Source organism: Homoserinimonas sp. OAct 916, assembly GCF_003260275.1.
Classification (GTDB): domain Bacteria; phylum Actinomycetota; class Actinomycetes; order Actinomycetales; family Microbacteriaceae; genus OACT-916.
On record NZ_QJHB01000007.1, the window covers coordinates 1 to 57,671 of the forward strand.

At 64.6% G+C, this 57,671-nt stretch carries 48 protein-coding genes and 1 riboswitch; of the genes, 26 read left to right on the forward strand and 22 right to left on the reverse strand.

Annotation, left to right across the window (positions count from 1 at the left end; genetic code table 11):
• The first annotated feature begins 243 nt into the window (after window positions 1-243).
• The gene (locus tag DL891_RS09185) at window positions 244-441 is read left to right on the forward strand and encodes a DUF3073 domain-containing protein (RefSeq protein ID WP_111720144.1); all 198 of its coding nucleotides are present in this window, start codon (window positions 244-246) and stop codon (window positions 439-441) included.
• Between the two features lie 258 nt (window positions 442-699).
• Here DL891_RS09185 and DL891_RS09190 read toward each other — a convergent pair whose 3' ends face one another.
• Window positions 700-1,263: a YceI family protein gene (locus tag DL891_RS09190; RefSeq protein WP_232819087.1), complete on the reverse strand. Its 564-nt coding sequence runs from the start codon at window positions 1,261-1,263 to the stop codon at window positions 700-702.
• Between the two features lie 174 nt (window positions 1,264-1,437).
• On the opposite strand from DL891_RS09190, the gene DL891_RS09195 reads away from it, so the two are divergent.
• Entirely contained in the window at window positions 1,438-2,106 is a 669-nt protein-coding gene (locus tag DL891_RS09195; RefSeq protein ID WP_157962454.1) for a metalloregulator ArsR/SmtB family transcription factor, read from the forward strand.
• A 64-nt stretch (window positions 2,107-2,170) separates the two neighbouring features.
• Here the strand turns inward: DL891_RS09195 and DL891_RS09200 are convergent, their stop codons facing one another.
• Window positions 2,171-3,547: an FAD-binding oxidoreductase gene (locus DL891_RS09200; RefSeq protein ID WP_232819088.1), complete on the reverse strand. Its 1,377-nt coding sequence runs from the start codon at window positions 3,545-3,547 to the stop codon at window positions 2,171-2,173.
• 277 nt (window positions 3,548-3,824) lie between these two features.
• On the opposite strand from DL891_RS09200, the gene DL891_RS09205 reads away from it, so the two are divergent.
• From DL891_RS09205 to DL891_RS09230, 6 genes are all read left to right on the forward strand, one after another.
• Complete coding sequence (locus DL891_RS09205) at window positions 3,825-7,580, forward strand: nitrate reductase subunit alpha (RefSeq protein ID WP_111720146.1); 3,756 nt, start codon at window positions 3,825-3,827, stop codon at window positions 7,578-7,580.
• Complete coding sequence (gene narH / locus DL891_RS09210; RefSeq protein ID WP_111720147.1) at window positions 7,580-9,244, forward strand: nitrate reductase subunit beta; 1,665 nt, start codon at window positions 7,580-7,582, stop codon at window positions 9,242-9,244. Before DL891_RS09205 ends, narH begins: the two co-directional genes overlap by 1 nt.
• Window positions 9,245-9,348: 104 nt before the next feature.
• Window positions 9,349-9,966: a nitrate reductase molybdenum cofactor assembly chaperone gene (gene narJ / locus DL891_RS09215; protein ID WP_232819089.1), complete on the forward strand. Its 618-nt coding sequence runs from the start codon at window positions 9,349-9,351 to the stop codon at window positions 9,964-9,966.
• The gene (narI, locus tag DL891_RS09220; RefSeq protein WP_111720149.1) at window positions 9,963-10,814 is read left to right on the forward strand and encodes a respiratory nitrate reductase subunit gamma; all 852 of its coding nucleotides are present in this window, start codon (window positions 9,963-9,965) and stop codon (window positions 10,812-10,814) included. Before narJ ends, narI begins: the two co-directional genes overlap by 4 nt.
• Entirely contained in the window at window positions 10,811-11,953 is a 1,143-nt protein-coding gene (locus DL891_RS09225) for a tellurite resistance/C4-dicarboxylate transporter family protein (RefSeq protein WP_111720150.1), read from the forward strand. Before narI ends, DL891_RS09225 begins: the two co-directional genes overlap by 4 nt.
• Window positions 11,954-12,131: 178 nt before the next feature.
• Window positions 12,132-13,394, forward strand: a complete 1,263-nt coding sequence (locus DL891_RS09230; RefSeq protein ID WP_111720151.1) for an aminotransferase class V-fold PLP-dependent enzyme — start codon at window positions 12,132-12,134, stop codon at window positions 13,392-13,394.
• Window positions 13,395-13,467: 73 nt separating this feature from the next.
• Here the strand turns inward: DL891_RS09230 and DL891_RS09235 are convergent, their stop codons facing one another.
• Window positions 13,468-14,019 carry a cob(I)yrinic acid a,c-diamide adenosyltransferase gene (locus DL891_RS09235; RefSeq protein WP_111720152.1) on the reverse strand — a complete coding sequence of 184 codons (552 nt, stop codon included), beginning with the start codon at window positions 14,017-14,019 and terminating at the stop codon, window positions 13,468-13,470.
• A 47-nt stretch (window positions 14,020-14,066) separates the two neighbouring features.
• Window positions 14,067-14,189: riboswitch (cobalamin riboswitch) on the forward strand.
• A 117-nt stretch (window positions 14,190-14,306) separates the two neighbouring features.
• On the opposite strand from DL891_RS09235, the gene DL891_RS09240 reads away from it, so the two are divergent.
• The 5 genes from DL891_RS09240 to DL891_RS09260 all read left to right on the forward strand — a co-directional run bounded on the left by DL891_RS09240 (window position 14,307) and on the right by DL891_RS09260 (window position 21,490).
• Complete coding sequence (locus DL891_RS09240; protein WP_111720153.1) at window positions 14,307-15,044, forward strand: hypothetical protein; 738 nt, start codon at window positions 14,307-14,309, stop codon at window positions 15,042-15,044.
• A gap of 4 nt (window positions 15,045-15,048) precedes the next feature.
• Window positions 15,049-16,056: a CbiQ family ECF transporter T component gene (locus tag DL891_RS09245; RefSeq protein WP_111720154.1), complete on the forward strand. Its 1,008-nt coding sequence runs from the start codon at window positions 15,049-15,051 to the stop codon at window positions 16,054-16,056.
• Window positions 16,053-17,702 carry an ABC transporter ATP-binding protein gene (locus tag DL891_RS09250; protein WP_111720155.1) on the forward strand — a complete coding sequence of 550 codons (1,650 nt, stop codon included), beginning with the start codon at window positions 16,053-16,055 and terminating at the stop codon, window positions 17,700-17,702. Before DL891_RS09245 ends, DL891_RS09250 begins: the two co-directional genes overlap by 4 nt.
• Entirely contained in the window at window positions 17,699-18,532 is an 834-nt protein-coding gene (locus DL891_RS09255) for an ECF transporter S component (RefSeq protein WP_232819090.1), read from the forward strand. The genes DL891_RS09250 and DL891_RS09255 overlap by 4 nt, the downstream gene beginning before the upstream one ends.
• A gap of 129 nt (window positions 18,533-18,661) precedes the next feature.
• Window positions 18,662-21,490, forward strand: a complete 2,829-nt coding sequence (locus tag DL891_RS09260; RefSeq protein WP_198668847.1) for a vitamin B12-dependent ribonucleotide reductase — start codon at window positions 18,662-18,664, stop codon at window positions 21,488-21,490.
• Window positions 21,491-21,501: 11 nt separating this feature from the next.
• Here the strand turns inward: DL891_RS09260 and DL891_RS09265 are convergent, their stop codons facing one another.
• From DL891_RS09265 to DL891_RS17480, 5 genes are all read right to left on the reverse strand, one after another.
• A complete protein-coding gene (locus tag DL891_RS09265; protein ID WP_232819091.1) occupies window positions 21,502-22,920 on the reverse strand; it encodes an NAD(P)-dependent oxidoreductase in 1,419 nt (472 codons plus the stop codon).
• Window positions 22,917-23,411, reverse strand: coding sequence for a hypothetical protein (locus DL891_RS09270; RefSeq protein ID WP_111720157.1), 495 nt, complete (start codon window positions 23,409-23,411; stop codon window positions 22,917-22,919). Before DL891_RS09270 ends, DL891_RS09265 begins: the two co-directional genes overlap by 4 nt.
• A gap of 14 nt (window positions 23,412-23,425) precedes the next feature.
• Window positions 23,426-24,550: a phosphoribosylformylglycinamidine cyclo-ligase gene (gene purM, locus DL891_RS09275; RefSeq protein WP_111720158.1), complete on the reverse strand. Its 1,125-nt coding sequence runs from the start codon at window positions 24,548-24,550 to the stop codon at window positions 23,426-23,428.
• Window positions 24,551-24,719: 169 nt separating this feature from the next.
• Window positions 24,720-26,333, reverse strand: coding sequence for an amidophosphoribosyltransferase (purF, locus tag DL891_RS09280; protein ID WP_111720159.1), 1,614 nt, complete (start codon window positions 26,331-26,333; stop codon window positions 24,720-24,722).
• 36 nt (window positions 26,334-26,369) lie between these two features.
• Window positions 26,370-26,864: a hypothetical protein gene (locus tag DL891_RS17480; RefSeq protein WP_232819092.1), complete on the reverse strand. Its 495-nt coding sequence runs from the start codon at window positions 26,862-26,864 to the stop codon at window positions 26,370-26,372.
• 94 nt (window positions 26,865-26,958) lie between these two features.
• Between DL891_RS17480 and DL891_RS09290 the strand changes: the two genes are divergently transcribed.
• Window positions 26,959-27,786: a hydrolase gene (locus DL891_RS09290; RefSeq protein WP_111720160.1), complete on the forward strand. Its 828-nt coding sequence runs from the start codon at window positions 26,959-26,961 to the stop codon at window positions 27,784-27,786.
• A 27-nt stretch (window positions 27,787-27,813) separates the two neighbouring features.
• On the opposite strand, the gene DL891_RS09295 is transcribed toward DL891_RS09290, so the two are convergent.
• Both DL891_RS09295 and DL891_RS09300 read right to left on the reverse strand, forming a co-directional pair.
• Window positions 27,814-28,752: a LysR family transcriptional regulator gene (locus tag DL891_RS09295; RefSeq protein ID WP_111720161.1), complete on the reverse strand. Its 939-nt coding sequence runs from the start codon at window positions 28,750-28,752 to the stop codon at window positions 27,814-27,816.
• A 421-nt stretch (window positions 28,753-29,173) separates the two neighbouring features.
• On the reverse strand, window positions 29,174-29,554 hold the full coding sequence (locus DL891_RS09300; protein WP_111720162.1) for a sterol carrier family protein: 381 nt from the start codon (window positions 29,552-29,554) through the stop codon (window positions 29,174-29,176).
• Window positions 29,555-29,607: 53 nt separating this feature from the next.
• Between DL891_RS09300 and purD the strand changes: the two genes are divergently transcribed.
• Complete coding sequence (purD, locus tag DL891_RS09305) at window positions 29,608-30,894, forward strand: phosphoribosylamine--glycine ligase (RefSeq protein ID WP_111720163.1); 1,287 nt, start codon at window positions 29,608-29,610, stop codon at window positions 30,892-30,894.
• Between the two features lie 151 nt (window positions 30,895-31,045).
• Here the strand turns inward: purD and DL891_RS09310 are convergent, their stop codons facing one another.
• Together DL891_RS09310 and DL891_RS17100 are read right to left on the reverse strand one after the other, a co-directional pair.
• Window positions 31,046-32,284 carry a DUF6226 family protein gene (locus tag DL891_RS09310; protein ID WP_111720164.1) on the reverse strand — a complete coding sequence of 413 codons (1,239 nt, stop codon included), beginning with the start codon at window positions 32,282-32,284 and terminating at the stop codon, window positions 31,046-31,048.
• Between the two features lie 34 nt (window positions 32,285-32,318).
• On the reverse strand, window positions 32,319-32,687 hold the full coding sequence (locus tag DL891_RS17100) for an SdpI family protein (RefSeq protein WP_157962456.1): 369 nt from the start codon (window positions 32,685-32,687) through the stop codon (window positions 32,319-32,321).
• A gap of 255 nt (window positions 32,688-32,942) precedes the next feature.
• Here DL891_RS17100 and DL891_RS09320 point away from each other — a divergent pair, with 255 nt between their 5' ends.
• From DL891_RS09320 to ppsA, 3 genes are all read left to right on the forward strand, one after another.
• Window positions 32,943-33,932, forward strand: coding sequence for a phosphoribosylaminoimidazolesuccinocarboxamide synthase (locus tag DL891_RS09320; RefSeq protein ID WP_111720334.1), 990 nt, complete (start codon window positions 32,943-32,945; stop codon window positions 33,930-33,932).
• Between the two features lie 144 nt (window positions 33,933-34,076).
• Entirely contained in the window at window positions 34,077-34,925 is an 849-nt protein-coding gene (locus tag DL891_RS09325; protein ID WP_111720165.1) for a pyruvate, water dikinase regulatory protein, read from the forward strand.
• A 37-nt stretch (window positions 34,926-34,962) separates the two neighbouring features.
• Window positions 34,963-37,341, forward strand: a complete 2,379-nt coding sequence (ppsA, locus tag DL891_RS09330; protein WP_198668849.1) for a phosphoenolpyruvate synthase — start codon at window positions 34,963-34,965, stop codon at window positions 37,339-37,341.
• A gap of 50 nt (window positions 37,342-37,391) precedes the next feature.
• On the opposite strand, the gene DL891_RS09335 is transcribed toward ppsA, so the two are convergent.
• Together DL891_RS09335 and DL891_RS09340 are read right to left on the reverse strand one after the other, a co-directional pair.
• Window positions 37,392-39,038, reverse strand: coding sequence for a DHA2 family efflux MFS transporter permease subunit (locus DL891_RS09335; RefSeq protein ID WP_111720167.1), 1,647 nt, complete (start codon window positions 39,036-39,038; stop codon window positions 37,392-37,394).
• 719 nt (window positions 39,039-39,757) lie between these two features.
• Window positions 39,758-40,363, reverse strand: a complete 606-nt coding sequence (locus DL891_RS09340) for a TetR/AcrR family transcriptional regulator (RefSeq protein WP_111720168.1) — start codon at window positions 40,361-40,363, stop codon at window positions 39,758-39,760.
• Between the two features lie 92 nt (window positions 40,364-40,455).
• Here DL891_RS09340 and DL891_RS09345 point away from each other — a divergent pair, with 92 nt between their 5' ends.
• Both DL891_RS09345 and DL891_RS09350 read left to right on the forward strand, forming a co-directional pair.
• Window positions 40,456-41,235, forward strand: coding sequence for an SDR family NAD(P)-dependent oxidoreductase (locus DL891_RS09345; RefSeq protein WP_111720169.1), 780 nt, complete (start codon window positions 40,456-40,458; stop codon window positions 41,233-41,235).
• Window positions 41,236-41,277: 42 nt separating this feature from the next.
• Entirely contained in the window at window positions 41,278-42,321 is a 1,044-nt protein-coding gene (locus tag DL891_RS09350) for a 2,3-butanediol dehydrogenase (protein ID WP_111720170.1), read from the forward strand.
• A 532-nt stretch (window positions 42,322-42,853) separates the two neighbouring features.
• Here the strand turns inward: DL891_RS09350 and DL891_RS09355 are convergent.
• The 4 genes from DL891_RS09355 to DL891_RS09370 all read right to left on the reverse strand — a co-directional run bounded on the left by DL891_RS09355 (window position 42,854) and on the right by DL891_RS09370 (window position 46,573).
• Entirely contained in the window at window positions 42,854-43,420 is a 567-nt protein-coding gene (locus tag DL891_RS09355; RefSeq protein ID WP_111720171.1) for a hypothetical protein, read from the reverse strand.
• Between the two features lie 72 nt (window positions 43,421-43,492).
• Window positions 43,493-43,795: a hypothetical protein gene (locus DL891_RS17105; protein ID WP_157962457.1), complete on the reverse strand. Its 303-nt coding sequence runs from the start codon at window positions 43,793-43,795 to the stop codon at window positions 43,493-43,495.
• Between the two features lie 700 nt (window positions 43,796-44,495).
• Window positions 44,496-46,016, reverse strand: coding sequence for a catalase (locus DL891_RS09365; RefSeq protein ID WP_111720173.1), 1,521 nt, complete (start codon window positions 46,014-46,016; stop codon window positions 44,496-44,498).
• Window positions 46,017-46,126: 110 nt separating this feature from the next.
• Window positions 46,127-46,573: a Fur family transcriptional regulator gene (locus tag DL891_RS09370; RefSeq protein WP_304598465.1), complete on the reverse strand. Its 447-nt coding sequence runs from the start codon at window positions 46,571-46,573 to the stop codon at window positions 46,127-46,129.
• Between the two features lie 123 nt (window positions 46,574-46,696).
• Between DL891_RS09370 and purS the strand changes: the two genes are divergently transcribed.
• Both purS and purQ read left to right on the forward strand, forming a co-directional pair.
• Window positions 46,697-46,966: a phosphoribosylformylglycinamidine synthase subunit PurS gene (purS, locus tag DL891_RS09375; protein WP_198668835.1), complete on the forward strand. Its 270-nt coding sequence runs from the start codon at window positions 46,697-46,699 to the stop codon at window positions 46,964-46,966.
• Window positions 46,963-47,664 carry a phosphoribosylformylglycinamidine synthase subunit PurQ gene (gene purQ / locus DL891_RS09380; RefSeq protein WP_111720175.1) on the forward strand — a complete coding sequence of 234 codons (702 nt, stop codon included), beginning with the start codon at window positions 46,963-46,965 and terminating at the stop codon, window positions 47,662-47,664. Before purS ends, purQ begins: the two co-directional genes overlap by 4 nt.
• Here the strand turns inward: purQ and DL891_RS09385 are convergent.
• Complete coding sequence (locus DL891_RS09385) at window positions 47,632-48,834, reverse strand: mechanosensitive ion channel family protein (protein WP_232819093.1); 1,203 nt, start codon at window positions 48,832-48,834, stop codon at window positions 47,632-47,634. The two genes, purQ and DL891_RS09385, sit on opposite strands and share 33 nt — an antisense overlap.
• A 155-nt stretch (window positions 48,835-48,989) precedes the next feature.
• Between DL891_RS09385 and DL891_RS09390 the strand changes: the two genes are divergently transcribed.
• The 3 genes from DL891_RS09390 to DL891_RS09400 all read left to right on the forward strand — a co-directional run bounded on the left by DL891_RS09390 (window position 48,990) and on the right by DL891_RS09400 (window position 52,503).
• Window positions 48,990-49,553, forward strand: a complete 564-nt coding sequence (locus tag DL891_RS09390) for a DUF3817 domain-containing protein (protein ID WP_111720176.1) — start codon at window positions 48,990-48,992, stop codon at window positions 49,551-49,553.
• Window positions 49,554-49,634: 81 nt separating this feature from the next.
• Window positions 49,635-51,326, forward strand: coding sequence for a cell wall metabolism sensor histidine kinase WalK (locus DL891_RS09395; protein ID WP_111720177.1), 1,692 nt, complete (start codon window positions 49,635-49,637; stop codon window positions 51,324-51,326).
• Window positions 51,316-52,503 carry a diguanylate cyclase gene (locus DL891_RS09400; RefSeq protein ID WP_111720178.1) on the forward strand — a complete coding sequence of 396 codons (1,188 nt, stop codon included), beginning with the start codon at window positions 51,316-51,318 and terminating at the stop codon, window positions 52,501-52,503. Before DL891_RS09395 ends, DL891_RS09400 begins: the two co-directional genes overlap by 11 nt.
• Here DL891_RS09400 and DL891_RS09405 read toward each other — a convergent pair.
• Entirely contained in the window at window positions 52,497-53,369 is an 873-nt protein-coding gene (locus DL891_RS09405; protein ID WP_111720179.1) for a response regulator transcription factor, read from the reverse strand. The two genes, DL891_RS09400 and DL891_RS09405, sit on opposite strands and share 7 nt — an antisense overlap.
• A 492-nt stretch (window positions 53,370-53,861) precedes the next feature.
• Here DL891_RS09405 and purL point away from each other — a divergent pair, with 492 nt between their 5' ends.
• Complete coding sequence (gene purL, locus DL891_RS09410; protein ID WP_232819094.1) at window positions 53,862-56,171, forward strand: phosphoribosylformylglycinamidine synthase subunit PurL; 2,310 nt, start codon at window positions 53,862-53,864, stop codon at window positions 56,169-56,171.
• A gap of 128 nt (window positions 56,172-56,299) precedes the next feature.
• On the opposite strand, the gene DL891_RS09415 is transcribed toward purL, so the two are convergent.
• Both DL891_RS09415 and DL891_RS09420 read right to left on the reverse strand, forming a co-directional pair.
• Complete coding sequence (locus tag DL891_RS09415; protein ID WP_157962458.1) at window positions 56,300-57,244, reverse strand: SDR family NAD(P)-dependent oxidoreductase; 945 nt, start codon at window positions 57,242-57,244, stop codon at window positions 56,300-56,302.
• Between the two features lie 2 nt (window positions 57,245-57,246).
• Window positions 57,247-57,561, reverse strand: a complete 315-nt coding sequence (locus tag DL891_RS09420; protein ID WP_198668850.1) for a chorismate mutase — start codon at window positions 57,559-57,561, stop codon at window positions 57,247-57,249.
• Between the last annotated feature and the right edge of the window lie 110 nt (window positions 57,562-57,671).

Sequence of the window (57,671 nt, forward strand, 5' to 3'; positions counted from 1 at the left end):
CATCGTCAGCTCCATAGAAACGGGCATATCCCATATCGCGGCCGGTTCTGAGAAACCACGCCCAAGCGGAGGTTTTCAAATGAGGCAACGTATATAGCTACGCGGAGGTTTTCTATGAGTCAACGCGCTCACTGGCACTACCCACCCTGCATGCTAAACTAGTGCGTAGTCTTAACAGTTCCCTGTTTGGTAATCCCGAGCGGCTCACAGCCCACTCGGCCCGGCATCGTAAGGGGGTCTCGCATGGGGCGTGGCCGTCAAAAAGCAAAGCATACAAAAATCGCGCGAGAGCTGAAGTCGTTCAGTCCTGACGTCAACTATGACGCGCTCCAAAGAGAGTTGGGGTCGAGCGCTCATTCTGACGAGGATTATTCCAAGTGGGCCGACTATGAGCCCGAGGGCACTTCCGCCGACCGCCGTGCGGAGCCCAAGCACGCGTAGCGTTCGCGTGTCGACTGAGCGTTCGCGTGTCGACTGAGCGTTCGCGTGTCGACTGAGCGTTCGCGTGTCGACTGAGCGTTCGCGTGTCGACTGAGCGTTCGCGTGTCGACTGAGCGTTCGCCCTCCACCCGGTTCAACGGGCGGCTCAAACGGTGACGCGCGCCGAAAGGGTTCTGCCCTTTCGACGCGCGTCGACGTCAATTGGCGCAGTGGTCGGCCCGCGGATAACGCGACCCTGGCGCCCACCAGCTCAGACGGCTAGTCCTGCTGCAGAACCGCCTGCAACTCGAGCGTGATCGTGACGGTCTCGCCGAGCAGAACGCCTCCGGTTTCCAGCGCTGCGTTGTAGGTGAGGCCGAAATCTTCGCGTTTCACCTCGGCCTTCGCCGTGGCCCCCGCCTTGTAGTTTCCGTATGGGTCACCGCCAAAGCCGCCGAAATCAAAATCGAAGGTGACCGGACGGGTCACTCCCTTCATCGTGAGCATCCCATCGACGAGGAACTCCCCGTTGACCTCGCGCACCCCCGTCGAGACAAAGTCAATCGTCGGGTACTTCTCGGCGTCGAAGAAGTCGCCGGTTCGCAGGTGTGCGTCACGGTTCGGCTCGTTCGTGTTGACCGAGACCACCTCGGCCGACGCGGTGACAGTCGAGTCGAGCGGGTTCGGCGCCGTGACGAACGTGGCATTGAATTTCTCGAACTTGCCCTTGACCTTGCTGATCATCAAGTGCCGGATACTGAAACCGACCTCACTGTGGGTGGGGTCGATGGTCCAGGTCCCTTCTTTGTAGCCGGGAATGGTGGTGGTGATGGTGTTGCTCACACGTGCTCCTTCAAAATAGAGAAAGGCCTGAATCATGGCCCGTATATACATGCAAACGCATGAACCTGCATTCTATTCCCCAAAAACGTGATTTTTCTCTACAGCGTCTGCCCCGGCCGAGCCGACCATGTCGCTTCTGTAGCAATCGTCGCCGGAATGCCGTTGAATGGGGTCATGGCTTCCGGGGGACGACCGCTGTACCGAACCCTCGCTTCCTTGAGCCGGGTCAATCTGTTGCGCGCCCTGCAGTCCGGCGACCGAATGACCGTTGCAGAACTCGCCGCTGCCACCGGATTGCATCACAACACGGCCCGCGAGCACCTCGACCGGCTGATCAGCGCCGGGTTCGTCAGTAGGGAGGCTGAGGTGCGAACCAGTAAGGGCCGGCCGCGACAGTTGTACAGCATCGGACAGGCACGCACCGACCCGCGGCTGCTGAAGAATATCGACGAGGCACTGCGTCGCTCCGACCAGATCAGACGACTTCTGCGAGTTGACGATGTGATCACACCGCCAACATCGGTTCCAGGTTCGAAAACCGAGATCAAGCACGACAATCCGCGCACAGACCAGCTTGACCTTCTCGACGACCACATGGATCGGTGCGGCATCGACGCGACCGTGAAGCAGGAGGCGGAATCCGCACGGGTGCAGATGCAGATGCAGAATTGCCCCTACTCGACGTTGGCAAAGGCACACCCACAGGTGTGCCAAACACACTTCAAGCTGGTACAGGATGTACTGCAACGCGTCGACGGGCCGTTGGAGGCCGAGAGCATCAGCCCATTCGCGGATGAGAACCACTGCACACTCGACCTCCGCGAGGCGCCGGGCCACAACTGAATCACCAGCGGGTTCAGCACCACAGTGGGTTCAGCACCACAGTGGGTCCCGCGGCACGATGGGGTCAGTAAACAGCTCCGGGATTGAGAATGTTTTGGGGGTCGAGTGCTGACTTGATCTTCTGGTTGAGCGCCATGACGTCAGCGCCGAGGTAGCCGGGCAGCCAGGCTTTCTTCAACCGGCCGACACCGTGCTCCCCGGTGATGGTGCCACCGAGTGAGATCGCGAGCTCCATGATTCGGTCGAACGCGGCCTGCGCCGTGGGCTGTCCGTCGGGATCAGCCGGGTCGTAGACGATTGACGGATGGGTGTTCCCATCGCCGGCATGCGCCACGACGGCGACCGTCACCTCCAGCTCACGCGAGATCACCTCGATACCGAGCACCAGGTCACTGAGCCGGGAAACAGGCACGCCAACATCCTCCAGCATGATGGCCCCCATCTTCTCGACGGCGGGGAGCACAATACGGCGGGCTTCCACGAATGCCTCGCCCTCGTCTGGATCATCGGTTGAATACACCTCGGTGGCGCTGTTCCGTCGGCAGATCTCCGAGATGCGAGTGATCTCCGACGCAGCAAACTGTTCCGGCTCATCGGACTGCACGATGAGCATCCCGGCTGCGTGGCGGTCCAATCCCATTCTGGTGTGATCCTCAACCGCGTTGATGCAGACCTTGTCCATGAACTCGAGCATCGATGGCCGCATCGACCGGGTGATTGCGAGCACGCTTCCGGTCGCATCGGCCAGGGTCGCAAACGTGGCGACCAGCGTCGACGCCGGTCGCTGCGCCGGGATCAGGCGGAGAACCACCTCAGTGATGATGCCGAGTGTCCCCTCGCTGCCGACGAACAGCTTGGTCAGGGAGAGGCCCGCGACGTCCTTGAGGCGTGGCCCGCCGAGCGTGACAGCGGTGCCGTCGGCGAGCACCACCGTCATCCCGAGCACATAGTCGCTGGTGACACCGTATTTCACACAGCAGAGGCCACCCGCATTGGTGGCGACGTTGCCGCCGATGGAGCAGAACTCGACCGACGACGGGTCAGGTGGGTACCAGAGTCCGTGCTCGGCGGCGGCGGCCTTGACCTCGGCGTTGAACGCCCCCGGCTGGGCGACGACCGTGTGGGAAACCGGATCGACATCGATCCTGCGCATTCCGTCGAGGGCCACGACAATGCAGCCGTCCATGACCGAGGAGCCCCCGGACAGACCGGAACCGGCACCGCGCGGAACCAGGGCGATCCCGTGCTCGGCGGCAAAGCGAACCGCCGCCTGCACGTCGGCGGTGCTGGAGGCGCGCACCACCGCCAGCGGCACACCGACCTCCGGGTCGTGGGAGCGATCGCGGCGGTACCCGTCCATCTTGTCGGGGTCGGTGATCACCGCGTCCTCGGGCAATGCCTGGATCAGGGGAGCGAGACTGGGCCCGGATGTCGCCGTCACAGTCGGGCACCTCTATAGAAACGCGGGGCAGGACAACGCATGGGAGTCATTGCAATGATCGTGAGCATGGCATCCATTCTGCCGGGAGTACCGCCACATTGGTCGAGCCCCCCAGGCAAACTGCCTTCACGAAAGCACCTCGGGTTGTTGCAACCGTGAGAATTGGAGCATTTATCACGGTGTTCCGCGGTTGTCATCCTGCGTCGTTCCGGTGAGACTGGCGCCAGTGGCGTCAACCGCCGGAGTGAGGCGCTGCTGGAACGAACCAGGAGAAGCCATGGCAAAGTCCGCTGAATCCTCATCGACGAGCGTCGGGACCGATGGGGCAGTCTCAGACTCCCTGTTGAAGCTGGGTCGATTTCTGCGCCGGGGCACGGTCTCCGAAGACCTGCGGTCTGTTTTTCTGGAGGGTGGCCGCACCGCAGACTCGTTCTACCGCGACCGATGGTCACACGACAAAGTGGTGCGCTCCACCCACGGGGTGAACTGCACTGGCTCCTGCTCCTGGAAGGTGTACGTCAAAGACGGCATCATCACCTGGGAGACCCAGCAGACCGACTACCCGACGGTGGGGCCGGACTCCCCGGAGTATGAACCACGCGGTTGCCCGCGCGGCGCCGCATTCAGCTGGTACACCTATTCACCCACCCGGGTGCGTTACCCCTACGTGCGAGGAGTGCTTCTCGACGCCTTCCGCGCCGCGAAGGATCGCACCGGCGACCCCGTACTGGCCTGGGCGGAAGTGACCGAGAACCCGGAAACGGCGCGTGCGTACAAGCAGGCCAGAGGCAAGGGGGGCCTTGTTCGTGCCAGCTGGGACGAAGCGTCCGAGATCGTGGCCGCGGCCCACGTGCACACGATCAAGAAGTACGGCCCCGACCGGGTGGCCGGCTTCTCCCCCATTCCAGCCATGTCGATCATGTCCCATGGCGTCGGCTCCCGCTTCGTCACGATGCTGGGCGGCACGATGCTGTCGTTCTATGACTGGTATGCCGACCTTCCGGTCGCCTCACCCCAGGTCTTCGGCGACCAGACCGATGTGCCCGAATCTGCCGACTGGTGGAACTCGTCGTATCTGATGATGTGGGGCTCGAATGTGCCGGTCACCCGCACCCCCGACGCCCACTTCATGGTGGAGGCAAGGTATCGCGGCCAGAAGGTGATCGTCGTCTCGCCCGACTACGCCGACAACACCAAGTTCGCCGACGAATGGCTCGCCGTGCACCCCGGAACCGACGCCGCCCTTGCCATCGCCATGGGCCACGTCATACTCAAGGAGTTTCTCCTCGATCGCAAGACGCCGATGTTTGTCGACTACCTGAAGCGCTTCAGTGACTCGAGTTACCTCATCGAGCTCACGAAGCGCGGCGACGCCTGGGTTCCCGGCAAGTTCCTGATGGCGGATGCCCTCCCGACCACAACGGCAGACGTTGCCAACCCGGCGTTCAAGCCAGTGCTTCTCGACCAGAACGCCAAACCCGTCGTGCCGAACGGATCCCTGGGGCACCGCTTCTCCGAGAGCGACGCGGGTCTGTGGAACCTCGACCTCGGAGACGTGGATCCGCTGCTGTCCATCGCCGATGCCGCCGACTACGACCAGTCGACCGTCGCCATCGACCTGCCCAGGTTCGACCTCGAGCCACAGCCCGGCCAGGAGCACGCGGGCGGTTCCGGCTCCATCCGCCGAGGCGTTCCCGTGCGCCAGGTCGCCGGCCGCACCGTGACCACCGTGTTCGACCTGTTGCTTGCCCAGTACGGTGTCGGGCGCGACGGCATGCCCGGCAAGTGGCCGACCGGATATGACGACGCCTCCTCCCCCGGAACCCCGGCCTGGCAGGAAGGCCTCACCAACGTACCCGCCGCCGCCGCCGAGCGCATCGGCCGCGAGTTCGCGCAGAACGCCGAGGAGTCGAATGGCCGCTCCATGATCCTGATGGGGGCGGGCACGAACCACTGGTTCCACTCCGACCTGATCTACCGTTCGTTTCTCGCTCTGACCACGATGACCGGTTGCCAGGGGAAGAACGGCGGCGGCTGGGCACACTACGTCGGTCAGGAGAAGATTCGCCCGCTCACCGGCTGGGCCCAGTACGCGTTCGGCCTGGACTGGGTGCGCCCACCCCGCCAGATGATCAGCACCGCCTACTGGTATCTGGCGACCGACCAGTGGCGGTACGACGGCCTGCCGGCCGACGCCTTGTCCAGCGCACAGGGCAACGGCCTGTTCAAAGACCGCACCACGGCGGACTGCCTGGTCGAGTCGGCCAAACGAGGCTGGATGCCCAGCTACCCGACGTTCAACCGAAATCCGCTCGACATCGTCGACCAGGCGGAAAAGGCCGGGGTCGAGCCCGCGCAGTATGTCATCGACCAGTTGACCAGTGGCGACATGCACTACGCGTGCGAAGACCCGGATGCCCCAGAGAACTTTCCCCGCGTGCTGAACGTGTGGCGAGCCAACATCATCGGCTCATCCGGAAAGGGCAACGAGTACTTCCTCAAGCACCTGCTCGGCACCGACGCCACGATCCGCGGGGCACAGTCTGAACCGGAACGTCGGCCGAAGACGATGAAGTGGCACGAGGAGGCCCCCGAGGGCAAGCTCGACCTGCTGGTCACAAGCGACTTCCGAAACACGTCCACAACCGTGTTCAGCGACGTGGTTCTGCCCCCGGCGACCTGGTACGAGAAACACGACCTCTCGACAACGGATATGCACCCGTTCATTCACACGTTCAACCCGGCCATCGACCCACCGTTCCAGTCCAAAACGGACTTCGACATCTTCCACCTGTTGGCGAAGAAGATCTCCGAATACTCGGTCGAACACCTCGGGGTTCGCAAAGACCTCGTTGCGTCGCCCCTTTTACACGACACTCCAGACGCAATGTCTACGCCGCACGGTGTGGTCGTAGACAACCCCGAGCTGATTCCCGGGGTGACGATGCCCAAACTCAGCGTCGTCGAGCGGGACTACCCGGCGTTCGCCGCTCGCATGGCTGCGCTCGGGCCGCTCACCGAGAAGCTCGGAATGGTCACGAAGGGCGTCAAGTTCAATCCGGATGTCGAGGTGGCCGACCTCGGCCATCGCAATGGTCTCGTGGAGGATGGGCCAGCCAAAGGTCGCCCGAAGCTGGACACCGACCTGAAGGCGTGCGAGATGATCCTCACCCTGTCAGGAACCACGAATGGTCGGCTCGGAACCCAGGGCTTTCGGCACCTGGAGAAGCAGACCGGCCAAAAGCTCGCACAGTTGGCGAGCGACAACGAGGGCAAACGATTCACTTTCACGGACATCTCCAACTCCCCGGTTCCGGTGCTCACCTCTCCCGAGTGGTCGGGAAGTGAACACGGTGGGCGCCGGTACAGTGCGTTCGTGGTCAACGTGGAGCACCTGAAGCCGTGGCACACCCTGACCGGCCGCCAGCACTTCTACCTCGACCACGACTGGATCGAGGAACTCGGGGAGCAACTGCCGGTCTACCGTCCGCCGCTCGACATGCATCGGTTGTTCGACGGCTATGAGCGGGTCGGCTCGATGACGGCCACCGGCGCACCCGGCTCTGCCGGGAAGGCGGAGGTCACCGTGCGTTACCTCACCCCGCACTCGAAGTGGTCGATCCACTCCGAGTACCAGGACAACCTGATGATGCTGAACCTCTCGCGAGGCGGGCCGGGTATCTGGATGTCGCCCCTCGACGCCGAGAAGATCGGGGTTCGCGACAACGAGTGGGTCGAGTCGTACAACCGCAACGGAGTCGTGGTCGCCCGGGCGATCGTCTCGCACCGCATGCCCGAGGGCACCGTCTACCTGTACCACGCGAAGGACCGCACCATCAACGTGCCGATCGCGGAGACGTCCGGCATGCGCGGGGGTACCAGCAACTCGCTCACGCGGATCCTGTTGAAGCCCAGCCACCTGATCGGCGGCTACGCCCAACTGTCATTCGCATTCAACTATCTCGGACCGACCGGGAACCAGCGCGACGAGATCACCGTGATCCGCCGCCGTAGCCAGAAGGTGGAGTACTGATGCGCGTCATGGCCCAGATGTCGATGGTGATGAACCTCGACAAGTGCATTGGATGTCACACCTGTTCGGTCACCTGCAAGCAGGTCTGGACCAACAGGGACGGCATGGAATACGTGTGGTTCAACAATGTGGAGACCAGGCCCGGCCTGGGCTATCCGCGGGGGTATGAAGACCAGGAGAAGTGGAAGGGCGGCTGGGAGCGCACCAAGCGCGGCCGGCTCAAGATGCGCGCCGGCGGGCGGATGTCGTTGTTGTTCCGAATCTTCGCCAATCCCAACCTGCCGACGATCGACGACTATTACGAGCCGTGGACCTACGACTACGACATGTTGACGAAGGCACCGCAGACGAAGAACGGCCCAGTCGCGCGGCCCAAGTCGCAGCTCACCGGCAAGGACCTCGACATCCAATGGTCTGGAAACTGGGACGACAACCTGGGCGGTTCGCAGGAGACCGCCGCTGATGACCCCATCCTCGCCCACATGAGCGAGCACGTGAAGATGGAGTTCGAAGAGACCTTCATGTTCTACCTGCCGCGCATCTGCGAGCACTGCCTGAACCCCACCTGCGTCTCGGCCTGCCCGTCCGGCGCGATGTACAAGCGCGAGGAGGACGGCATCGTCCTGGTCGATCAGGACGCCTGCCGCGGTTGGCGCATGTGCGTGTCGGGGTGTCCGTACAAGAAGGTCTATTTCAACCACAAGACCAACAAGGCCGAGAAGTGCACCCTCTGCTACCCGCTCATCGAGCAGGGCAAGCCCACGATCTGCTCGGAGACCTGTGTCGGCCGGTTGCGTTACCTGGGGCTGATGCTCTACGACGCCGATGCCGTGCTCGAGGCCGCCAGTATCGAGAACGAACACGAGCTGCTGGAAGCCCAGCGCAATGTGATGCTCGACCCGTTCGACCCGGCGGTGATCGCCGCGGCGAAGTCCGAGGGAATGGCCGACGACTGGATCGAGGCGGCCCAGAAGAGCCCGATCTACAAATTGCTCAGTGAATACAAGGTGGCCCTGCCGCTGCACCCGGAATACCGCACGATGCCGATGGTCTGGTACATCCCGCCGCTGTCTCCGGTGGTCGACGTCGTCTCCAACACCGGCAACGACGGTGAAGACGTGCGCAACCTGTTCGCGGCGATCGACAAGCTGCGAATCCCACTCGAGTACCTAGCCGGACTGTTCACCGCAGGCGACACCGCACCGGTGGAACAGTCCCTGAGGAAGCTGGCGGCGATGCGCTCGTACATGCGTGACATCAACCTCGGCAACGAGCCGGATGAATCCATCGCACAGGCTGTCGGAATGACCGGCACCGAGATCGAAGCGATGTATCGACTGCTGGCGATCGCAAAGTACGAGGATCGGTACGTCATCCCGAAGGCACACGTCGAACAGGCCCGTGACCTGGAAGACCTGGCCTGCTCGCTCGACGGCGATGGGGGACCTGGCATGGGTGGCCCGGAGCGGTCCGACAGGCTGCGGTCGCCCCGCAAGCCGGCGACACCATCCGGAGCAACAGTGGCGGGCTTCAAGGCGCTCAAGAACATGAGCGATCCGACCCAGCCGTCCACCCCTGGACGGCTGAATCTGCTCAATTGGGATGGGCGCGGGGGCGACTCCGGGCTGTTCCCGCCGGCTGAGCCCGCTGGGGGTTCAGCATGATCAGCCGACGGGGAGCCGGCACCGCAAGCCGCCGGCAGCCGAAGATCGAGCCGCACACGAGCAGTCTGGTTCGGTTGACCGATGCAGAGCGGCGAAGAGCCCATATGGTCGCGTCGGTTCTGCTCGACTATCCGGATGACGCCAGGCAGGAGAGTTTCGGCGTGGTCGTCCAAGCGGTCGCAACGCTCCCGGCGGCCATTGCAGAGCCGTTCAACCGGTTTCTCGAGGCGACCCGGGCGCTCGGTCCGCGCGAGTTGACCATCCACTACACGTCGACCTTCGACCAGAAGCGCAAGTGCAGCCCATACCTGACCTATTACGCAGCCGGTGACACCAGAAAACGCGGAATGGCTCTGGTTCGGTTCGTCGAGGCGTACCGGGCAGCCGGCTGGGAAGTCAACGACGGGGAACTGCCTGACTATCTGCCCACCGTGTTGGAATTCTCAGCACTCAGCGATTCTCCGATCGCCCAGCAACTTCTCGCCTCCCACCGGGAGGGCATCGAGGTTCTGCGCGCCGCGCTCGAGAACGTCGAGAGCCCGTATTCACATATTTTGGATGCCATCTGCTACTCCCTCCCAAAGATCGACGACGCCACTCGGGAGCGGTATCTGAAACTCGTCGCCGAGGGGCCGCCGGTCGAAACCGTGGGGCTGACCTTCCTCGGCACGCTGGCCCCCTTCGCCCCGCGTGGCGAAGCTCGCGAGGAGGTAAACGCATGACCGTCACAGAGGTTCTCGCCTGGGTTGCGTTCCCATACATCGCGGCCACATCCTTCTTCGCCGGGCATATCATCCGGTTTCGGTACGACAAATACGGCTGGACGTCCCGCTCGAGCCAGACCTACGAGAACAAACTTTTGGCCTGGGGCTCGCCACTGTTCCACTACGGCATCTTCGGGGTGTTTGCCGGGCACGCCCTCGGCCTGTTCATCCCCCGGGAATGGACGGAAGCCATCGGAATCGATGAACACGCGTACCACCTGATAGCTGTCTGGGGCGGCTCGATCGCCACCGCAGTGATGATCGCCGGTATCATCATTCTGCTGATCCGCCGCAGCACGGTGGGCCGGGTCGTGCGGGTCACCACCACCATGGACGTGGTCATGTACACCCTGCTGGTGGCGACCGTCGTGTTCGGTACTGCCGCACTGCTCAAGCACCAGATCTTCGGTGAAGCATTCAACTACCGGGGAACCATCTCGCCGTGGCTTCGCAGCCTGATGATCTTCCAACCGGATGTCACCTTGATGACCGGAGTGCCACTGGCGTTCCAACTGCACGTTCTGACGGCTGTCGCCCTGTTCCTGGTCTGGCCGTACACCCGCCTGGTTCACGTGCTGTCTGCGCCGTTCGGCTACCTGTTCCGCCCGTATGTCGTCTACCGCTCGCGCGACGCCCAACGGGGCGCCCGCAAGACACCTCGGGGCTGGGAGCACAGTTACACGGTGGAGTCAGACCCTGCTGGCTCGCGCTCCACTGATTCAGGCTCCATGGATTCAGGCTCCATGGATTCAGGCTCCACTGCTTCAGGCTCCAACCCGTCAGAGCGTGAAAGGGCCGGGAGATGAGCGATAGCCTCATCCCGGACGTCGAGCCGACAACGCTGCCGACCCCCAAAGAGCTCGAGCCGCTCCCAGACGGACGGGTCGGATCCTGGCTCGCCACACTGGACTCCGGCTACTTCGCCCTGGTGATGGCAACCGGGATCGTCTCGATCGGATCCAGGCTGCTCGGGCACGACCTCATCGCCGACATCCTGCTGTATCTCACGGCCATCGCGTGGGTCGTCCTGCTGCTCGCCTATACGGTTCGGATCATTCGGTTTCCACGTCGTTTCGCAGCCGCTCTCAAAGCCCCCACCAGCGCTGTGGCGTATTTCACGGTCGTGGCCGGAACCAATGTTCTGTCCTCGGCCCTGATTCACTACGACATCTGGTGGCTGCTCGCGACGATCCTGGGCATTTTCGCGTTCCTGGTCTGGCTCGTGCTCACGTACGGCCTCTTCAGCTCTGTGGTGCTTGCCGGAAATCACCCGAAGCTCCGGGAGATCACCGGAGGTTGGCTGGTGTGGGTGGTCGGCACACAATCCGTCGCGGTACTCGCCACGACTCTCGCACCCCACCTGCCGTGGCCAATGGGAGCAAACATGCTCGGGTCCACGGCCGTGATGTTCTGGGGGGTCGGGGTGATTCTGTACCTGATCCTCGTGGTGATCATCTTCCTGCGGCTGTTCCTGATCGAGACCACGCCCCCGGAGATGGGACCCGCCTATTGGATCCTGATGGGGGCCACGGCGATCAGCGTGCGCGCGGCAGCCGGAATCCTCGATCTCGGCGTGAGCGAACCGACCTCCCTGCTGACGCACATGGAACCGTTTGTGGCCGGTTTCGCCGTGGTGCTGTGGTCGTTCGGGAGCTGGTTCATCCCGATGCTCGTGATCTTCGGGCTCTGGCGTCATTTCGTGCGCCGATACCCCGCGGGCTACGAGCCAAAGCTGTGGAGCATCGTGTTCCCCCTCGGCATGTACGCGGTTGCATCGGTCACACTCGGTCGCGCCATCGATTTCGAATTCATGCAACAGCTCGCCGCCGTGTGGGTCTGGTTCGGGATCGCTGCCTGGGTCATCGTCACGATCCTTCTGGTCATCGCGTTCGTCCGTGGCCTGAAACCACGCGCTCCGCAGGCTTCGGGCCCGAAAACCAGCTAATAGGGCGCTGAAATAGGAGGCGGGTGTTCCATCGACGGCATCATCATCTCCGGCCTCCTCCCGGTCTTCGTGGAACCGGTCATCACTTCACGCGGTTGATGACTGACGGCTGACTCCTCTCGCCGTACCGGGTCTCCAGGCAGAGGTGGACCAAAAGTGTCAACGGTATACTGGCGCCATGGCTCTGGACACCGAGTGCATTCGCGCAGACTTTCCGACACTCAGGCGTCACGTCAGTGATCGGCCCCTCGTGTATCTCGACTCGGCGGCAACCAGCCTCAAGCCGCTGGCCGTGCTGGATGCGGAACGCGACTTCTACGAGAACCGCAACTCTGCGGTTCACCGCGGCGCCCACACTCTCGCGGCGGAGGCCACAGAACTGTTCGAATCTGCGCGCGATCACATCGCACGATTCATCGGTGCCGAACCCAACGAGGTGGTCTGGGTGCCGGGCGCCACCGGCGCGCTGAACCTTCTGGCGTACTCGTTCTCCAACGCGAGCGCCGGTATGGGCGGAGACGAGGCACACCGTTTTCGGCTCGGCCCCGGCGACGAGATCGTGGTCACCGAGCAGGAGCACCACGCGAACCTGATCCCGTGGCAAGAACTTGCGGGGCGCACGGGGGCCTCGTTGCGGTACATTCCGGTTGACGACGATGGCCGGTTGCAGATGGATGAGGCAACGGCGCTCATCGGCGAGCGGGTCAAAGTGCTCGCTTTCACGCACGTCTCCAACGTGTTGGGCTCTGTCACCCCGGTTGCCGAACTGGTCGCCCTGGCCAGGGCAGTCGGTGCCCTCGTCGTGCTCGACGCCTGCCAGTCTGCGCCTCATCTTCCGTTGGACGTGAAAGCCCTCGATGTCGACTTCGCCGTGCTCAGTGGCCACAAGATGTTGGGTCCTCTCGGCATCGGGGTTCTCTACGGCCGTGCCGACCTGTTGAACGCCATGCCGCCGTTTCTCACCGGTGGGTCGATGATCACGAGCGTGACCATGGAGAGCGCAGAATTCCTGCCGTCGCCGGCCCGTTTCGAAGCCGGAACGCAGCCGGTTGCCCAAGCGATCTCGTTGGCAGCAGCTGCCCACTACCTTGATGGTCTCGGTATGGCCCGGGTGCACGAACGTGATGCCGAACTGGGCCAGATGCTCGTTCGTGGTCTCACCGAGATTCCGGGAATCCGGGTGCTCGGACCGGCCGCGGGTGAGGACCGTGTGGGGCTGGCGAGCTTCGCGGTCGATGGCGTTCACCCACACGACGTCGGGCAGTTCCTGGATGATCTCGGTATCGCCGTTCGGGTCGGACACCACTGTGCCCAACCGCTGCATCGCAGACTCGGGCTGCCGGCGTCCACTCGCGCGAGCACCTACGTGTACACGACGGATGACGAAGTGCAGGCCTTCATCGACGGTGTCTCCGAGGTGCGCGGGTACTTCCGAGTCTGAGCCGGGGTGAGCACCTCGCGATTCACCCCTCGCCCTTCACGCCCTGGCCCCACAGCCCGCGAGTGCTTCCTGATCAGTCGTGACTGACGGGCTCCTCGGCGCCTTCGGCGGCCTGCCGTGCCAGCACAAATACCAGATCAGAAAGGCGGTTCAGGTACTTCTGGGCGTGCTCGCTCACCACGTGACCCGCCTCCTTGGCGCGCAGCGTGTGACGCTCCGCACGTCGCACCACGGTTCGGGCCACGTCGATCGCCGCCTCCAGCGGTGTCGTTCCCGGAACCAGGAACACCGGCCGCAGCGGATGCTCCCGGGTCAGGTCATCGATGAGTTGCTCGAGCCCGGTCACCATCGAGGCCTCCGCGAGAGAGATCCCCGGCTTCAGGCGATCCCGATGCGAGGGATTGACGGAGAGGTCGGCGGCAACGATGAACAGCTCCCGCTGGACGCGCAGCAGGATCTGGGCGATCTGTGGGTCTGGGCATCCGGCTCTGGCCACGCCGAGCGTCGACACGGCTTCGTCGATGTCGCCCAGCGCTTCGACGAGTTCGCCCCCCTTGGCCACGCGGCCACCGTACAACTGCCCCGTCGTACCGTCGTCCCCGGTCTTCGTGTATACCCGAGCCATCCCGATCGCCTCCCAATACGCTCTGACGCTAGGCTGGCAACGTCACCTGTATTCTAAGGTGGCACAACTCCTGTGGAGGGAAAACCGGTTGAATTCCGGTGCTGACCCGCAACCGTGAGACGGCCCACTGCCGTCGAGCCGGGCTACCTGTTTCGGGAGTGCACGACACCTCTTGATCGCCGTGGTCTGCGAGACGGAGTTCGAAGCGCTCAGCTGTCGGAATCAACCATCACGTCACTGGCAGAGCAGGTTTCGAACCAACCGTGGGCCCCTACGTAAGGCCCACGATGTTCGCCCTGAGTTTCCTCTCGCCCCGAGTTTTCCGCGCCAGGTTCCGGGTGCAGCGGGAGGCGCCCGCCGCCGTCGTTGCACTGATTGTCGTCGCGCTGATCGCCTTCGGCATGATGCTGGCCGGGGTATTCGTCGGCACACCGGCATTCGCGACCGACGGTGCGGCAACCGGGGCCTGCGGCAATGAGACCGGGGTCACGGTCGTGGTTGACTTCACCGACTTGGGCGGCGACATCGAGATCGGCTGCGCCACGGAAGCCCCCGAGAGCGGGCGTTCTGCGCTCACCGCCGCGGGCTTCACGTCTGCCGACTCGCAGCCGGGATTCCTCTGCTCGATCAACTCGATGCCCGACCCGTGCCCGACCACGTTCGAGGGATCGTTCTGGTCGTACTGGCACAGCGCGCCGAACGGTGAATGGACGAGTTACCAGGTCGGTGCCGATACGAGTACGCCTGTACCCGGTGAGTTGGAGGGCTGGCGCTACAGCGACGGCACGGTCGGGCCGCGCATCGAGCCCGCGGCAGTGGTCGTGACCGAGCAAGTGGAACCATCGGCGGAACCATCGGCGGTCGCGGCTCCTGGTCCCGTGACGACATCGCCGTCGGTCGCGACCCAGAGCAGCACGTTGGTGATCATCACCGCCGGGTTCGCGGCCATTGTGGCCGCCCTCGCCGTCTGGTTCATCGTGCGCGCGCGCCGCCGCTCGGCCGGGGCGGGTAACGACGGCGACTGAGACCGTGCATCCGATCTCGTGGTGGGTGTGGGCGATGGGACTCGCCGTCGCCACCACTCGCTCGCCCGGGCTCCTCTCCACGGCGTTTTTGATCGCAGCGATCGTGATCGTCGTGGCCGGGTGCCAGGACGACTCCGTGTTCGCTCGCGCTTTTCCGGCCTACCTCGCTCTGGCCGCTGCAGTCGTCGTCTTCAGGATGATCTTCTACATCCTCGTGGGCATCAAGGGTGCAGGCGCCGTACTCATCCCGTTGCCCCAGATACCCCTTCCGGATTGGGCGGGCGGGATCGGCCTGCTCGGCCCGGTGTCGGCATCAGGGCTGGTGGCTGCACTGTCTGCCGGGCTCGCCCTGGCCGCACTGCTGTTGTGCTTCGGGGCCGCCGTTTCGCTCACGAACCCTCAGAGAACACTGCGCAGCCTGCCCGCCTCTCTCCACCTGCTGGGCACCTCGGCGGTGGTCGCCATGACGCTCGCCCCACAATTGGTGTCTTCCTGGAAGCGGGTGCGGCGAGCGCAACACCTGCGTGGCAGAAGACTCACCGGCGCTCACGCCGTTGCGGCGACCACTCTCCCCGTGCTGCAGGATGCGCTGGAGAGATCGCTGTCGCTCGCCGCCTCGATGGACTCACGCGGCTACGCTCGCGTGCACAAAGGCAGCAGCGCACTTGTGCTCTGGCTCATGGTCGGGGCGCTCGTCGGCGCGGCGGTGGGAACCTATGCGTTGCTCGACGGCACCGGCCCCGGTTGGCTGGCCGTGCCGCTGCTCGTGGCCGGCGCCGGCGCTGCGGTTGCCGGTTCGGTGATCGCGTCCAGGCGCATCCTCACCACCAGGTTCCGGCCAGACCCCTGGCGCCTGCGTGAAACCGTCACCGCCGGTGTCGGCCTGCTGATCGCCGGGCTGGCGTTCTTCGTGCCGCAACTGGGAGCCGGGGCGTTCGCCGGCCTGTCGCTGACCTTCGTATTGTGCGCCTTGTTGGCGATGACTCCGATCCTGGTGGTGGATACTCGATGATTCGATTGCACCGGGTAGGTTTCGCATATCCGGATTCCCCCGCCCCCATACTGCACGACGTGAACCTGACGATCCCCGAGGGGGAGTTGTGCCTGGTCATCGGCGCGACCGGGTCGGGCAAGTCGACCCTGCTTCAGATTGTGAACGGGTTGGCGCCTCACTTCACCGGCGGACACCTGGATGGAACGGTCACGGTCGGCGGGCTCGACACACGCAGTCATCCGCCACGAGACCTTGCGGGGACCGTTGGGGTGGTCGGCCAGAACCCGGCCGCGGGTTTTGTCACCGATCGGGTCGACGACGAGCTCGCCTACAGCATGGAACAACTCGGAATCGCCGACTCGGTGATGCGCAAACGCGTCGAAGAGGTCATCGACCTGCTCGCACTCGGCCCCCTCAGGCGCCGGGCGCTGTCAGAGCTGTCTGCCGGCGAGCAGCAGCGCGTCGCGATCGGCTCGGCGCTGACCGCCCACCCGCGCGTGCTCGTGCTGGACGAACCGACCTCGGCCCTGGACCCGACCGGCGCCGAAGAAGTTCTGGCGGCGATCCTGCGCCTCGTCGACGACCTCGGGGTGACGGTGCTGCTGGCCGAGCACCGACTTGAACGGGTCATCCAGTATGCGGATTCCATCGCCCGTGTCACCGACGACGGCCGGGTGCTGCATGGCGCTCCGGTCGAGGTTCTCGCCGATTCTCCCATCGCTCCACCCATCATCGAGCTCGGTCGGCTCGCCGGGTGGAGCCCCTTGCCCCGGTCGATCCGGGACGCACGCCGTCAGGCCACGGGGTTACGCCAGCAGGTGCGTGAGCAGCTGCAGCTGGCGCCATCGGTCGCGCCGACCCACGCGGCTGGAACCAGTGGGCGAACAGCCTTGAAGGCGCAGAGGCTTCGTGTTCGGTACGGTCAGGTCACCGCGGTTGCCGACGTCGACCTGAGCCTTTGCGCGGGCGAGTTGACGGCCGTGATGGGGCGCAACGGATCCGGAAAGTCATCGCTGCTGTGGGCGCTTCAGGGCACCGGGGTGCGAAGCGGCGGGACCGTGCACCTTGTGGGAGAGGCGGGCTCGACCGGGTACCTCGACCCGGCCGAGCTTTCTGGGCCTGACGCGATCCGGCAGATCGCCCTCGTGCCGCAGAACCCCTCCGACCTGCTCTACCTGGACTCGGTGCTCGCGGAATGCCGGGAGTCAGACACGACGACCGGCGCCGCGCCCGGAACCACCCGAGCCACCCTGGATCGTCTCTCGCCGGGTCTTTCTTCCTCCTCTCACCCCCGCGACCTCTCCGAGGGCCAACGCTTGGCCCTGGTTCTGGCCATCCAGCTCGCGGCCACTCCTCGTGTTCTGCTGTTGGATGAACCGACGCGCGGACTCGACTATGCGGCCAAGCGCCGCCTGGGCGAAGTGCTTGCGGAGCACACCGCGGCCGGGGCCGCCGTTCTGCTGTCGAGCCACGATGTCGAGTTCGTCGCCAATATCGCCGATCGGGTCCTGGTTCTGGCCGACGGCGAAATCATCACCGACGGGCCGGTGGGCGAGGTTCTGACAGCGAGCCCGAGTTTCGCCCCACAGGTCGCCAAGATCCTGCGGCCACTTCCGGTGCTCGTCGTCGATACGGTGCGGGCGGCCCTCGGGGCAGCGCCGTGAGCACGAGCGCGGCACCCAGGCGGGCTGTGCCCCTCGGTTGGCGCACGGGGTTCGCGCTCGTGCTGGCCTCGGGGATGGGCCTGCTTGCCTTCACCTGGCCGTTGGTGATCGGCGCGGGCTCGATCCTCGAGCAGAACGCCGCGGCCCCGGTAATTCTGGGGGGCGTGCTTCTCGGCGTTGTGCTCGTCGTGCTGGTGGCGCTCGGCGACGGAGGCATCGATGCGAAGACGATCGCCATGCTCGGGCTGCTGGCGGCTGTCGGCGCGGTTTTGAGGCCGCTGTCGGCAGGAAGCGCCGGCATCGAGTTCGTCTTCTTCTTCATCGTGCTCGGGGGGCGTGTGTTCGGCGCCGGGTTCGGGTTCGCCCTCGGATCGATCACCCTGTTCACCTCGGCGTTGCTCACCGGCGGGATCGGCCCATGGCTGCCGTTCCAGATGTTGGCGGCGTCCTGGATCGGGATGGGAGCCGGCCTGTTGCCGAGGCGAATCCGCGGCGCGCTCGAACTCGTGATGCTCGCAGCATTCGCCGCCGTCTGCGGCCTTCTCTACGGACAGGCTATGAACCTCTCGTTCTGGCCGTTCACCCTCGGGCCGGGCTCCGCCTTGAGTTTTCAGGCCGGGGCCCCCCTCTCCGAGAACCTGCACCGGTTCCTACTGTTCAGCCTCGCCACTTCGCTCGGCTGGGACCTGATGCGCGCGATCGTCCTGGCCACAGGCATCGCCATTCTCGGTCGCCCCGTCCTTTTTGCTCTGAGGCGGACAGCCCGGCTGGCCTCTTTTGGCCCGCCATCCGGGCCTCCTGCGCCCGAGGTTCGCGCAGCGCGCAAATAGCACGGCGTTGCCGTTCGTGAATCACAACATGTAGTGGTTTAATAGGTCTGTCACCGCAAGATCTAGCAAGACCCGTAAACGGGGAAAACAGGAGCGTGCACCAGGATGGGTACCCAGCCAGAGACCGGAATGTCGACCGACCACAGGGGAGCCGAGTCCTCCGAGCGGCGCGGGTTGCGGGTCGACCGCAGGTTCAGCACCGCGGGCATCCACCCGTACGACGAGGTCGAATGGGAGCGTCGTGACGTCGAGCAGACCAACTGGAAGACCGGGGAGACGATCTTCGCGCAGTCCGGGGTCGAGTTCCCAACCAGTTGGTCGGCGAACGCCTCCACGATCGTCACCACGAAGTACTTCCGCGGGGCCCCCGGCTCACCCGAGCGCGAGTCGAGTCTGCGCCAGCTCATCGACAGGGTGGTGGGCACCTACGTCGCCGCCGGCATCGAGAACCGCTATTTCCAGACCGACGACGACGCGTATGCCTTCGGTGACGAGCTGACCTGGCTGCTGCTGCACCAGGCGTTCTCCTTCAACTCGCCCGTCTGGTTCAACGTCGGCACGAGTTCGCCGCAGCAGGTGAGTGCCTGCTTCATCCTCTCTGTCGACGACACCATGGACTCGATCCTGAACTGGTACCGCGAAGAGGGCATGATCTTCAAGGGCGGCTCCGGCTCTGGAGTGAACCTGTCGCGCATCCGTTCATCAGCCGAATTGCTCTCCTCCGGTGGCACCGCGAGTGGGCCGGTTTCGTTCATGCGTGGGGCCGATGCCAGCGCCGGCACGATCAAGTCGGGGGGCGCCACGCGCCGCGCGGCGAAAATGGTCGTGCTCGACGTCGACCACCCGGACATCCGGGAGTTCGTCGAGACCAAGTCCCGCGAGGAGGAGAAGATCCGGGTGCTCAGGGACGCCGGGTTCGACATGGATCTGGGCGGCAGCGACATCACGTCGGTGCAGTACCAGAACGCCAACAACTCGGTACGCGTGAGCGATACCTTCATGCGTGCCGTTGAAGAGGACGGCGATTTCAACCTCACTGCCCGCTCCGACGGCCACGTGGTCGAGACGGTTCGCGCGAAGGAGCTGTTCCGTGAGATCGCCGACGCCGCGTGGGCCTGCGCCGACCCGGGAATCCAGTACGACGACACCATCAACGACTGGCACACGAACCCGGAGTCCGGCCGCATCAACGGTTCCAACCCGTGCTCGGAATACATGTCACTCGACAACTCGTCCTGCAACCTTGCCTCTTTGAACCTGCTCTCCTTCTTGCGCGACGACGAGACATTCGACGTGGAGGCGTTCGCCCAGGCGGTCGAGATCATCATCACCGCCATGGACATCTCGATCTGCTTCGCCGACTTCCCCACCGAGCCGATCGCTGCGAACACCAGGGACTACCGCCAGCTGGGCATCGGCTACGCGAACCTGGGTGCGCTGCTCATGGCGACCGGCCACGGCTATGACTCGGAAGGAGGCCGCAGGCTCGCCGCCGCGATCACTTCGCTCATGACCGCAACCGCCTACCGCCGCTCTGCCGAACTGGCCGGGGTGGTCGGCCCCTATGCCGGATATGCGCGCAACGCCAACGCACACCAGAGAGTGATGCGCAAGCACGCCGCCGCGAACGAGGAGATTCAGCCCCTCTCGTCGATGGATGGCGCCATCCACGCCCGCGCCGACGAGGAATGGAAGCACGGCCTCGAAGTGGGCGAGAAGTACGGTTGGCGCAATGCGCAGGCGAGCGTTCTCGCCCCGACCGGAACCATCGGCTTCATGATGGACTGCGACACCACCGGAATCGAGCCGGACTTCACCCTCGTCAAGTTCAAGAAGCTCGTCGGCGGCGGTTCGATGCAGATCGTCAACCAGGCGATCCCGCGCTCGCTGCGCCGCCTGGGTTACCCCGAAGAGACCGTCGAGGCCATTGTCGAGTACATCGGCGAAAATGGCCATGTTGTCGACGCCCCCGGACTGGAGCCAGAGCACTACGAGATCTTCGACACCGCGATGGGACGGCGCTCGATCGCCCCGATGGGTCACGTGCGGATGATGGCGGCGGTGCAACCGTTCCTGTCCGGCGCGATCTCGAAGACCGTCAACCTGCCTGAATCCGCGACTGTCGAAGAGGTGGAGGAGGTCTACTACCAGGGCTGGAAACTGGGTCTCAAGGCGCTGGCCATCTACCGCGACAACTGCAAGGTCGGCCAGCCACTCTCCGACGGCAAGAAATCAGTGCCGAGCACACCCGCGGTAGACGACACCCCGGCAACACCCGATCACGCGGCGCCCGTGCGTCGCCGCCTGCCGAAGTCTCGCCCCTCGGTGACCACATCGTTCACCGTGGCAGGTGCGCAGGGGTACCTCACCGCTGGCTCCTACCCCGACAACGGCCTCGGCGAGGTCTTTTTGAGGCTCGGCAAGCAGGGCTCGACGCTGGCCGGGGTGATGGACGCGTTCTCCATCGCCGTATCCATCGGCCTGCAGTACGGTGTTCCGCTGACCACGTACGTGGAGAAGTTCACCAACCTGCGTTTCGAGCCGGCAGGCATGACCGATGACCAGGACATCCGGATGGCGCAGTCGATCATGGACTACATCTTCCGCCGTCTCGCCCTGGACCACCTGCCCTACGAGACACGGGCAGCCATGGGGATCTTCACCACGGCAGAGCGCACCGCACAGCTTGACGCGGGGGCCACCAGCGGCAGCGGTGCCACGATCGACCAATCGGTGGTCGCTTCCCAGGCCGCCGACGAACTTGACGCCGTGACCACGCCGCCCGTTGCACCGGCCCGGCCGGATACGGCTGCGGTGCACTCGACCGCGGAACTGTTCGAGGCCCAGCAGGGGATGACCGCGGATGCCCCACTGTGCCTGACCTGCGGGGTGAAAATGCGCCCATCAGGCTCCTGCTTCGTGTGCGAGAGCTGCGGCAGCACGAGCGGCTGCAGCTGAGTCCCGGCGGGTTAGGGCCAGACCTGCGCGAAGAACGGGTTGATTCGCGCGATCTCGTCATCGTTCCACGGCGGTGCCTGGCAGGCAGGGCACCAGTGACCGGCACGGAGCACGAGGTATGCGGTGGCCCCGAACTCGTGCCCGGCGCCGCATACCCAGCGCAGCGGGGTGAAGAGGTCGCCCTCCTGCATCTCGTCGCTGAGGCACTGGCCGCCACGGAATCGTGCGGCGGATACCGCTTCCGAATATCCGATACGGGCGTCGGGTAGCGAGTCGTCAAAGCCGTGATCAAGAGGCAAGGGCGGCGTGGGTTCCGGGATGGGTTCCTCCCACCCCGGAATGTTCTCCCACGCTTCACGTGAACCGAAGAACGCTTCAATCCGCCGGCGGTCATCGGTTTCTATCCAGTGCAGCGGCCCCTCCGGTGCTCGCGCCAACCGTTTCATGACCACGCCCCTGATGAACGAGCGCAGGACAATCCGCCCGAGTCCGATGCGCAGATACCATGGTGCGGATGCCGCCGCCTGGGCAACATATTCGTCGAGCCCATCTCGCCGAAAGTGCAGGTAGCCCTCAAGAATGTCGGAGTCGAGAAACCACTGGCAGTGAAAATTCTTCAACGCGAACCACCGGCGCTCGGTGAGCTGGGCCAGGGTGCCGAGCCCGAAGGCGCGGAAGATGCGGTCGAGGTACTCGACATACCCGACGCGGCTCTTCTCCCCACCGCCGATGTTGTACACACGACGCCAGAACTCCGCGGGAACATCGCTCTCGCAGGCGTTTGCCATCAGTCGGCCAGAATCTCTGGCGGTCACGAACTCGAACCGTGTGGCCAGCGGCTGGTGGAACAGTATGGGATGCATGAGGCTCAACAGCCGCGGGATGCAGATGAAGGTCTGACGAAGCGAGACCCAGTGGGCAAGCCCCGATTCCACAACCAGTCGCTCGGCCTCGATCTTGCTCACCGCGTAGTGATCGTCGATGGCGGGCGTGATCGGATCTCCCACCCGCCCCCAGTGGATGGGCGGCAGCCGACTACCGGTCATGGCAACCGAGCCGACGGTGACGAGGCGCACCGCCCCGGGGTCGGGCTGCGCACGGATCGCCCGCAGGATGTTGCGCACCGAGCCAACATTGACCTGCTCGGTGAGCACGGGGTCGCGGTCCGCCGCCGGTGAGATGAGGGCTGCAGCGTGAAGCACGTAGTCGGCGCCGGTCACACAGTTCAGTACGGCCCGGTAGTCGCGCACATCGCCCCAGACGATCCGGATGCCCGGCTCGTCCGCATAGCGACGGAGATCACGCCTCGCCCTCCTGGAGTCCTGCACCAGCAGAACGATGTCGAACCTTTCGCGGCGATCGACCAGTTCACGAAGTGTCGCAGAGCCCATGGAACCAGTGGCCCCGGTCAGGAACACCGTCTTCTTCACTGGGCAGAACCCAGTGCGACGAACGCCATCACGAACAGCGCGAGACTGATCAGTCCGATAGCAGTCCGCAGGAGACGTGCGGTGAACGATCCGCGCTTCAGTCGATCCGCGAACTGGCCGGGATCAGCGGCCTCGTGGGCTGCGCATCGCAACCGGGTCATCCGCCGGGCCTGGGCCACCCCGGCAATCGTCGCCGCCACCAGCGCGGCGACCAGCACGAGGATATCAATGGTGATGTCGTCGAACGGCCGGGCCGCCAGAAGCAGTCCGCCGCTGATGGCGACGATCAGGGCGGCCACCATCGCCATCGTCAGGTATCGGGGGCCAAGGTTGCGGAAGAGTGCGGTGCGATCGGCTGCGGTCAGCACGGCGTGAGTGCTCGCATTGACCACGGTGATGGTGACGAGTCCGCCGATCCACACGGATGCACCGAGCACCAGCAATGCACTGAGCAGAATTTCTACCGCGTTCGGCAGCACAAGGGGTGTCATCGTGTGCTCTCCGATCAGGTGTGGTAGCTGCCGACCAGCCGCACGGCCCCGCCGTCGACGCCCTTGGCCCCCTGCTCGAAGCCGGCGAGGTCGCGCTCGCGGGTAGACACCCGGCCGACCGGCCAGGTGGGGATACCCCTGGACACCAATGCGGCGGTGACGGCTGCCTCGGATTCCGGGTCAACGACGGCGAACATCCCAATGCCGAGGTTCCAGGTTCCCTCGGAGCTGACCAGGCTGGTGCCGGCCATCTCCGACAGCACCCGAAAGACCGGGTCGGGTGACCAGGTGGTGCGGTCCACTTCCACCCAACTGCCCACCGGCAGCACTCGTGCGAGGTTCGCGGCGATCCCGCCACCGGTGACATGACTGAGAGAGTGCACGGCGCCGGTCAGCGTTGGGTCCTCGAGCACGCCGAGGAGCGGGGTGGTGTACAGCCGGGTCGGCTCGAGCAACACCTCTCCGACCATCCCGCCGAGGTCGGCCGAATGGTCGGTGAATCCGATTCCCTGTTTTGCCAGGATGTGGCGCACCAGGGAGAATCCGTTCGAGTGCAGCCCGGACGAGGCCAGCGCCAGAACCACGTCGCCGTCGCGCACCCGTTCGGCGCCCAACACGGCATCTGCCTCCACTGCGCCGACGGCGGCGCCCGCCACGTCGTAGTCATCGGGGCCGAGCAGGCCGGGATGTTCAGCGGTCTCGCCGCCGACCAGCGCGGTGCCGGTCTCCGAGCACGCCCGTGCGATTCCGGCGACGATGTCGGCGATGCGCCCGGGGACGACCCGGCCGCAGGCGATGTAGTCGGTCATGAACAGCGGTTTCGCCCCCACCACGATGATGTCGTCGACGACCATCCCGACCAGGTCCTGGCCGATCGTGTCGTGCTTGTCGATCGCTTGGGCGATGGCAACCTTGGTGCCCACGCCATCGGTCGAGGTGGCCAGCAGCGGGCGGTCGAAGTCTTTCAGGTACGACACGTCGAACAGCCCGGCGAAGCCGCCGACCCCGCCGAACACATGCGATGTGTGCGTGGCCGACACCGCCGACTTCATCAATTCAACGGCGAGGTCACCCGCCTGCGTGTCAACTCCGGCCTCGCGGTATGAGGCGGTCGTGGAATCGGCGGCCTGATCGGTCATACGGTCACACTCCTGTTGAGGCTCGCCTCGCGAGCGATGGTGAAGCGGTCGAAAGTTATCGGCGCACCAGCATCAATCGACCGTTTGACTGGCGCTCGGTGATGCGCTCGGTGATGCGCTGTGAGTGGCGCGGACGAGGAGATCGCAGGCACACGCGACACGGCTGGCCTCACTCCTGTCGCCCGGGGTCGCCGTAGTGCAGCGGCACACCGCCCGAGACCCCGCTGGAGACCCCGCTGGAGACCTCGCGTGCGGAGTCGCGGCGCGCATCCGTTCCGGCCTCGAACAGGCCCTCGAGCTCGAGCGGTGCGGTCATCGGCGCGGCGGGACCGTCGATCGGAAGCGATGCGCTCATCTCGCGGTCGGTCAACTCGATCGGGTATTCACCCGAGAAGCACGCCGTGCACAGCCTCTCGCGCGGCTGCCCGGTCGCCTCGATCATTCCCTCCTGGGAGAGGTAACCGAGTGAGTCGGCCCCGATCGACTTGCAGACCTCGTCGGAGGTGAGCCCGGTGGCGATCAGTTCGGCCCTGGTCGCGAAGTCGATTCCGTAGAAGCACGGCCACTTCACCGGTGGGGAAGAAATACGCACGTGCACTTCTGCGGCGCCGGCCTCTCGCAGCATGCTGACCAGCGCGCGCTGGGTGTTGCCGCGCACAATTGAATCGTCGACCACGATCAGGCGTTTGCCCTTGATCACGTCTCGCAACGGATTGAGCTTCAGCTTGATGCCGCGTTGCCTGATCGTCTGCGACGGCTGGATGAAGGTACGCCCGACGTAGGAGTTCTTCACCAGCCCCTGCCCGTACGGGATCCCCGAGGCCTCCGCATAACCGATCGCGGCCGGCGTTCCCGACTCGGGAGTGGGGATGACCAGGTCGGCTTCAGCCGGCGACTCCGCGGCGAGCCTGCGGCCCATCTCCACACGGGCCTCGTACACCCCGCGCCCGGCGATCGTGGTGTCGGGCCTGGCCAGATAGACGTATTCGAAGACGCATCCGGCGGGCTTCGACTCGGCGAATCGGTTGGTTCGCAGCCCGTTCTCGTCGATAACGATCAATTCGCCCGGTTCCACCTCCCGCACGAACGATGCGCCGACAATGTCGAGCGCAGCGGTCTCGCTGGCCACCACCCAGCCTCGCTCCAACCGACCGAGCACCAGCGGCCGAACCCCTTGCGGGTCGCGCGCGGCATACAGGGTGGTCTCGTCCATGAAGACGAAGCTGAATGCCCCCTTGAGGTGCGGCATCACCTCGAGGGCGGTCTCCTCCAAGGTGTGATCGGCGTCGCCGGTGAGCAGTGCGGTGACGATTGCGGTGTCGGTCGTGTTGCCGCGAGCGAGTTCGCCGTCGATATCGGGATAGCGCTCGGTGACCAGCGCCCGCAACTGGTTCGTGTTCGTCAGGTTGCCGTTGTGCCCGAGTGCGATGGTGCCGTTCGAGACGTGTCCGAGTGTGGGTTGCGCGTTCTGCCAACTGGAGGCACCGGTCGTCGCGTAGCGCGTGTGCCCGACTGCGATGTGGCCGGTGAGGGTGTTGAGCGTCACCTCGTTGAACACCTGCGAAACCAGGCCCATATCTTTGTAGACGAGAATATTGCGGCCGTCGCTGGTGGCTATTCCCGCCGACTCCTGCCCGCGGTGCTGAAGGGCATACAGGGCGAAGTAGGTGAGCTTGGCGATCTCTTCACCCGGCGCCCAGACGCCGAACACGCCGCAGGCATCCTGTGGCCCCTTCTCCCCCGGCAACAATTCGTGCCCCAGTAGCCCGTCGCCTCGTTTCACACACGTACCCTTCGCTTGTGGATCATGCCTGGTTGATCAGCCGGCGCTTCGGCCGGGTTCAGTCTCGGCAGGTTTGGTGTCGGCAGGTTTGGTGTCGGCAGGTTTGGTGTCGGCAGGTCTGGTCACGGCAGAGACGGCTTCGATCGCCGGTGCGTCTCGTCGGGCATCAGTCGGCTGGGATTCCTCCGCGCGCACCGTCAGCTTATTCGCCACCAGCGTTCTTTGCCCACGGTTTGCCCATCGATCGAGAATCAACGCCACGACGATGCCGAGTGCCCCTCCGAATACGATCCCGAAGATCAGTAGGAAGCCGAATACCTGGGCCTGGCTGTAGCCCTCGGCGGGCTCACGCAGCACGGCCGCGAAGAAGGCGCCCGCCGCCCCCAGCCCTGCTCCGAGCACGATCAGTCGCAGATAGCGCGGCGACCGGCGCACCAGCACCTGCTCGGTGCTGGAGTCGACGTGCCCGGTCGCGGGCACGGGCGGCGCCTCATTCGACGTGTCTGGCACTGGGTCGGTGTTGCGTGTCATTCCTCTATTGTCTCCGACTTGGCTGGGAGCCGTCGACGGGCCAGGTATCGCTGACCCCCTGACCGCATTCAGTCAACGGGCGCATGATGGAGTCATGACCGTCTGGACGTGCGCCACGTGCGGGATTGAACATCCCGACACGCAGTATCCGCCGCCCATCTGCGAGATCTGCTCCGACGACCGGCAGTGGGTTCCGCTCGACGGCCAACACTGGACCAGCCAGGCCGAACTGGCGTCAACTGGCCACCACAGCCGAGTGGAGTTGCTGGAGCCCGACCTCTACGGCCTCACCTGCACGCCCTCCGTCGGTATCGGCCAGCGCGGCCTGATCGTGCGCACCAGCGGCGGGAACCTGCTCTGGGAACCGCCCGGCTTCGTCGATGCGCTCGCCGTCGACCTGGTACACAACATCGGCGGAATCGCGGCCATCGCGGCCAGCCACCCGCATCTGACCGGCGCCTCGATCCAGTGGAGCCACGCTTTCGACGGCGCACCGGTATGGGTCGCATCCGCCGACCGCGCCTGGATCAGACGTCCCGATCCTGCGATCGAGTTGTGGCAGGGGGCGTTGAGGGTGCTGCCGGGCCTCACCCTCATCCAGTGCGGTGGACACTTCGCCGGTTCGAGCATCGCCCATTGGCCGGCAGGGGCGCACGAAAAAGGGGTGTTGATCACCGGTGACACGATCGCGATCGGCGGCGATCACCGCTCTGTCAACTCGATGCGCAGTTTCGTCAACAACATTCCGCTGCCCGAGCGGGCGATCCGCCGTATTCTGGCGACGACCGAACCGTTGGAGTATGACCGCATCTATTCCGCGTTCACCCAGATTGATGAGGGCGCGAAACAGATCGTGGACTTCTCGTTGAACCGGTACATCGACTGGATTCGCGGCGATGTCCCGGACGAACCCGACAGCTGACCGGGCGTACGTCGCAAACGTTCGGCGTCAGGTGATCACGTCGATCGGCTGGGTCTTGGGGTGCTCGTGCACAAGAGGGATGCGTTCGGCCTCGTTGCTCAACGCCGCAATGACCTTGCGCACCGAGAGCCGCTCCGCCCGGTCTGGTCGCATCAACGCGACGATGTGCCGCTCCGACTCGATGCCAGACAATTCCTTGACCGCGAGGCCGGGGTTCACCGTGGTGAACCGCGGAAGCAGGGCGATGCCGTGGCCCGCAAGAACCAGCGCCTCGATCACACGGGTGTTCGAGAACCGCTGCACGACCGTGACCGGCTGCCGAGTGTATGCCTCCAACTCCAGCAGCAGACGGCTGGTCGGATAGCCGACGGGCATACCGATCCAACTCTCACCGATGAGATCCTTGGGGGCGATTGTGGTGCGGCCTGCCAGCCGGTGCCCGAGTGGCAGGACGACGTCGAGCGGCTCGACCATCAGCGGCACCTGGGTCAGGCCGCGGCCGGCCCAGGTGCTCGTGCCCTTGGGGGAATGCGCCAACACAACGTCGTAGTCATTTGCGAGGTCGGCAAATACCTCAATCGACGGATCGACGTCATCACAAAGCAGCACCAGCCCTTCGGCTCCGGCCAACGTGGTGAGCGCTCCGGGCAGCAGCATCTCCCCCGCGGTCGGAAAGATGGCCATCGTCACCTCGCCGACCGGGTTGTTCGCGTATTCGTCCCAGAGTGCGGATGCCTTCTCAATCGCGATGCGCACATCCCGGGCACTGGCAGCCAGAGTGCGACCGGCGTGGGTCAGGCTGATCCCCCTTCCAGCGGGCTGGGTGAGCGGTGCCCCGACCTCTTTCTCCAGCAGTTTGATCTGCTGGGAAACCGCGGAGGGAGTGCGATGCGTGGCGCGCGCGACCGCAGTGATCGTGCCGCGTTCAGCCAGTTCTCGGAGCAGATCGAGCCGTCGAATGTCCATGTAGCCAGACTACACATTCAGTAAAGTATTATGCGCTTGTCCTATATGGACAAGTCGGCTTGAATAGTAGTCAAGAGCTTTTGGAACCAATGGGCTCCAACCCCCGCTCACCCTTCTTGAAGAAAGGCAGGTCGTCATGATCGTTCTCATGTCACTCCTCGGCGTTATGGCTTTCTCGGCAATCGTCGGTGCTTTCGCGATCACCTCTCGCGACGGATACCGCCGAGTTCCCAGCATCGCCCGCTACTAGAAGCTGGGCACGCCTCCGGGCAGCCCACCAGACTTGCCGTCCATCGCGGCAATCACAAGAACCCCCGTCTCGTCCATCGCGAGGCGGGGTTTCTCATTGCGGCAGGTTTTCGTTCTGGAGCTCGCCACTGCGGCAGGTGCTTCTCCAGAAACTTCTCATTCCGGCAACTTCTCATTCCGGAGACACGATCGGCAGGTGGCCGGTCAGGTCGGCGCGCTGCCCCGAGGCGTGGATGCTGCCACCGGCGATGCCATCGGCCCATGTGAGCGATCCGGCCGCCAGGGCAAGCCACGTCGTGGCATCCATCTCGACCACATTCGGCGGTGTTCCGCGCGTGTGCCGCGGACCAGGCACACACTGCACGGCCCCGAAGGGCGGCACCCGCACCTCCACCGTGTTGCCCGGGGAGTCCTCGGCCAGACGCTGCAAGAGGTAACGCACTGCCGTCGCGGTGACCTCCCTGCCGGGACCCGGGCCACCTTCTGCGGGATGGGCGGCAACCTCGGCGAGCGCTGTACGCCCCACCTCGTCTGGGATCCTTCGCCTGGCCACCCGTCCAGTCTGCCAGTTGCGTTGGGTTCCGGGCCGCCAGATAGTCTGAATGGGTGATGATTCTCGTTCTCGGTTCCGGTGCCCGCGAGCACGCTCTGATTCGTTCCCTGTGCACCGAAGACGCCGGCCACACGGTTGTTGCGGCCCCCGGAAATGCCGGCATCGCGAGCGACGTCGAGACGGTGCCGCTTGATCCGTGTGATCCGAACCAAGTGGTGGCCTTCGCCATTGAGCGAGCGGTCGAGCTCGTCATCGTGGGACCGGAGGCGCCGTTGGTCGCGGGGGTCGCCGATGCCGTGCGCGCGGCCGGCATACCCGTGTTCGGCCCCGATGCTTCGGCTGCACAGCTGGAGGGCAGTAAGACCTACGCCAAGCGGATCATGGATGCCGCCGGTGTGCCGACCGGGCGCGCGATCCTCGCCGCCGACATCGATGCCGCCAGAACGGCGATCGACGAGTTCGGTGCCCCCTACGTCGTCAAGGCCGATGGTCTCGCCGCGGGCAAGGGGGTTCTGGTCACCGAGGACCGTGAAGCGGCACTGGCGCACGTCACGCACTGGCTGCCCCACGGCAGCGTTCTGGTCGAGGAGTTCTTGACCGGGCCCGAGGTATCGCTGTTCTTCGTGAGTGACGGCGAGTCGGTTCGTGCGCTGGCGCCCGCCCAGGACTTCAAGCGCCTGGGCGACGACGACCTGGGGCCGAACACCGGCGGGATGGGCGCGTACTCGCCGCTGCCGTGGCTCGACGAGCTCTTCGGCAGCGAACAGGCCTTCGTCACCGAGGTCACCGACACCGTCGCGCTGCCGACCGTCAGGCAGATGGCCGCCGAACACACGCCGTTCATCGGACTCCTGTACTGCGGGCTGATCCTGACCCCCCAGGGGGTTCGGGTGATCGAGTTCAACGCGCGCTTCGGCGACCCCGAAACCCAAGTGGTCTTGCCTCGCCTTGTCACCCCACTGTCGACGGTGCTGCTGGCAGCCGCGACGGGCACCCTCTCCGAGTTGCCCGCGCTCGCGTTCTCACCACTGGTCGCCGTCACCGTGGTGCTGGCGAGCGAGGGCTACCCCGAGTCGCCGGTGACGGGTCGCCCGATCACCGGGCTGGGCGAGGCGGCGGCGGTTCCCGGGGTGTCCGTGTTGCATGCGGGCACCGGGTTGCAGCCCAATGATGAACTGGTATCAGCTGGCGGGCGGGTTCTCAGCGTGGTCGCGCTCGGCAAAGATTTCGGTTCGGCACGCAGCCGGGTTTACGAGGCCGTGTCGCAGATAGGTTTCACCGGCGCCCAGTATCGCACCGACATCGCCGCGGGTGCCGGCACCGGCACCGGCACCAAATAACGGGTACCAGCTCTGCCCACCCCTAGTCATGGGTTCCCGCCCACGGGTCGAGGAATCGAGAGGGGCGAAGGATTGTCTCGAAATCGCGGCGCACAGCCCCGCGGATTGAGGGATCCGACGAAGGAGGATCGTCTCGAAATCCCGCACCCGATCACAGAATGTCTGCGTCAACAACAACTCCGCGCAGCGGCCATGGCTGCCAGCCCTCGGGCAGGGCGGCCAACCGGGCGGCAGCGGCAGAAAGTCGCTCGGGGGAGAGTTGGGGCGGCTCACCTCTTCCACCTCGCGAACCGGTGACCCTGCCGTCGTCGTCGGTGCTGACTTGGGCGAAATCGGTCTCCATTCGGCGGCTCACCGGATACTGCTCCGCGAAGCCTCCGCGGGCGACAGCCAGCACCAGGTCCTCGAGCTCACCCGCCACCGCCTGGATGTCGTCGTCACAGGCATCGCAGCCGCACGCAGGGAAGGGGACGCTGTGCAGCACGCCCGCCTCCACCATCACGCCGGGAAAACCGGTCAGAACGAACACGAGCGGCGCACCATCCGCACTCCGCGGTGACAGGCGTACGATCTCCCACACGTCTTCGTGCGGCTGCAGCAACTCCAGGTCTGCCGGATCGATCTGTTGGACGTCCACGTCGTAGACCTGCTCCACGTACTCCACCAGGGCGTGCGCCACCGAATGCAGGGGGGCGAAGCGCTCCAGGTTGCTCGTGACGCTGTAGCTCGCCTCATCCGGGCCGTCATCGCCCCAGCGCCGGCCGTACGGGATCGGTTCTCCGGCAGCGTCGAGGAATGTCCTCTCAGGAAGCAGCGGACGTCGATACTTCTGCGTTGCGGGTTGCGCGGGTACCGGCAACGGCAGCGCCGGCAGCACGTCATCCGCCTGTTCGTCGACCCACTCGGCCAGCGACGCCGCGAAGGCGTGCAACCAGTCGTCGTCACTCGCGAAGACCGGGCCGTCGTCGAGGCTGCCCGTGAGAGGCTTCGCGAGTCGCTCCAGAACCTGTTGCACGACGTAGCTTCGGCGCCCGGCCCCGACTTCCGCTGATCCGTCACCGGCGGGGCCCCAGGCCGCGTCTTCACGCAGGGCAGCCAGGGTGTTACCGAGAAAGACGGTTGCCGCCTCCTTCAATTCGGTGTCAGCCGTGAGCTCGCCGATGTGCGTGTGCAGGAATCGAAGGAGCGCAAGAGGGTCTGCCGAAAGTTCTCGAGCGTCGGCATCTGCCCTGTTGACGAAGTCGAGAAAGTGGGCATAGCCGCTACGGTGGCGAATGGGCTGAAAGCCTGATTCGCCCCCGGCCCACGCAAGCCGCCACCCGAATGCGGCGGATTGGTCGCCCGAAAGCGGCGCGGCCACGCCCTCGAACACATCCTCACGCGCAGTCATCGCGCAGGGCTGATCATGGGTCGCCCGCCTACTCTCAGCGGCGGGACTTGCGCTGCGGCTTGGGCAGCGGCACCTTCACTGCGGCGCGGTGCGCGACCATGGCGCCCCAGATCGTTCCACCGAGCAGGATCACGGCACCGATCATCACAAACATCTCCATATTCGCTGGGGTGTTCGACCCGAACAGCCCGAACCCCGCGAAAACGACTGCGAGGCCGCTGGTCACCCAGTGGGGGATGACCGCTGCCGCGTGTCCGGCCCGCCAGGCGGCGTCGCTGACCATCACACTGGGCAGGCGAATGCCGGCAATCTGGTTCACGCCGATCCGACCGGTCGCGCACGCCTGGACGGCACCCGCTATCACGAGGGCCCCGACGATCAACAGCACACTGGCAAATTCCATGGCCCAAGCGTAGGCGATACCGGCTGAGTGCAACCGATATGACCTTTCAGCCCGCGCGATCGCACCATATTTTTGGGCCGCGCACCAGTTGAAACACATCGCGCAAGTTCGAACGGGAGCGAGGCGTTCCACGTGGCGCGGGCCGAGGCACTGGACGACCGCAGCGGCGCACACGCTCGCAACCCCACCACCCGCGCACGGCGCCGGGCGCACGGCGCCGGGCGCACGGTTCGCAAGACACACGATAATGGTGGAGTGAACGACGCCCAGGCAACACCTCAACCCGCGGCCGCCGAGACTCCCGGCTGGCGCCTCGAGTACTCGGGCAAGGTGCGCGACCTGTATGTGCCGCATACGGCCGCCGGCCTCGCCGATGCGGATCTCATGCTCGTGGTCGCCTCCGACCGGGTGAGCGCCTTCGACCACACGCTCGAGCCCGCCATCCCGGGCAAGGGAGAGCTTCTCACCCGGTTGAGTCTGTGGTGGTTCGAGCAATTGAGCGACGTGCCCAACCATCTCGTCCGGGCAGACGACGATCCCCCGGAGGCGGCGCCTCCCGTCCCCGTGGCTCTCGCCGGGCGAGCCATGCTCGTCAGCGCCCTCGACATGTTTCCGGTGGAGTGCGTCGTGCGCGGCTACCTCACCGGTTCGGGATGGCAGGAGTACCAGCAGTCGCAAAGCGTGTGCGGCATTGCGCTGCCAGCCGGCCTCACCGACGGTGACCGCCTGCCGGAACCGATCTACACGCCCGCGTGGAAGGCTCCTCAGGGCCAGCATGACGAGAACATCTCGTTCGAGCGCACAGTCGAACTCGTCGGACGCGAAGTGGCGAACACTCTGCGGGATCTCTCACTGGCCATTTTTATGAGAGCATCTGTCATTGCGGAGCAGCGGGGCATCATTCTCGCCGACACCAAGTTCGAGTTCGGCGCCGATCGCGCAACCGGCGAAGTGACGCTGGCCGACGAGGTGCTCACGAGCGACTCCAGCCGGTACTGGGACGCCGCCGCCTGGGCGGCCGGTGACCGCGGGCAGAGCTTCGACAAGCAGATCGTGCGCGACTGGCTGAGCGCCAACTGGTCTGAGCGAGGCGACGATCAGGCGACACCGCCGGTGTTGCCGCCGCACATCGTGGAGCAGACTGCTGAGCGTTATCGGGAGCTGATCCACCGGCTCACCGGCCGAACAGTCGAAGCCCACTCTCCGAAGCCGTCCGAGCCGAGCACTTTTGGGGTCAGTTCTTGATCCATCCCTCGAAATCAACGCCAGATTTCTGAGAGCGAAACGACGCTGGTTCTCATGGGGCCCGATGGTGGTGGCCGCGACCACGCCCTTCTTTCCTTAGACTGCTAGAAGGGTGAGTTTCTTCGCCCTCACCCAGGAGGGCGCATGACTGATCACGTTGGAGACGTTGCCGTGTCCACCAATACGGCGGTGCGTACCGCCTTCTTCGTTTCCGACAGCACCGGGATCACGGCAGAGACGCTCGGCAACGCGCTGCTGGCGAATTTTCCCTCCATCCAATTCATTCGACAGACTCTGCCGTTCATCGACACGGCCGAGAGCGCTCATGGCGTCGTCCGTGAGGTGAATGCGGCCACCGCGGTGGGAGCTCTGCCGATCGTGTTCACGACCGTGAAGGCGCCGGCCGTGCGCGAGGTGCTCACCCACGCGGATGCCACGGTCATCGATCTGCTGGGCGGCCACATGTCCGAATTGGAGCGGGCGCTGGGGACTACCGCATCCGATCAGCCCGGCCAATATCACGGCCTCGGCGACCTGGAGCGGTATTTCGCACGTATGCGCGCGGTCGAATACGCGATCGAACACGATGATGGGCAGAGTCTGCGCGCCTTGGACGCCGCTGATGTGATCATCATCGCTCCGTCGCGGTGCGGCAAGACCCCGACCACCATGTATCTGGCATTGCAGTACGGACTGCTGGTGGCCAACTATCCGCTCACTGATGACGATTTTCCCACTGATGGCCTGCCGCCCGCGATCGCGAAATATGCCCGGCGCTGCTTCGGGTTGACGACCACCGCACTGCGGCTGAGTCATGTGCGCTTCGAGCGCCGCCCCAACTCCCGCTACTCGAGCCTCGGACAGTGCACACTGGAACTGCGTCGTGCTGAGGCCCTGTACCGACGCACCCGGGTACCGTTCTTGAACTCCGCGACCAAGAGCGTCGAGGAGATGTCAGCTGTGATCATCCAGTCGATGAAGTTGCGTGCATGAGCAGACACACCCGCGGGTACATAACCGAAAGAGGCATATAGTGACCAATATTCTGTGGTTCGACCAGATCGGCATGTCCGACCTGGGTCAAGTCGGCGGCAAGAATGCCTCATTGGGCGAGATGGTGTCGCACCTGTCGGAACTGGGGGTGCGAGTGCCCGGAGGTTTCGCGACCACTGCCGACGCGTTCCGGGCGTTCCTGGCTGCGGGCGGGCTCTATGAGCAGATCAAGCTCGCCGTGCAGGCGATCGATGTCGAAGACGTCACCGAACTCGCCCGTGTGGGGGCCCAGGTGCGGCGATGGATTGAGGAGCAGCCGTTCCCAGAAGAGCTCGAGCGTGATATCCGGGCGGCGTACGCGGCTCTGGTGTCTGCAGACCCCGACCCTGACGCCGTCACGTGGGCAGTACGTTCCAGCGCGACCGCAGAAGACCTGCCCGATGCATCCTTCGCGGGGCAGCAGGAGACGTATCTGAACATCGGCGGCATTGAGAACATCCTGGCCGCAGTACGCAGTGTGTTCGCCTCGCTGTACAACGATCGTGCCATCTCGTACCGGGTACACCACGGCTTCGACCATCATGAGGTGGCATTGTCTGCCGGCGTTCAGCGCATGGTGCGCTCGGACCTCGCCGCGTCGGGTGTGATGTTCACGGTCGACACCGAGTCTGGCTTCTCCGATGCGGTGTTCATCACCAGTTCCTACGGTCTCGGTGAGGCGGTTGTACAGGGCGCTGTCAACCCTGACGAGTTCTACGCCTACAAACCTGCGTTGCGAGCGGGCCGCCCCGCGATTCTCAAGAGATCTGCGGGCGAGAAGGCGATCGCGATGCGCTACGCCGACGGCGTGCACATGGGTGGTAGCACGGTGTTCGCCGAAGTGGATATCGCTCAGCGCAGCCACTTCTCGATCTCGGATGCAGAGGTGGAGGAGCTCGGCCGTCAGGCGCTTGTGATCGAAGAGCACTACGGCTGCCCGATGGACATCGAATGGGCCAAAGACGGCATCGATGGGCAACTGTACATCGTGCAGGCACGGCCCGAGACCGTGGTGTCCCGCGACGACGGCAACGTGATGCGCCGCTATGTGCTTGCCGAACGCAGCACCCCGGTCGTCACCGGCCGAGCGATCGGGCAGCGTATCGGCGCCGGTGCGGTGCGTGTGATGCGCGAGCTCGACCAGATGGAGGGCTTTCGCGTCGGCGACGTGCTTGTGGCGGATATGACCGACCCCGATTGGGAGCCGATCATGAAGCGCGCCTCGGCAATCGTGACCAATCGAGGCGGCCGCACCTGTCACGCCGCGATCATTGCACGCGAGCTCGGTATCCCCGCCGTCGTCGGCACCGGGGTGGCGACACAGGTTCTCCACGACGGTGATGAGGTCACCGTATCGTGTGCAGAGGGCGACGAGGGAATCGTGTACGCCGGGATCCTGCCGTTCGAACAGGAGGAGACTCACCTGGACCAGATGCCTGTGGCTCCGGTGAAGATCATGATGAATGTCGGCACTCCCGATCAGGCGTTCGCCTTCGCAAAACTCCCCAATCGCGGAGTCGGCCTGGCTCGACTCGAGTTCATCATCAACCGGCAGATCGGCACACACCCTCGGGCACTACTGGAACACGCCACGCTTCCCGAGCCTCTCGCCGCGGAGATCTCGGCACGCATCGCAGCCTATGCCTCCCCGCGGGAGTACTTTGTGAAGCGGGTCGCGGAAGGGGTTTCTATGATCGCAGCGGCTTTTGCCCCGGAGCAGGTGATCGTGCGGCTGTCGGATTTCAAATCCAATGAATATGCGAACCTCATTGGCGGAGAGCTGTACGAGCCGCACGAGGAGAACCCCATGCTTGGCTACCGCGGCGCCTCCCGATACATCTCACCCGAGTTCCGCGCGTGTTTCGACATGGAGTGCGAAGCGTTGCGGTTCGTCCGCGACGAGATGGGGCTTACCAACGTCTCCATCATGGTGCCGTTCGTGCGTACTCTCGGCGAGGCGAGCGCGGTGATCGACCTGCTCGCCGAGAACGGGTTACGTCGTGGCGAGAATGGGCTCCAGATCATCATGATGTGTGAGCTGCCATCCAACGCCGTGCTGGCGGACGAGTTCCTGGAGTACTTCGACGGATTCTCGATCGGCTCCAACGATATGACCCAGCTGACTCTGGGGCTGGACCGCGATTCGGCCCTTGTGGCGCAGACCTTCGACGAGCGCGATCCGGCGGTGCTGAAGATGCTGTCGATGGCGATTGATTCGTGCCGTCGAGCGGGCAAGTATATCGGCATCTGCGGTCAGGGCCCCTCCGACCATCCCGATCTCGCCGAGTGGCTGGTGGAGCAAGGCATCGAGTCGATGTCGCTGAACCCCGACACCGTCGTCGAGACTTGGTTGCGGCTGGCAGAGTTGAACAGCTGATGTCGCGGTAACTTTCTGAACCCTCACCGCGGCCAGGGTCGCGCCCCGCCTTACGCGGGCGGAGCGGACGGGTTCGATGCCGGCGAGCCCGACACCACCGGGTTCGATACCATCGGGTTCGATGCCACCGTATTCGGTACCGGTGCGAGCGCCGTTTCGATCGGTGCCTCAACCGGGTCTGCCGCGCCCAAGCTCGCGGATGTCGTCAGCTCGGCGCCCCAACCACTCACGGCTTTCGGCTTTGCCCAGAACATGACAATGATCGCCCCCAGCACGGCGGCAGCTGCCGGCAACAAGAGGCTCTGCCCCATTGCCGCCGCGTAACCGTCATGCATCGAGACAGGCAGTGCGCCCGCGGGGATGGGCGCGGGAACCTCTGCCATCAGCCGCGACTGGATCAGCGCCGCGATCGCAGCGCTGCCGAGCACCGCCCCGACCTGGCGGGTCGTGTTGTACACGCCGGAGCCCGCACCGGCCTGGTGGGCAGGCAGGTGGCGAGTGGCGGTGCTGGAGATGGGTGACCACACCGCCGCATTCGCCAGCCCGAGAACAGCGCTGGGCAACAACAGCAGCCAGATGGGCGCATCTGCGGTCATGATCGCGAAGTACCAGTAGAGGCCACCGGCGAGGAGCAGAAGCCCGGTCACGGCCACGTAGCGGGGGTTGATGATATCGACCAGGCGCCCGACGAACGGCGCCAGCACTCCCGAGAGCACGGCGCTTGGAGCCAACATCAGGGCCGACTGTGTGGGCGGGAGACCGAGCACGAGTTGGAAGTAGAACATCAAGGGCAACGTCATGCCGGTGATCGCGAACCCGACGGTCGTGATCGCACCGTTGGAGAGTGAGAAGTTGCGATCGCGGAAAAGCTGCAGCGGCAGCAGCGGTTCGCCCCGGTTGTAGTGCTGCCAGAGGACAAATCCGACCAGAAAGACGATTCCGGTGATGATGAGCGACCAGACACTGATCGGGCCGACGATTTCACCCCAGTCGTAGCTCTCCCCCTCTTGGATCCCGAACACCACGAGGAACATGCCAATCGCGCTCAGCGCCACGCCGAGCAGGTCGAACCGGTGCTTGTGGGTGGCGAGGGCGGGTACGAGCCTCCAGGCCATGATGAATGCGACCACGCCGACCGGAACGTTGACGAAGAAGATCCACTCCCAACCGAGGCTGTCGACCAGCACACCGCCGAGGATCGGTCCGACGAGTGTGGCGACACCGGCCGTGGCCCCCCACAACCCCATCGCCTGCCCCCTGCGGTCCGGAGGAAAGATGCGGGTGATCACAGCCATGGTCTGAGGCGTCATCATGGCCGCACCCAGCCCTTGGAACACACGTGCCACGATCAGCGTGGTGATGTCGCCGGAGAGCCCGCACCAGGCCGATGACAGCGTGAATACGACCAGGCCGATCAGGTAGATGTTCTTCGGACCGAACCGGTCGCCCAGCCGCCCGGTGATCAGCAGCGGTACGGCGTAGGCCAGCAGGTAGGCGCTGGTCACCCAGATCACTTCGTTGATGCCGGTGTTCAGCCCCTCCATGATGCTGGGGTTCGCGACCGAGACGATGGTCGTGTCGACCAGGATCATGAAGAACCCGATCACCAGCGCCCAGAGCGCGGGCCAGGGTTTGAGGGCGGGCGCAACCGTGGTCGTGCCGGACGGTTCTTTGTCGGTCGGGCGAGAAGAAGTCATCAGTGCTTTCGGCCGTTGGCCATCGGTGAAGGGTAAAGGGTGCCGGGCCGGGATGCTCTCCGTCCGGGTGACACCCGCTCACCCCAGAATACTCGCCGCCGGGGAGACCAGAGCAACACCCAAGTGCCGGTGCTGCGCGCTGGGTTCGAGACGATTCCTCGGGCTTCGGGATCTTTCGACCAGCGAAATCCGGACCAACGCTCGAGGGCGACTCTCGTCTTTCCGATCCTTCAGCCCGGGAAAGAGCGATCGTTTCGACTTCTCGACAGAGAAAAGCGGCCGACCGGTGTCTCCGACCGGGATGATCGGGGTGTTGGTTTTCGGCTTGGTCGCGTTGTTGATGATCTATGTGCAGGGTGCCCTGATCCGCGAACGCTAGGAGCAAGTGGTGTCTTTGGGATATGCAACAAGCATGGACTGGATCGTTGTGTGCCGCAGCCGAACTGACGGGCTGTTCCCATCACACGATCGCCCGGCATGTCGTCGCCAGGCATGCGGGGAAGCCGATCGCCGAGCCGGCGTATCGTGGCCGTGTCACGGACCCGTTCTTGCCGACGATCGAGGAATGGAGCGCGGCATCCTCAGCGCAAGTTCTACGGCCGTTGGCGGACGACGAATCCGGCTCCGCGGGCTATCGCGATTCTCATAGAGGGGGAATCGTGTGCTGAGCGTGGGGCAGCACCCGCCTCGGGTCTGTTCGTCCGGATTCGGGGCGGACGTCATTTGACTGCTAGAGCGGTGCGGCCCAACCACCATTCTGGCGAGGCGGCGATCACGGTGCGGGCAGCTTCCTCAACGGAGCCTCGGTTCTCGCCGCGGAGCCAGGCCTCGATGGCGCCCACCGTGCCGGCTCCCGCATAGGCCACGAGCATCCTCCGCTGTTCCTCGGGTGGGAGGCCCCCGGGTAGGACCGGCGCGATTTGGGGGTGTCGCTCGAGGTGCAGGATGAGTCCCTGCTCGATGTAGTCCGAGAGCATGTCGTGCAGCTCTCCGGCCAGACGGGGCGAGAGAGCGTTGCTGTAAATTTCCGAACGCTCGGCGATGTGGCTCAGGAGTCGGCGCTCCGGTTCGTCGAAAACGCTAAGTTTGGTGCCGCTCGTTGCTGGTAGCTCGCCGATGGACCTGCCGAGGTCGTCGAGGTCCTCACGGAGGAAGCTTGCGAGGAGCTCGACGGGGCTCGTGCCGTGCCGGTAGAACGTGTCGCGCGTGATCCCGGCCGCACGGGCCACCTCCGCGACGCTGATCTTGTTTACATGCTTCTCTGCGGCGATCGCGTAGATGGCGTTTCGCAATTTGCTGCGCGTGCGTGCCTGTCGAACATCCATCCGGATATCCTATCTATCAAACATGTGTCAGATAACCGGTAGGGTTGACGAAGACGGACCAACGAGGGTCCGCGAGGAGAGGAAGTCGAAAAATGTCTGAGAGATTCGTCAATAGGGTCGCGATTGTCACGGGAGGAGTTTCCGGAATCGGCGCCAAGATCACGGAACGCCTCGTCAGCGAGGGAGCCTCCGTCGTCGTAGCCGATGTCAACGAGGAGCTCATCGCCGCGGCATCCGACACCTTCGGTGCCAAGGTTTTAGGTCGACGTACGGATGTCACAGACGAAGCAGACTTCGAGGGTCTCATCGCCGACACAGTTGAGCGGTTCGGAACCCTCGACACGGTCTTCAACGTCGCTGGGGGCTCACGTGCGGGAACCCTCACCGACATCAGCTTCGCCGACTGGGACTTCACCGTGCGCCTTAACCTCTACAGCGCGTTCAACGGGACCCGTCTTGCCGCGCGGCAGTTCATCGCGGAGGGTAAGGCCGGATCGATCGTTAACATCGCCTCGCTCAACTCCCTCGTGCCCATGCATTTCGGTGTGGGATACACGGCCTCGAAGGCGGGAGTCGTGATGCTCACGAAGCAGGCGGCGCTGGAGTTGGGGGAGCACGGCATCCGGGTGAATGCTGTTTCGCCCGGCCTTGTCGCAACGCCCATGACCGTGGGGCTCACGAGCATGCCCGGTGTTCAGGAGGCCTATAACGAGCGTATTCCGCTCGGCCGGGCGGCTCAGCCCGAGGAGCTCGCATCCGCAGCCGTATTCCTCGCGAGCGATGACGCCTCCTACATCTCCGGAGACAACCTCGTGGTCGATGGGGCCTGGTCGACGAGCGGCTACCCTGATCTTCGTCGTTTTCTGCAGTAACCCACTACCACCACCACCACCGAACTATAGAAAAGGCACACCATGAAGGCAGCAGTACTTCACGCGCAAGAGGATCTGAGAATCGAGGATGTTGCGGAGCCGACCCCCGCACCGGGTGAGGTGAAGTTGCGGAATGCCTACGCTGGCATCTGCGGCTCCGATCTGCACGTCTACTACGGCCCGCAGCCGGAGGGCGGCGCTCAACCACACCCCGTCACCGGCGCCACGTTGCCCCAGATCCTGGGTCACGAGTTTTCTGGCACGGTCACCGAGCTCGGGGAGGGCGTCACGAACGTCTCCGTCGGTGACAGGGTTGCTGTGTGGCCGGTCTACTACTGCGGGGAATGCCCGTCCTGCAAGAAGGGGCTCTACAATGCCTGTCAGAAAATCGGCTTCCACGGTCTCTCCTCGCACGGTGGAGGCATGGCCGAGTTCACTACCGTCCCCGCCTCAAAAGTGCACGTACTGCCCGAGAGCGTCGATCTGCGCATGGGTGCACTCGTCGAGCCCATGGCGGTCGCTTGGCATGCTGTCGAGCGCAGCGGTGTGAAGGCAGGTCAGACCGCACTGATCGCGGGAGCGGGCCCAATCGGCATCGGCGTCTGGTTTGCCCTGCGCGCACGTGGCGTCGAGACGATCATCGTCTCGGAGCCGAGCGAGGAGCGTCGTGCGGCGATCGGTGCCGTTGGGGCTGATATCCTCGTCGACCCGCTCTCGGAGAACCTCATCGAGCGCATTCTGGAGCTGACCGACGGCCAGGGCGTGGATGTCGCCTTCGATGCCGCGGGCGCGGGTCCCGCGGTGATCACGGCGATCGCCAGCCTCACTCCCGCCGGGCGGCTCGTCGTCGTCGCCATTCACGAGCGCACGATGGAGTTCAACCCCTCGCAGCTCGTCATGGCGGAGACCGAGATCGTGGGAAGTCTCGCATACCTCCCCGAGGACTTCGACGCGGTCATCGCGGCGATGGCCGAGGGTAAGTACAGCGCTGAGGGTTGGCTCTCCGAGGTCGAGGTCGAGGGCGTTGTCGGTGCGATCACAGAACTGCGCGCCGGTCGCGGCATGAAGGTGCTCGTCAAAAACTAGCTCTGAAGCGGTGGAGGTTTCGGTATGTGCTTGGGCCTTCGTTGTTTTTGAGGGTCGCAGTGACCAAGGACACTGGAATCAAATTGGCCCGGAATCCGTCAGTTTTGATGGCTTCCGTGGGCATTTCTGCTGTCCTCTCGGGGGCAGTTCGTTTTGCCCGTTGACGATCGAAATACTGGCGAGCTGGAGGTGAACATGAGTGCCGCTTTGGGCATGACAGTGAGGGCATAGAGGTGGGCCTTCAGATACTTCACCCATCAGTGTTGGAGACGCGATCTCCACCCCTGAGCGTCGTGACCGCACCCGAAGCGTGCGAGCACACATCCGATTCTCGTAGCATCTCCTGGCCACGCTGGAGCCGAATCGGTGGCTCCGAATCGATCGGTCCATCGGACATGCCGGGGTTTACTTCTTTCCCTTGAGCCTCAGGCCACATCGGCGAATTGAGGCTTGTGGGCGCGTGCCGTCCGTGGCCCGCTCAACGGTCGTCCAGCCAGGTGAGCGTCTCTAAAAGGTACCTGCGCCGAAGTGGCTAGAACTCATCAAGGTCCCGGATGAACTTCGCGAATCCTGGGATGGTGAACTCGAGTGTGCCTCGTTCTCCTGCCTGCACGAAGCCCTTGTCTAATAGCCGGGCGCGCGGAACCGACAAGCTGTCGCTGGTCACGCCGAGGGCTCGGGCAATGTCCGCGCGACGAGCGTGCTCGTCGCCGAGAGAGGCCATAGCATGCATGAGTTCCCGTTCCCCGGTCGTTGCGTTTGCCCAGCGTGCCCGGAATAGTGCATCCAAGTCGGCGGCCATCGCCGTGCGGCCGGCGCGAACCTGATCGAGGGTGATCCGCGCGCCGGGATCCGGCCGGCCTGCAGCGGTCCACGTCGCGTCGCCGATCAGCTGCACCATATACGGATAACCGCCCGCGTTCGCTAACGCTTCACCCAATGAATCCTGCTCCCATTCCACGCCCAGTTGCCGCGCGGGCACCACCAGGGCGAATTCCTCCGCCTCGCGCTCAAGCCCCGCCCGCGGCCGATACGCGAACCGTTCACTAAAGGTGACCGCCGACGATATGACTTCAGCCGCGTTGGGCAAACCGGCCATGAAGACCGCCGCTGGAACATCCGTCCCTTCAGATTGCCGGTGCTGCCACGCATGTGCCAGCGTGAGCAGTCCTCAGGCACCGGAGGATTGCACCTCGTCGATCAGGATCACCAAGCCACGGTGCTCATCCTCCGAGGCTGCCGCGCGGATGACCTCGAACTCTAGGCTGCCGGTCGGAACCGTTCCCGGGGCCGCCCGCGACGTCGCGTTGACACCGATGACGTTCGGGACGCCGAGCTTGAGGGTCAGGGACTCCAGCCGGGAGTAAATCGCCTTCCTCGCCGCATCCCGCCACCCGGTCGTGACCCGGTCGATCACCACCGCGATCTGAACGATCAAGCCCGCCTCGTCCGCGGCGGTAACCCACACTGTCAATGCGCCGCGCTCCTGTGCCCGGCGTTGGTAGTGCCGCAAAAGCGAGGTCTTCCCGAATCCTCTCGGCGCGTGGTCAACCTGAATACGCCCAACCCGGCGGTGAAACACCAAGGGGTAGGAAAGCCGCTCGTCGAACTCACCCAACTGGATCACCCGACCGGGCACAGTATGAGCGACCTCAACTAGGCGTGTACGGGCTTTGTTGCACAGCGGTCTACTTTTTCTGATCCATTATGGCTCATGAGCAACGCAACAAACTATAAGCCCCTGAGAGGCGTAACTTTGCGTCCGCGCAGACTCTCACCCGGTCGCGTGGAGTGGCTAGCAAGGTAGCTTTCCTGCGAGTTCGTCGGCTAGAGCGGCTTGCCGCGTCCCGTCGCTGTCGCCCGAGGAATTACTCTCAGCTGCGTGGGAGAGGTCGGGGCCGGCTGTTGGCCGGCCCCGACCTCGTATCAGATTTCCTGATTCTTGCGCGTACGGTGAACTTTGGCAGTTGCGCGGTTGAGGTCAAGCCCAAGGGTGTCAGCCTCAACAACCGGGCCATACTGTTTCGCTCCCTCGTATCCCCAACTGGTTGTGTGTTCGCGGCCGACGACGATCACCGCGACGCCCTTCTGGAGGGTTGTCGCGGCGTACTCACGGGGTCGGCCGCTCGCAAACCGGTCGGGTGATTTCAGGCCGACTCAGCCCGTGGTGCTGACTATTCCGCCACGCCCACGTACTCCGCAGACTCGTTCGACGTCTCGCCCGGTGCAGCCAGGTTTGCCCGGAGCTTCGCGCCGAGTTCGGTGTCGACATTCGTCCAGTACTGGATCGCACGCTCACGGATGACATCGCTCTTCACCCCACCGACGGCACCGGTGATCGTCTCCAGGAAGCGGGCCCGGCCCGCGTCGTCAAAGACCTCGCGGTACAGGGTTCCCGCCTGGCCGAAGTCGTCGTCGTCGGCGCGCAGAGTGGCCGCCGAGCGCACGAGCGCGCCGTCGCTCTCCCAGCCGCCGTCGCCGGCACGAGCCGGATCAGCTGCCGGGCCGCCGACCGAGTTCGGGGCGTAGGTGGGGGCATCCGCTGCGGCATGGTAGAACCGCATGTTGCCCTCGTGGCCGTAGGTGTTGACCTCGGTGGCGTGCGGGGCGTTCACCGGCAGCTGGTTATAGTTCGTGCCGATGCGATAGCGCTGGGCGTCCGGGTAGGAGAAGACGCGCGCCATCAGCATCTTGTCGGGGCTGATGTCGACGCCGGGCACCAGGTTCGAGGGCGAGAACGCGGCCTGCTCGATCTCGGCGAAGAAGTTCACCGGGTTGCGGTTCAAGGTGAACTCACCGACCTTGATGCGGGGGTAGTCGGCCTTCGGAATGGTCTTGGTGATGTCGAACGGGTTGTAGCGGTAGGCCTTGCCCTCTTCGTACGGGATCACCTGCACGTAGACGTCCCAGACCGGGTTGTCGCCCGCCGCAATGGATTCGTAGAGGTCGCGGCGGTAGTAGTCGGCGTCCGACCCGGCAAGCTTCTCAGCCTCTGCACCGCTCATCGCCTCAACGCCCTGGCGGGTGAGGAAGTGGTACTTCACCCAGAACCGCTCGCCGTCGGCGTTGATCCACTGGTAGGTGTGTGATCCGTAGCCGTTCATGTGGCGCCACGACCGGGGCAGGCCGCGGTCACCCATGAGGTAAGTCACCTGGTGGGCTGATTCCGGCGAGAGCGACCAGAAATCCCACTGCATGTCTGCATCACGAAGAGCGGATGAGCCCAAGCGCTTCTGCGAGTGGATGAAGTCGGGAAACTTGATGCCGTCGCGAATGAAGAAGACCGGCGTGTTGTTTCCGACGATGTCGTAGTTGCCTTCGGTGGTGTAGAACTTGAGCGCGAAACCACGCACGTCACGCCAGGTGTCGGGCGAGCCCTGCTCGCCGGCGACCGACGAGAAACGTGCCAGCATCTCGGTCTTCGCGCCGGGCTGGAACAGGGCGGCACGCGTGTACTGGGACACATCTTCGGTGACGGTGAACTCACCGAACGCACCTCCACCCTTGGCGTGGGGGTTGCGCTCGGGAACACGTTCGCGGTGGAACGCGGCGAGCTTCTCCACCAGGTAGCGGTCGTGCAGGACGGTCGCGCCATTAGGGCCGGCGGTGAGCGAATGCTCATCGCTGGCCACCGGAGCACCTGACTGCGTGGTGGTTGGCCGCGGCTGCGCGGATGTTGCAGGTTCTGACGACATGATTCTCCTTCTTGGGTGATTCTTCAACTGTCTTGTACTTCGTTTGTCTTCTGGTTCGTGGTGAGACCGGTTCGCTGTGGGACAGGTTCTTTCTGGAGCTGGCTGGGCTCTCAGGCGGCGTGTCGGCATTGGGCGCACAGTCCCCAGTAGGTGACTTCCGCCTCGCGAACCTCGAACCCGGCGGCATCGGCCGCGGTGAGGCAGGGCGCCTCGCCGACCGCGCAGTCGACGTCTTTGATCACATCGCACCCGGTGCACACCAGGTGGTGGTGGTTGTCCCCGGTGCGGCGCTCATACCTCGCCGACGAACCCGCCGGCTCGATCTTGCGCAAGAGCCCCGCCGCGGTGAGCGCGGCAAGCACGCCGTAGACGGCCTGCAAGGACGTGCCGGGGAGCTGATTCTTCACCTCACCGAAGACCGTGTCGGCGGATGCGTGCGGCATTGCGTCGAGGGCATGCAGTACGGCCAACCGGGGTTCGGTGACCTTGAGCCCTGCGCCGCGGATGCACTGACGTAGGGCGTCGGTCATCGCAGTCGGGGGATTCGTCATGGTCATTGCTACCAACCCTACCAAGTTGTTTTGGGTAAATCAAAACAACTTTGGTGGGCTCGGGCGCCTCGATCGCCCGCGGCATTAGGATTGAGTCATCCGTTCGTCAGACCCTTTTTGGAGTTACCGGTGCCCACAATCGTTGTCGAGGTCATGCCCAAGGCCGAATTGCTCGACCCGCAGGGGAAAGCGGTCGCCAGCGCCCTCGCCCGCCTCGGCCACGACCAGATCGCCGGGGTGCGAGTGGGCAAGCGGTTCGAGATCCAGGTCGACGGCCCGGTTGATGACAACGTGCTCGCGACCGTCCAGGAGCTCGCCGACGAGGTGCTCTCGAACCAGGTCATCGAAGACGTGGTGGGCATCCACTACGAGCCCGAGACCGAGACGGCCGCCCAGTGACACGAATCGGCGTCGTCACCTTTCCCGGCTCCCTCGACGACCGTGACGCACAGCGAGCCGTTCGTATCGCCGGCGCCGAGCCGGTCGCGCTCTGGCACGGCGACCATGACCTGCACAACGTGGATGCGATCGTTCTGCCCGGAGGGTTCAGCTACGGCGACTACCTTCGCTGCGGCGCCATCGCGAGCCTCTCGCCCATCATGGCCGATGTGATCGACGCTGCGGGGCGCGGAGTGCCGGTGCTCGGCATCTGCAACGGCTTCCAGATGCTGACCGAGGCACGTCTTCTCCCCGGCGGCCTGATCCGCAACGACCACGGCTCGTTCATCTGCCGCGACCAGCGCCTGCGGGTGGAGAACACCAACACGGCATGGACAGGCAGTTTCGAGGCCGACCAAGAAATCGTGATCCCGCTGAAGAACGGCGAAGGCGGCTACATCGCCGACTCCGAGACCCTCGACCGCATCGAGGGCGAGGGGCAGGTTGTGGTGCGGTACCTCGGAACCAATCCCAACGGTTCATTGCGCGATATCGCTGGCGTCACCAACGATCGCGGTAACGTGGTCGGCATCATGCCCCACCCCGAGCACGCCGTCGAGGCCGGTTTCGGACCAGACACGCCTGCCGCCATGCGCAGCGGCATCGACGGCCTCGGCTTCTTCACCTCAGTGATCGAGCGGATGCTCGCCAACGCTTAGGTCACGTTCGTCATTCAACACGTCTCGCTCCGCCGGAGTGATCGGAATGCTGAGTGTTCTGGTGTCGACCTCGTCGCCGGTTGCGATCGGCACCGTGCGAGTCGAAACCGCCTTGGTGCGCGGAAACGATTCGCCGTCTCGATCAATCGCCTGAATACGTGTGCGCGGCAGACCGGCCGGGTTGTGCTTCTGCAGCCACAGCAGCATCTCTTCTCGCACGGTGCGCGTGAGGTCGAACATGCTGAATGAGTCTGCGGCGCTGACCAGCGCGCGCACCTGGACGTACCCGCCGGTGGTCTCGGTGACCCGCAGGGAGGCCGCCTCGCCGTCCCACAACTCGGTGTTCGCGAGAATGCGATCGAGTTCTTCACGCATCCGCGGAATGTCGACCCCCCAGTCGAGGTCGAAGAAGACGGTTCCGAGGATGTCGGTGGAATGTCTGGTCCAGTTCTCGTAGGACTGCTGTGTGAAGTACGTCGACGGCATCACCAGACGACGCTCGTCCCAGATGCGCACCACCACATAGGTGAGGGTGATCTCTTCGATATAGCCCCACTCGCCCTGGACGACCACGACATCCTCGAGGCGCACCGATCCGCTGAAGGCCAGTTGCATCCCCGCGAAGACATTGCTCAAGGTGGACTGCGCGGCGAGTCCCGCGATCACCGAGACCACACCGGCTGATGCCAGAACGGCCGCTCCCACAGCCTGCACTCCCGGGAAGGTCAGCAGGGCCGCTCCCACCGCGACGATGATCGTCGCAGCAATCATGAGCCGGCGCACGATCTGAAACTGGGTGCGCGCCCGACGCGCCTGCCAGCCGTCGGAACCGTCGAGCGCGTAGCGGGACAGGGCCAGATCGGCGGTGAAGATCGCGGCGGACCCCACTGCCCACGCCGCAGTCAGGATGAGAGCGATCCTGAAAGTCTGGGTGAGCGGTGGGATGGGTTCGGGGAGCCCCCATGAGACAATCCACAGCAGGATGACCAGGAGCAGGAAGAACAGCGGCGAGCGCATGCGTGCCCGAAACATCGTCGACCAGGGCCTGCCGCGGCCCACGACACGAAAGATCACGCCAAACACGTAGGTCGCAACCACCGACAGCACGATGGCGGCTATAGACCACAGGGCGGCGGTGAGCCAGGCGGGGAGTTCGCTAAAGAAAGTCACAGCTTCACATCCTCACACGGCAACCTGATCATTCCAGTCATGCTCCACTTCCAGAACAACGTCCTGGCGGGATCGACTCTGTACCGGCCGACACCCACCCGTTCTCAAACTTTCGATCGATGCCCGAGCACTGTTGTTCCTGACAGGATGGAGACGTGCCTATTTCAACGACCTCTTCAACACCCGTTATCCCCGCGTCCACGGCTGCCTCCACCCGCGAGGCTGTACCGTCCGGGCTCACACGGCCTTCCGGGCTCACCCCGCGCCTGTTCTACCGCACCGTCGCGATCGCGGAGGCGATCACCTGGACGCTGCTGATCACCGGCATGATCTTGAAGTATGGCTTCGACCTCGGCACCGTGCCCGTTCTCATCGGCGGTTCGATCCACGGCTTCGTGTTCATCACCTACGCATTGACAGCAGTTCTGGTAGGCGTCAACCAGCGGTGGGCGGTGGGCCAGATCGTCTTCGCCGTATTCACCGCGATCGTTCCATACGCGACGATCCCGTTCGACGTCTGGCTGGACAAGCGTGGAAAGCTCGACGGGAGATGGCGGCTGACCGCCACCGACGACCCCCGCGACCACACCGGGGTGAGTCGCCTGCTGCGATGGTTCCTGAATCACCCGGTGGTGCTCGGTGCGCTGTTCGTGGTCGGGATCATCGTGATCATGACCTCGTTGCTCATCGTCGGCCCTCCCGGCGGCTGGAGCCGCTGAAGACGGGCGTGCACCGCACCGGTCACCGCGCCGCACCGCGCCCGCACACGGAATCTGCCGCCACCCTACTAAAGTCGAGACATGCCGACGGAGTCCCCACGCCGCATGCGCCCTGTGGCGCATCACGCAAGCCGCGCCGTAGCCCTCTCTCAACTCATGTTCGGCGCGGTCCTACTGGCTGTGTTCGGCATGATGTTGCTCTTCGACTCCGCCTGGGCCAGCCCGCTCCTGTTCTTCGGAGCTGTCGCCGTCACGTTCCTCAGCTGTGGGGCGGCAGTTCTAGTGCCGTGGCACCAGTGGCCGCGGATCTGGGTGATGGCTCTGCCCTTGTTGGACATCCTCATTATCGCAGCGCTTCACCTCGACCAACCACAGCTCGGATTCGGCATGCTCTGGGTATTCCCTGTGCTCTGGATGTCGAAGAGTTTTGGCCGCTTCGGGGGCATTCTCAGCGTCGCCATGGTGTGGGCGTGCGTGTGGGCCGACCTTCTCCTTCGTGGGGTGCCCCTGTCTGTGGCGTCTGTTCCAACCTTCCTGTTGCTGCCCCTCGTGATCGGCTTTGTGGCCACCTCAAGTTATTTCACCTCCCGGCGCTCGGCGGCCCAGCGCGTATTGCTGCGCAAACAGGCCGAGCTTCTCGAAGGCGCACTCGCGCACTCCCGTAGCAGCGCAGACCTGCTTGTCGAGGTGCTCGACACCGTTGACTTCGGAGTGATCCGCATTGACCCCGCCGGGCAGGTAACCCTGGTCAACCAGGCACAGATGCAGATGCCCTTGGGGCTGGATTTTCCTGACGGGCTGAGCCTGGCCGTTCCGGCGCTGAGCGATGAGAGCGCGAATCGGCTGGCACGCGAAGACTCACCGCTGCAGCGCGCCCTGCGCGGTGAGGAGTTCGATGCAGTGACGGTCTGGTCGGGGGAGCCCGGCGCAACTCGTGCCGCGTTCCAAGTGACGGCACGCCACCTGCGCCACGGTGACGGGCATTACTACGGCAGCGTCGTGGTCTCCCGAAACATCACAGCCGAACTCAGCGCGGTGCGCGCCAGGGATAACCTTCTCGCGTCAGTCTCCCACGAACTGCGTACCCCCCTCACCTCGATTCTCGGCTACCTCGAGCTCGCGCTCGACAGCGGTGAGCTCTCGGCCGTCACCGAGGATCAGTTGGCAGTCGCCTACCGCAACTCGAACCGCCTTCTCGAACTGGTCACAGACATCCTCTCGGCCTCCCGCGACGGCACGCAGCCGACGGCGCTGAAGCTGGCTGACTGCGACCTGGTCGGGATCGTCGAGCAGTCCATCGAACTGATCGAACCCCGAGCACGGGAGCGCGGTATTCGCGTGGCGATTCACGCCGACGAGCGCATCACTGTGACCGCCGATGCATCACGCCTGCGCCAGGTGGTGGACAACGTGCTCTCCAACGCCATCAAGTACAACGTCGACAACGGCACCGTGACGATCGAGCTGTCCCACACCACGAATACCGTCATACTGGCCGTGCGCGATACCGGTATTGGAATTTCCGAAGACGAACAGCCGCACCTCTTTGAGCACTTCTTTCGCTCTGAGGCGGTTCGCAATTCCAGCGTGCACGGCAGCGGCCTGGGTCTGGGCATCAGCCGAGATCTCGCACGTCGACACGGTGGGGAGCTCACGGTGCACAGCGTCGTGGGCGTCGGCACCACGGTGGTGCTCACGCTTCCGCACACAGTCACAACGACAGTACATTCCCTTCCGGATTTGATCGATTTCGAGGAGAGCCATGCAACTTGACACCTGGACCCTGGCCCTGTCCAGTACCATCGCTGTCGTGCTCGCGGCGACCATGTACATTGTCGGCACCCTCGCCTACAAGGACAACAACACGGGCCGCATCTGGTCGGTCGCCTACATGGCGGGCATGCTCACCACGTTGAGTTTCGTGACTTACTCGCTGCAGCCGGATGCCTGGTGGACAGGCGGAGTTGGAAATGGGGCGATGGTGATCGGCGCAGGGCTCTTCTGGAGTGGGTGCCGCGTGCGGAACGAACGCAGACCTCTGTATGCACTCGTCGTCACAGCCGGCATCATAACGGCGGGGGCCGCGTGGTTGCAAGGCCCTGCTGGTGGCGACTGGGCTGGGGGTGAATTCTACTTCGTGGGTGTTGCACTGTTCGCGGCTGCAGCAGCGATTGAGGTCATGCGTGACTCCCAGCAGCGGGAAGTCGGTGCTGTGACCCTGACCGTGGTCTTCTGGGTTCAGAGCGCCTTCTATCTGCTCCGACTGCTCGGGCTCACACTGGTGGGAGAAGAAAGTACCTTCTTTCTCGAGACAGTCGGATCGAACACGACGGCCATCATGGCGATGGTGTTGATTCCCGTGCTCGCGACCACCATGTCCACCATGCGAACGGAACGGGTGCAGGCTGGCACGGCGATCTTCCACGACTACGGCCGAACGGGCTATACCGAACAGGGAGTGCTGCATGCGAACTCATTTCGGCTCGTCGTCCGCGACTGGTTGGAACGCTGCCGGTATCACGGGGTTCCGCTGATACTGCTCCATATCAATCTGGACAATCTCGCCGAGATCAACACCGCCTTCGGCCGCACCCACGGCAACCAGGTGTTGGTGCAGTACATCTCGTTCATGCGCCGTTTCGGACCGCCACACTCTGATATCGGCGAGGCCGGAACCGGTCGACTGGTCATGGCAACACCGATGGCGAGTCCTGACGACGCCGTGACGGCTGTCATCGCGCTGCAGGCAAAACTGCTTGAGGCGCCGGTGCCCGAACTCGCGGGTCTGCGGCCGACCATAAGCGTGGGAATCGCGTTCAGCGAGCACTTCGGGTATGACCTCCAGCGAATGAGTTCAGCCGCCAGGGCGGCCTGTGACCACGCCACGGCGACTGGCGGCAATCGCGCGGTCCTCGCCGGAGCGGGTTCGCCGATACCGGCCGATCAGTGAATCCCCGAGTTCTCGCCGTTTGACGTGAGCCGGTAGCCGACTCCACGCACTGTCTCGATGAAGCGAGGCATGACCGGGTTATCACCGAGCTTTCGGCGGAGGTTCGCCAGGTGCACCTCGACCGCCCTCTTGTCGGCCTCACTGACGTAGAAGGCGTCGGCTTCGGAACGCACGAGTTCGGCCAGCGCGGCTTTGCTGAGCACCCGTCGACCCGAGCGCATCAATCCCTCGAGCAACCTGAACTCGGTGTGAGTCAACTCGACATCAACGGAGCCCACGACCACCCGGTGTTCGTCCGAATTCAGCCGAAGGCCCCGATGCTCGTACCAGGACAGATCGACCACACGGCCGGTACGCGCCGCCTCGTCGACATCGCGCGCGGTGACGACGCGTGTGGGAACCGGGGCTGCGACCGCTCGCGGGTGCGTCGACTCAGCCGCCCCTGAGCGTGTGGCATCCGTGGGCACTCGGGCAGTGCCCGATGACGGAGTCGCTTCGGCCCTGCGCAGCATGGCCTCTATCCGGGCCCGCAGTTCGCGCGGACGAAACGGTTTGGTCACATAGTCGTCTGCGCCGGATTCCAAACCCTGCAGAGTGTCGATCTCTTCGGTGCGGGCGGTGAGCATGATCAGATAGGTTGAGCTGATCGCCCGGATGCGCTTCGCGGTCTCGAACCCGTCGATCCCGGGCATGCTCACATCCAACGTTGTGACGATCGGGTCGTGGGTACGCACCGCCTCGATGCCGTCGAGACCGTTCCCGGTGAGCACTGTTTCGAAGCCGACCTGTTCCAACACGGTGGCCAGGAGCGTGCGAATGTCGGCGTCATCCTCGATGACAACGGCGACGCGTGGCGCAATCGGCATCGGTGGGCTCCCGTCCCCATCCAGTATCGAGTGACTACTCGATACTGGAAGATCGTAGCCGAGACGCCGGGTCGAACACTGCGAGCGGTTGCGCATGTCCTCACTGAGGCACCTAGTCCGGCGGACATACCTCGCGCGGGTCGCGGCAGCCGGCGCCTTTCGGGTCGGCGCCGGATGCCGCGACGTACGTTGTCTCACGGATCAGCGGGTACCAGAATGGCCCGTCCGAACTTCAATTCAGACAATAATGAAGAAGACTCAACCAAAGCTCAAGAAAGGCTCAAGTTGGTTTTCGAGGGTCTTGAGAATTGCGAGAACCCCGGAATTTAGCGGATCCCCTCGTGGCCGTGTCCCCAGAGTTGGGGGTCGACATCCGCCTGCGGCCAGATCGTGATTGGCGCCTATCGGGAGGAATCGATGGGCCGTCTCTCGTTGGGTGCGAACGGTAGGATTAAGGCTCGCCCTTCACCACCTATTGGAGCACTGCGCCTCGTGACCTCCCGACCTGAACTCTTTGTCGACACCGTCGAGAATGCCGCCGCGACCCCTGAGAATGAGCAGCCGTACGCGGCCCTCGGCCTGAAGCCCGACGAGTACGAGCAGATCAAGCAGCTTCTGGGCCGGCGCCCGACCAGCGGCGAACTTGCCATGTACTCGGTGATGTGGAGCGAGCACTGCTCCTACAAGTCCTCGAAGATCTATCTGCGCCAGTTTGGTGAGAAGACCACCGAGGCCAGCACCAAGAATTTGATGGTCGGCATGGGTCAGAACGCCGGCGTGGTCGACATCGGTGAAGGGTGGGCGGTCACGTTTAAGGTGGAGAGCCACAACAGCCCCTCGTTCATCGAACCGTTCCAGGGTGCGGCGACCGGCGTCGGCGGAATTGTGCGCGACATCATCTCGATGGGAGCACGCCCCGTAGCCGTCATGGACGCCCTGCGCTTCGGGGCCATCGATGCGCCCGACACAGCCCGCGTCGTACATGGAGCGGTGGCAGGGATCTCCAGCTACGGCAACTGTCTGGGACTTCCCAACATCGGCGGCGAAACCTGGTTCGATCCGATCTACCAGGGCAACCCGCTCGTCAACGCTCTCGCCGTGGGGGTGCTTCGACACGAGGACCTTCACCTAGCCAACGCCACCGGGGTGGGCAACAAGGTCGTCCTTTTTGGGGCTCGAACCGGCGGTGACGGTATCGGTGGGGCATCCATTCTCGCATCGGATTCGTTCGAGGAAGGCGGGGCGACCAAACGCCCGGCTGTCCAGGTGGGCGACCCGTTTGCCGAGAAGGTGCTGATCGAGTGCTGCCTCGAACTGTTCGCAGGCGAACTGGTCGAAGCGATCCAAGACCTCGGTGCCGCGGGGATATCCTGTGCCACCAGCGAGTTGGCCGCCAACGGCGACGGCGGCATGCACGTCGATCTCGACAGCGTGCTGCTGCGCGATCCCAGCCTCACCGCCGAAGAGATTCTGATGTCGGAGAGCCAGGAACGCATGATGGCGATCGTGGCCCCGGACAAGCTCGACGCCTTTCTCGCCGTCACCTCGAAGTGGGATGTCGAAACCAGCGTGCTCGGCGAAGTCGACGATTCCGGTCGGCTCACCATCGACTGGCACGGCGAGCGCATCGTCGATGTCGACCCGACGACCGTGGCCGTTGACGGCCCCATCTACGAACGCCCGGTGGCCCGCCCGGATTGGCTCGATGCCCTGCAGGCCGACACGGCCGCGGCGCTTCCTCGCCCATCGTCGGGCGACGAGTTGCGCCACCAGCTGCTTGCGCTGCTCGGCAGCCCGAACCTCGCCGATCCGAGCTGGATCACCGACCAGTACGACCGCTACGTGATGGGCAACACCGCACTCAGTTTTCCCGACGACGCCGGAATGGTGCGCGTCGACGAAGAGTCCGGGCTCGGTTTCGCGATCGCCCTCGACGCCAACGGGCGCTACTGCCAGCTCGATCCGCGCGCCGGCGCCCGACTCGCGTTGGCCGAGGCGCATCGCAACGTCGCCGTCAGCGGAGCAACGCCGGCAGCCGTCAGCGACTGCCTGAACTTCGGCAGCCCCGAGAACCCGGAAGTCATGTGGCAGTTCGTCCAGGCTGTCGAGGGTCTCGCCGACGGTTGCCTCGAGCTCGAGATTCCCGTCACCGGCGGCAATGTCTCCTTCTACAACCAGACCGGGGACACGCCGATCCACCCGACACCGGTCGTTGCCGTGCTCGGCGTGATCGACGACGTCGCACACCGCATCCCGAGTGGGTGGCAGGACGAGGGCGACAACATCTACCTGCTGGGCGTCACCCGCACAGAGCTCGACGGGTCTGCCTGGGCCGATGTTCTCCACAACCATCTCGGCGGGCTGCCCCCCGTGGTGGACTTCGCCGAGGAGAAGGCGTTGGCCTCATTGATTGCGGCCGGCGGCAAGCAGTCATTGATCGCTTCAGCACACGACCTCGCCGATGGCGGGCTGGCGCAGGCCCTGGCCGAGTGCGTCTTGCGCTTCGGTGTCGGTGCGCGCGTCTGGCTCACCGAGATCATGGAGCGCGACGGGGTCGACGCGACCACTGCGCTGTTCTCCGAGTCGGCCGGCCGTGTGCTCGTGAGTGTGCCCCGAGAAGACGACGTGCGCTTTCGCGGGCTGTGCGACGGCCGCGGTTATCCCGTCTTGCGCATCGGGGTGACGGATGCCGCCGCTCCCGCCCTTGAGGTGCAAGACCTGTTCAGGATCGAACTCGACGAACTCGCACGGGTGCACCGCGGAACCCTGCCCGCACACTTCGGGCCGACCGTCGGAGCCTGAGGCCGCCTCTGATGCGCGGGCTGCGACCACATCTCCCGAGTGCGAAAACTCAGGATGAGAAACTCGCCGACGGCCTCTGTGCCTCGCCGGACTCCTGCTCCTGAGCTTCTGACGCCCACGATGGCCGGTTACAGCACGAACGATGTACCCGTGTACTGCTCGGAGAGGGACCACAGCCGGCCGGCGAGTGCCGGATCAAGGCTCGCACTCGTCGGAGCCTGCACAACGGGCGCGCCACGAACGACATAACGCGGTCCGACGTACTGCCCGCCGGTCACGGCCGGGTCGAGCGCCGCACGCACGAGAGCTTCGGCTCCGCGGTTCTTGCCCTGTGCTCCGATCAGCTGCTGCAGGGAATCCGCGAATCGTCTGGGCCAGGTGGGTTCGTTCACCCCGGGCACACGCGGGGTGTTCCCGCTGATCGCGTACCCCGGATGCGCGACCAGGGAGCTCACCCCGACGCCCGCGTTTCGTAGCCGACGGTCAAGCTCGAACCCGAACAACTGCACGGCGATCTTCGACTGTGCGTACGCGCGGGCCCCGCTGTAGTGCTGCTCCAGCTGCAGGTCGGTGAGCTGCGACGGCATCAGCCGGCTGACCATGCTGCCGAGGTTCACCACTCGGCTGCCGGTTGTGCGCGCCAGGGCGGGCATCGCCGCCTGGATGAACGCGAAGTGACCGAGGTGGTTCGTCGCCAGTACGAGCTCATTTCCGTCGGGGCTCACCGTGCGGTGGCGGGGAGGGTGCACCATGCCCGCGTTCGCCACCAGGACATCGAGCCGTTCGTAGGCGGCCACCTGCTCGCCCGCACGGCGCACCGAGGCCAGATCTGCGGTGTCCAGGAGCAGCACGTCGAGGTCTGCACCAGGCAGGCGTGTTCGGAGGGCGCGGAGGGCGGCATTCGCTCGTTCCCGATTGCGGCACGCCAGAACAACCCGCATCCCCGTCGACGCGAGCGCGTACGTCGTGAAGAAACCGAGCCCGGCATTTGCGCCGGTGACGACCGCCACCGACCCGTCTTGCCTGGGGAGCCGTTGCGGATCCCAACCGGGTGCGCCGCCGTTGCCCCGCACACTCACGCCACAACGTCGGGTTCGGTCTCGGTGCCGGCAATGTGGTGGTGCAGCCTGACCACCTCGGTCACGATGAATCCCTGAAACTTTTCGACGAATATCGGGTCGAGCCCTGACGCGACCGCGATCTCCCGCAACCGGGCGATCTGTCTGGCCTCCCGGGCCTCGTCCTTGGGCATAATCCCGCTTTCGGCCTTCAACTCGCCCACGCGCTGCGTGAATTTGAACCGTTCGGCCAGCAGATGCACCAGCGCGGCGTCGATGTTGTCGATGCTGTCACGGATGCCACGAATGTCTGGGTGTGCGTCAGCCTGCATGGGTGAGAGCTCCGCGTCACTCGTGCTGCCGTCATCTGGGGGAAGTACTTGGCCTGCCATACAGTCGAATTTACCCGATAGCCGGCATCGGGATCACCACAGCAGCACGT

Coding starts and splice junctions, on each gene's coding strand:
- DL891_RS09185 (WP_111720144.1), top strand. CDS start 244: ATGGGGCGTGGCCGTCAAAAAGCAAAGCATACAAAAATCGCGCGAGAG.
- DL891_RS09195 (WP_157962454.1), top strand. CDS start 1,438: ATGGCTTCCGGGGGACGACCGCTGTACCGAACCCTCGCTTCCTTGAGC.
- DL891_RS09205 (WP_111720146.1), top strand. CDS start 3,825: ATGGCAAAGTCCGCTGAATCCTCATCGACGAGCGTCGGGACCGATGGG.
- narH (WP_111720147.1), top strand. CDS start 7,580: ATGCGCGTCATGGCCCAGATGTCGATGGTGATGAACCTCGACAAGTGC.
- narJ (WP_232819089.1), top strand. CDS start 9,349: ATGGTCGCGTCGGTTCTGCTCGACTATCCGGATGACGCCAGGCAGGAG.
- narI (WP_111720149.1), top strand. CDS start 9,963: ATGACCGTCACAGAGGTTCTCGCCTGGGTTGCGTTCCCATACATCGCG.
- DL891_RS09225 (WP_111720150.1), top strand. CDS start 10,811: ATGAGCGATAGCCTCATCCCGGACGTCGAGCCGACAACGCTGCCGACC.
- DL891_RS09230 (WP_111720151.1), top strand. CDS start 12,132: ATGGCTCTGGACACCGAGTGCATTCGCGCAGACTTTCCGACACTCAGG.
- DL891_RS09235 (WP_111720152.1), bottom strand. CDS start 14,019: ATGGCTCGGGTATACACGAAGACCGGGGACGACGGTACGACGGGGCAG.
- DL891_RS09240 (WP_111720153.1), top strand. CDS start 14,307: ATGTTCGCCCTGAGTTTCCTCTCGCCCCGAGTTTTCCGCGCCAGGTTC.
- DL891_RS09250 (WP_111720155.1), top strand. CDS start 16,053: ATGATTCGATTGCACCGGGTAGGTTTCGCATATCCGGATTCCCCCGCC.
- DL891_RS09260 (WP_198668847.1), top strand. CDS start 18,662: ATGTCGACCGACCACAGGGGAGCCGAGTCCTCCGAGCGGCGCGGGTTG.
- DL891_RS09270 (WP_111720157.1), bottom strand. CDS start 23,411: ATGACACCCCTTGTGCTGCCGAACGCGGTAGAAATTCTGCTCAGTGCA.
- purM (WP_111720158.1), bottom strand. CDS start 24,550: ATGACCGATCAGGCCGCCGATTCCACGACCGCCTCATACCGCGAGGCC.
- DL891_RS17480 (WP_232819092.1), bottom strand. CDS start 26,864: ATGACACGCAACACCGACCCAGTGCCAGACACGTCGAATGAGGCGCCG.
- DL891_RS09290 (WP_111720160.1), top strand. CDS start 26,959: ATGACCGTCTGGACGTGCGCCACGTGCGGGATTGAACATCCCGACACG.
- DL891_RS09295 (WP_111720161.1), bottom strand. CDS start 28,752: ATGGACATTCGACGGCTCGATCTGCTCCGAGAACTGGCTGAACGCGGC.
- DL891_RS09310 (WP_111720164.1), bottom strand. CDS start 32,284: ATGACTGCGCGTGAGGATGTGTTCGAGGGCGTGGCCGCGCCGCTTTCG.
- DL891_RS17100 (WP_157962456.1), bottom strand. CDS start 32,687: ATGGAATTTGCCAGTGTGCTGTTGATCGTCGGGGCCCTCGTGATAGCG.
- DL891_RS09325 (WP_111720165.1), top strand. CDS start 34,077: ATGACTGATCACGTTGGAGACGTTGCCGTGTCCACCAATACGGCGGTG.
- DL891_RS09335 (WP_111720167.1), bottom strand. CDS start 39,038: ATGACTTCTTCTCGCCCGACCGACAAAGAACCGTCCGGCACGACCACG.
- DL891_RS09340 (WP_111720168.1), bottom strand. CDS start 40,363: ATGGATGTTCGACAGGCACGCACGCGCAGCAAATTGCGAAACGCCATC.
- DL891_RS09345 (WP_111720169.1), top strand. CDS start 40,456: ATGTCTGAGAGATTCGTCAATAGGGTCGCGATTGTCACGGGAGGAGTT.
- DL891_RS09350 (WP_111720170.1), top strand. CDS start 41,278: ATGAAGGCAGCAGTACTTCACGCGCAAGAGGATCTGAGAATCGAGGAT.
- DL891_RS09355 (WP_111720171.1), bottom strand. CDS start 43,420: ATGGCCGGTTTGCCCAACGCGGCTGAAGTCATATCGTCGGCGGTCACC.
- DL891_RS09365 (WP_111720173.1), bottom strand. CDS start 46,016: ATGTCGTCAGAACCTGCAACATCCGCGCAGCCGCGGCCAACCACCACG.
- DL891_RS09370 (WP_304598465.1), bottom strand. CDS start 46,573: ATGACCATGACGAATCCCCCGACTGCGATGACCGACGCCCTACGTCAG.
- DL891_RS09395 (WP_111720177.1), top strand. CDS start 49,635: ATGCCGACGGAGTCCCCACGCCGCATGCGCCCTGTGGCGCATCACGCA.
- DL891_RS09400 (WP_111720178.1), top strand. CDS start 51,316: ATGCAACTTGACACCTGGACCCTGGCCCTGTCCAGTACCATCGCTGTC.
- DL891_RS09405 (WP_111720179.1), bottom strand. CDS start 53,369: ATGCCGATTGCGCCACGCGTCGCCGTTGTCATCGAGGATGACGCCGAC.
- DL891_RS09420 (WP_198668850.1), bottom strand. CDS start 57,561: ATGCAGGCTGACGCACACCCAGACATTCGTGGCATCCGTGACAGCATC.